The sequence below is a fragment of the Amycolatopsis acididurans genome (genome assembly GCF_012328925.1).
Taxonomy (GTDB): domain Bacteria; phylum Actinomycetota; class Actinomycetes; order Mycobacteriales; family Pseudonocardiaceae; genus Amycolatopsis_E; species Amycolatopsis_E acididurans.
In genome coordinates, this window is the sequence record NZ_JAAXLS010000001.1 from 616,442 (window position 1) to 671,861 (window position 55,420).

Sequence of the window (55,420 nt, forward strand, 5' to 3'; positions counted from 1 at the left end):
GCGGGTGCTCGGAGCCGGTGACGCGACGATCTTCCGCCGCGTCGTCGTCCCGGCCTCGTCGCCGTTCATCCTCGTCGGCATGCGGGTCGGGCTGGGCTCGGCGTGGGCCACCCTCGTGGCCGCCGAGCTCATCGCGGCGCAGGAAGGGCTCGGCTACCGGATGCAGAACGCGCAGCTGTACTACGACCTGCCGACGATCTTCGTCAGCCTGATCACCATCGGCGTGCTCGGCCTGATCATGGACCGGTTGCTGCTGCTCGCCGAACGCAAGCTCACCGGATGGCAGGAGCGCCGATGATGACCCAGCAAACCCTGCAGGCGGCGAAAATCGCGGTCAACGGCGTGACGAAGACGTTCACGCTGGGGCGCGAGCGGTTCGTCGCGCTCGACAACGTGTCGCTCAGCATCGCCGAGAACGAGTTCGTCACCGTCGTCGGCCCGTCCGGCTGCGGTAAGAGCACGCTGCTGAACATCCTCGCCGGGCTGGAAGAACCCAGCGGCGGCAGTGCGCTCGTCGACGGTGTACCGGTTTCGGGGCCGGGCCCCGACCGCGGCGTGATCTTCCAGCAGTACGCGCTGTTCCCGTGGCTGAGCGTGCGCAAGAACGTCGAGTTCGGACTGAAGATCGCGGGCGTGCCCGCGCGGGAACGACGCGAGCGGGCCGACTACTTCATCGAGGTCGTCGGGCTCACCGAATTCGCCGACGCGCTGCCGAAGGCGCTGTCCGGCGGAATGCGCCAGCGGTGCGCGATCGCCCGCGCCTACGCGGTGAACCCCGCGATCCTGCTCATGGACGAACCGTTCGGCGCACTCGACGCCCTGACCAGGGTCAAGCTGCAGGAACAGCTGCTTGCCGCCTGGGACCGGGAAAAGCGCACGGTCCTGTTCATCACCCACGACGTCGACGAAGCGGTGTTCCTGGCCAACCGGGTGATCGTGATGGCCGCCCGGCCGGGACGCATCTTCGACGTGATCGAGGTCGACCTGCCCTACCCGCGCACCGAACAGGTGCGCCTGAGCCCCGAGTTCGCCGCGATGCGCAACCGCGTGTGGAACGCGGTCTACCACCAGTGAAAGGCACCCCATGACGATCAGGAAGAGGCTGCTCGGCGCGCTCGCCGCCGCCCTGCTGGCCGCCGCCACGCTCACCGCGTGCGGCAGCGGATCCGGTTCGAGCTCCGGCGAGGAGGTCCGCTTCGGCTACATCGGCGACTACAACGGGACCAGCCTGCTCGCCATCGCCAACGACCAGGGCCTGTGGGCGAAGTACGGGCTGAAGGCCGACACGAAGGTCTTCACCAACGGCCCGTTGCAGATCCAGGCGCTCGGCTCGGGTGACCTCGACTTCGGCTACATCGGACCGGGCGCGATGTGGCTGCCCGCGTCCGGGCAGGCCAAGGTCGTCGCGCTGAACACCCTCGGCAACTCCGACCGCGTGATCACCCAGGCCGGCACCACCGGCCTCGCCGGGCTGCGCGGCAAGACGATCGGCGTTCCGCAGGGCACCTCGGGGGAGATGATCCTGACGCTGGCGCTGCAGCAGGCCGGGCTGACGAAGAACGACGTGAAGATCGTGCCGATGGACGCCTCGACCATCGTGTCGGCGTTCTCGTCCAAGAAGATCGACGCGGCGGGTTTCTGGTATCCCGCGATCGCGACGATCAAGAAGCAGGTGCCAGATCTGGTCGAGCTGGCCAAGGACTCCGACTTCGCCAGTCAGCTGCAGTTCCCGACGGCCTTCGTCGCGGGCAACGACGTCGTGACCAAGCAGCAGGACAAGGCGCGCAAGGTCGTGTCGGTGCTGCGCGACGCGATGAAGTACCGCAGCGCGAACCCGGAGCAGGCCGTCAAGCTGACCGCGAAGATGCTCAAGACCGACGAGGGCACCGTGGCCGCCGACGCGGCCAACAACCAGGTCCTCAACGTCGACGACCTCGACCGGATGACGCAGGACGGCACGATCGACGGCTGGCTGTCCAAAATGGATCAGTACTTCACGGCGTCCGGGCAGCTCAAGCAGAGTGTCGGGCCCAAGACCTACTACACCGGTGACCTGTTCACCTCGGCGGGCCGCTCATGACGGGCAAGAACATCCTGTTCCTGATGACCGACCAGCATCGCGCCGACACGCTGGGCTGCTACGGCAACGACCGGGCCGTGACGCCGCATCTCGACGAGCTGGCCAGGACGGGAACGCGGTTCGACCGCTGGTACACCCCGACCGCCATCTGCACCCCCGCGCGGGCCAGCCTGCTCACCGGGCAGGCGCCGTTCCGGCACAAGCTGCTCGCCAACTACGAGCGCAACGTCGGCTACATCGAGGATCTGCCGGAGGGACAGTTCACCTTCTCGGAAGCGCTGGGCACCAAGGGATACAACCGGGGCCTGATCGGCAAATGGCACGTCGGGACCGCGAAGTCGGCCAATGACTTCGGGTTCGACGGGCCGGATCTGCCGGGCTGGCACAACCCGGTGGAGCATCCCGACTACCTCGCCTACCTGGCCGAGAACGACCTGCCGCCGTACGAGATCAGCGACCGCATCCGCGGCACGCTTCCCAACGGCGGCCCGGGAAACCTGCTCGCGGCGCGGCTGAACCAGCCGCTGGAGGCGACCTTCGAGCACTACCTGGCCACCCGGGCGATCGAGACCCTGGAACGCTACGCGGCGGACGTGCGTGAGCGGGACAAGCCGTTCTTCCTCGCCCTGCACTTCTTCGGCCCGCACCTGCCCTACATCGTGCCCGACGAGTACTTCGACCTGATCGACCCCGCCGGCGTGCCGTTGCCGAAATCGGTCGCCGAGACCTTCCACGGCAAGCCTCCGGTGCAGAAGAACTACAGTGCACATTGGACGTTCGACACGATGCCGATCGAGACCACGCGCAAGCTCATCGCCGTCTACTGGGGCTACGTCTCGCTCATCGATCACGAGATCGGCCGGGTCATGGCGGCGATGGACCGGCTCGGGCTCACCGACGACACGGCGGTGTTCTTCACCTGTGACCACGGCGAGTTCACCGGCGCGCACCGGTTGCACGACAAGGGCCCGGCGATGTACGAGGACATCTACCGCACCCCGGGAATCGTGCGGGTGCCCGGCGCGCCGGAAGGACAGGTCCGGCCGGAGTTCGTCAGCCTGCTGGACTGTACCGCGACGATCCTGGATCTCGCGGGCATCGACCCGCGGCCCGCGGTGGACTCCCGCAGCCTGCTGCCACTGGTGTCCGGTGTGGACGACGTGGAGTGGGACCCCGACATCGTGTGCGAGTTCCACGGACACCATTTCCCGTATCCGCAGCGGATGCTGCGCACCGACCGCTACAAGCTGGTGGTCAATCCGGACTCCGTCAACGAGCTGTACGACCTGCACACCGATCCCGACGAACTGCTCAACGTCTACGAGCTGCCGGAGATGGCCCCGGTGCGGGGCGCGCTGATGCGGCGGCTGTACGAGATCCTGCGCCGCCGCGGCGACAACTTCTACCACTGGATGACCTCGATGTACGACGTCGGGGACGTGGAGTACGACCCGACACTGAGCGGGCTGGACGAATCGACCTACCAGAACACCAAACCCTGACGCGATTCCGTCGCATCACCGAGCATGGGAGACGAGGACCATGCGAGTTCGTCGTGCGCTCAGCCTGCTCGCCGCCGCACTGACCGCGCTGGCGGTCGGTGCGGCGCCCGCGCCTGTCGCGGCCACACCGCAGCCGGCGGCGGGCACCTACACCAACCCGGTCACGGCCGGAGTCGTCGACACCTTCCCCGATCCGGCGATGATCCGGGGCGCGGACGGGAACTGGTACGCCTACGGCACGACCAACCCGATCTTCAACAGCCGAGGCGAAACCGGTGAGCACATCCTGCCCGTGCTGCGCTCACCCGACATGGTCCACTGGACCTACGCCGGCGACGTCTACACCGAGGCCACCCGGCCGTCGTGGTGGCCGGCGGGCACGCGCCCGTTCGCGCCGGACATCCACTACGTCGCCGGGTCCTACCACCTGACCTACGGCCTGTCCGGCGGGGGAGTGGTGCTGCTGACCGGCCCGACGCCGACGGGCCCCTGGACCGACCACGGCCTGATCGCCACGCTGGGCACCGGCTGCCCGACCAACCCGGCGGGTACGATCGACCAGTCCATGATCACCGACACCACCGGCACCCACTACCTGTACTGGGGCAGCTACGACACCGTGTGCGTCTCGGCGATGAACACCGACGCGACACGGCTGACCGGGCCGATCACGCAGGTGCTGCACGGCCGCCGCGCCGAGGGCTCGTTCCCCGTGCGGCGCGGCGACCACTACTACCTGTTCTACTCCGACGCCGGCTGCTGCCAGGGTTCGTTCAGCGGCTACACGGTCAAGGTCGGGCGCGCCGACAATCCGCGCGGCCCGTTCTACACCCAGGATGGGCAGGCGCTGACCGACCTGTCCAGCAAGAATGGCATCGTCCTCGCCGCGAACGGCAACGGATTCGCCGGTCCCGGCCACAACGCCATCCAGACCGACCTTTCCGGCCAGGACTGGCTGGTCTACCACGCGATTCCCTCGTCCGATCCGGACTTCCCGCCGGTGAGCACCGACGACGGGGTCAAGCCGAGCCTGTCCAAACGCCCGATGATGATCGACCGGCTGGACTGGATCGACGGCTGGCCGGTCGTGCGGGCCGGCGCCGGCCCGTCGGCGGGGCCGCAGCCCGCGCCTGTCACCACCCCGGTCGTGGGCAGCACCTTCAACGGCCCGACGACCGGCTGGAGCGCCCGTGGCGGGGCGTGGAAAGTGGAGCAGGAACCGGGGTCGGGCGGTGTCCTGACCCAGTCGTCCTCGGACACGTCGTACTACCTCTCCCCCCAACAGATCGGCGGTGACATCCGGGCGCAGGGACGGCTGAAGCTGACCGGCGGGGCCGGCGGCGCGGTGGGGCTGACCGTCTCGGACCGCAACGCGCGCAACACGATCACGGCGTGGGTCGATCGTGAACACCACACGCTCGCGGCAACCGTCACGAACGCCGGTGTCGCCACGACGAACAGCGTGGCGCTACCGTCCACTTTCGAGTTCGGTGCCTGGCACGAGGTCGCGGTCGAGGCCCGTGGCGGGACGCTGACGGCGGAGGTCTCCGACGACGGGCTCCGCGACGCACAGGCGACCGTCACGGTGAACCTGTCCGGACCGAAGCTGCAACCGGGACGGATCGGGGTGGCCTCGACCGCGGCGCCGGCCGCCGCGGACAACCTCAGCGCGGTACCGCTGTACCAGCCGGTCACCAGCCGCGTCGCGGAACCCGCGCCGGGCGTGCTGCTTCCGGGTTATTCGGACGATTTCACCGGCACCGGAAGGCCGGAGGCCGTGGATCCGGCATGGACCTGGGTCCGCGGTGGCGCCGCGACGGCGACCGAGGGAGGCGGCACGCTCACCTGGCCCACCCAGGCCGCCGAACTGTACCTGGGCGACAACACCGCTCCGGTACTGCTGCGGGACGCGCCGCCGGGTGACTTCCTCGTCGAGACGAAGCTGGCCTTCGACGGCACCAAGGCGGCCCAGCAGGCGGGAATCCTGTTGTACGGCAACGACGACCGGTACTTCAAGCTGGTGCATTCGGTGCTGCCGATGACGGCGGGCAACGGTGCGGTCTTCCAGCAGACGGAGTTCGACAAGGAAGGGGACCGTCCGACCACGATACCGCCGACACCGGTGTTCAACGGGCCCATGTTCGGCGGCCCACCGGGCGCGACGACCTGGCTGCGGCTGGCCTATCACCACAACCCGGGCACTGGAGCGGACGACGTGCGCGAGGCGTCGAGCACCGACGGCGTGCACTGGAGCTGGGGCGGCACTTGGTCGTTGCCGCACCAGGGCCCGCTGAAAATCGGTGTGGTGTCGATGAACACGCCGGGTGCGACGGCCGTCTTCGACTACGTGCACACGTTCACGACGGCCGGCTGACGCGCCGCACCGGGAAGCGCAGGTGGGTCGCGCGCGTGCCCTGGATGATCTCCGGATCGTCGAAGCGGTGCGGCGCACCCGCCAGGCGGGCGAAGTACGGGATGCCCTCGCCGAGCAGGACCGGCACGAGGCTGACGTGCACCTCGTCGACGAGTCCCAGGTCGAGGGCCTGCCCTGCGATGTCGGCGCTCGAGATGACCACGTCCTTGCCGTCGGCGATCTCCCTGGCGCGCGCCACCCCTTCGGCGACATCGCCGGCGAACGTGGTGCGCGGCCACTTCTCCGCGTCTTCGGGGACGTGGTGGGTCACGACGACGACCGGCGCCCCGACCGGATGGTTGTCGCCCCAGCCGTTGGTCAGGTCGAACAGCCGCCTGCCGCAGACCAGCGCGCCCGTCCGCGCGAGAATGTCGCGCAGCAGCCCCGCGCTGTTCGGGTCGACCTGGAATCGCATGTTCTCGTCGGCGGTCGGAACGGTCACCTCACCGGCGCCGTACCAGCCGAACAGTTCGCCGATCCCGTCGTCCGGATCGGCGATGTAGCCGTCGAGGGACATCGTCATGTGTGTGTAGACCTTCGTCATCGTGGGCTCCCAGCCGGTTTTCCTTCGTCCTGACGACCGGGTAGACCGCCGTGCGCCGCCGAACTCATCGGCTGGTTGTTCGCCTTGCCGAGGACCTGCGTCCCGAAGGCCAGCGCCGCCGTCGCGCCGACGAGGATGGACGTGGTCGCGAAGATCAGCGCGTTGCCCCCAATCGCGGTGCCGAGCGGGCTGCCGGGCATGACCAGCCCCCACGCGGCCGCCGCGAACGCCGAGCTGGTGCATTCCGGCAGCGGGACGCGCCGGGGACGCGCTCGCGTGGCCATCGGCACGGAGCGGTGGTAAGCGGCGACCGGCGCGAGGAACGCGAGCACCACGAACACGGCGAACGCGCACCACCGGAACGGGCCGTACTGGGTGCCGACGCCCGCGGCCAGCACGGTGCCCACGACCGCGGTGTAGGCGGCCAGCGTCTCGGTCGGGATCGCGGCCACCAGTGCCTGGGCGGCCGAGGCCACGTCGGCGCCCTCGGGCTGGTCGTCACGGGTCGCCGCGAGAGCGGCCAGGGTTCGCGCGCTCATGGCCTCACCGCCTTGTTCCGGGTGCGCACTCTGGAACTCGCGCGACCCGGCCGGGAAGTTACCGCTCTCACCCGGTTGCCATCGCACCGGTTTGCGTCGTGTGGATCTTTGCGGCATCTTGACGGGCGGAGCGCCGGGAAGTCTGGTCGGCACGCGGTGGCCCCTACCGTGCGGGGTACCCGTCAAGGTTTCGACAGGAGTTGGTCATGAGCCCGCGCTCCCACCGCCGTTTCGTCGTAGTCTGCGGTTATGCACGCAGCGCAGATGGCCGAGGAGTTTCCGGTGGCCGGCGTGGATTCCGACGCGCTGGAGGCGGTTCGGCTCATGGCCACGCAGAGACTGCCCGGCATCGTGGTCACCGACCGCTCCGGCTGCCCGTGCTCGATCCTGCCGGCCTCGCAGGTCGTCCGGTTCCTGGTGCCGGGGTACGTGCAGGACGATCCGTCGCTGGCCGGGGTGCTGTCGGAGTCGATGGCCGACCGGGTCGCCGACCGGCTCGCCGGCAAGACCGTGCGCGACCTGCTGCCGGAGGACTCCGCGGAGCTGCCGACCGTCCACTCCGACGACACGATCGTCGAGGTCGCGGCGATCATGGCCCGCCTGCGCTGCCCGCTGGTCGCCGTGCTGGACGGCGGGAAGCTGAGCGGGGTCATCACCGCGTCGCGGCTGCTGGAGCTGGCGCTGCACTGAGCCCGGGGTCGGTGCGATGAGCACCGTCGTCGCGATCGTGGTGTTCGTCATCGCCTACCTGCTGATCGCCACCGAGCGCATCCCGAAGATGACCGCGGCGCTCGCCGGCGCCGGTGTGGTGCTCGGGGTCGGGGTCGTCGGCGCGGACGAGGCGTTCTACTCGCACGACACCGGCGTCGACTGGAACGTGATCTTCCTGCTGCTCGGCATGATGATCATCGTCGGGATCCTGCGCCGTACCGGGGTTTTCGAGTACATCGCGATCTGGGCGGCCAAGCGTGCCAAGGGTTCGCCGCTGCGCGTGCTGATCCTGCTGGTGCTGATCACGGCGATCGCGTCGGCGTTCCTGGACAACGTGACCACGGTGCTGCTGATCGCGCCGGTCACGCTGCTGGTGTGCGACCGGCTCGGCATCAGCCCCGCGCCGTTCCTGATCGCGGAGGTGTTCGCGTCCAACATCGGCGGGACGGCGACGCTGATCGGTGACCCGCCGAACATCATCATCGGCAGCCGCGCCGGCCTGACGTTCAACGATTTCCTGGTGCACCTGGCGCCGATCGTCGTGATCGAGGTGGTGGTGTTCTGCTTCGTGCTGCGGTGGCTGTTCCGCGGTTCGTTCGCCGCCGATCCCGAGCGCATCGCCGAGGTCATGGCGTTGAACGAGCGCGAGACGATCCGCGACACCCGGCTGCTGGTCAAATGCGGGATCGTGCTCGGCGCGGTCTTCGCCGGGTTCGTCGGGCATTCGGTGTTCCACCTCGAACCGTCGGTGGTCGCCCTGCTCGGGGCCGGTGTGCTGGTGCTGGTGTCGCAGGCGCGGCCGAGGGACTACCTGGTCAGTGTCGAATGGGAGACGCTGCTGTTCTTCGCCGGGCTGTTCATCATGATCGGGGCGCTGGTGCACACCGGGGTGATCGCCGACCTGGCGCGGCTGGCGGCGGACGCGACCGGCGGCAACGCGCTCGTGGCGGTGCTGCTCATCCTCGGCGTGTCGGCCGTGGTGTCCGGCATCATCGACAACATTCCCTACGTGGCGACGATGGCCCCGCTGGTGGCCGACCTGGTGGCGCGGATCCCGGACCCCGGGCACGCCCAGGCGCTGTGGTGGTCGCTGGCCCTGGGCGCGGACTTCGGCGGCAACCTCACCGCGGTCGGCGCCAGCGCCAACGTCGTCATGCTCGGCATCGCCAGGCGCGAGGGCTACCCGATCTCGTTCTGGGAGTTCACCCGCAAGGGCGCGGTCGTCACAGCCATCACGGTGCTGCTGGCGGCGCCCTACTTGTGGCTGCGCTATTTCGTGCTGGGCTGAGCGGCGTGTCGGCCGCCCCTGCAGCGGGTAGGTGGGGGGTGAACCGACACGAGGAAAGGGAGCGCATGGACGCCATCACCCTGTTGCGCATGGACCACGAGCGGGTTCTGGAGATGCTGGACCGGCTGGAGCACGCGCCCACCGTGGCCGACGAGCCGCCGGAGAATGTCCTGCAAGCACGCAAGAAACTGGTGACCGAGATCGTCGTCGCCGAATCCGGGCACGAGGCGATCGAGGAGCAGTACTTCTGGCCGATGGTCCGCGCCGAGGTCCCGGACGGGGAGGCGCTGGCCGGGCACGCCGTGGACCAGGAATCGGCGGCGAAACAGCTGCTGGACGCGATGGACAAGGCCGGGCCGCATCAGTCCGATCTGGACGAGATGGTGCGCCGCCTGGTGGACGAGGGCCGCAAGCACATCGGCTACGAACAGGACGAGGTGTGGCCGCGGGTCCGGTCCGCGATCAGCGAGCAGCGGCTGGAGGAAGTGGGCGAGAAGATGGCCCAGGCCAAGCCGAAGGCACCGACCCGGCCGCATCCGGAAACGCCGTCGAGCGCGGGCGTGCAGAAGACGATGGGCAAGGCCGCCGCGGCCGTCGATCACATCCGCGACTCGGTGACCGGCCGCGGCAAGGACTAGGACTAGGACTCCGAAGTCAGCCGGTCCCCGCGGCGTCATGCCTGGGGTCGGCCAGGTCGTCGATGGCGTCGACCAGCTCGTGCAGGGCGGGCAGCGCGGCGGTGAGCACGTGCTGCCATCCCGGGTGCAGCCCGGCGAGCGCGGCGCGCAGGATGTCGGCGTTGGTGGTGTGCCAGCGCCGCACCGCCGCTTCGCCCGCTTCGGTCAGCGCGAGGCTCGCGGTGCGCCGGTCGCCGACGCCGCTGACCCTGGTGACCAGTTCACGCGAGCGCAGGCCGTTGACCAGCGTCGTCACCGAGTTGGGCGCGAGCCGCAGCGCCCGGGCGAGCTGGCCCGGCTGCGCACCGGGATTCTCGGCCAGGCAGGACAGCAGTTCGAGCTGGGCCACCGACAGCGGGTTGCCGGGGTCCGCCGTGCGGGCGGCGCGGCGCATGGCCCGGCGCAGCCGCGACACGATGTCGGCGAGTTCGGCCTCGGTGGGGTGTGACGCGCTCACCGCGGTCCGCTCCTGGCGGCCGGGACCGCGATGCCGGTGAGGCCCGCGATCAGCCCGAACGCCGCCAGGGCGAACAGGCCCAGCTCGGCGCCGCCGTGCACCCCGCCGCCGAGGTGCAGCGACAGCGTGACCAGCGCGACGCCCAGCGCCGTGCCCAGCCCTCGTGCCATGTTCACCAGCCCGCCTCCTGTCGCCGACATGCGCTCGGGGATCGCTCCCATGATGGTCGAGTTGTTGGCCGGGATGAACACCCCCAGTCCGATGCCGACGAGGAAGAGTAACGGGCCGACCAGGGCGGGCGAACCCGGCGCCGCCGGCAGGATCGCGCACGCGGCGACGCAGGCGGCCGAGCCCAGCACGGTCCGTCCCCGGGAGCCGAGGCCGCGGGGGAGCAGCCAGTTGGCCCCGACCGCGGCGAGCCCGAACCCGGCGGGCAGGCAGGTCAGGATGAGGCCCGCCGCGCCGTGCGCGCCCAGTACCTGCGGAAACAGCGTCAGCGGCCCGAACAGCACCAGGTAGCCGCACAACGCGCCGACCAGGCCCAGCGACACGGCGGCGGGCCGGAGCACGGCCAGATCCACCAGCGGGCTGTCCGCCCGGCGCTCCCGCCACCGGAACGCGACCCCGGCGAGCACCGCGAGGGCGGCGAGCAGGCCCGCGGCCCATGCCGGCATGCGCAGACCGGAAATACCGGACAGTGCGAGCAGAAGGGCGGTGGAGCCGGCCGCGAGCAGCAGCAGCCCGGCGACGTCGAAGCGCCCGAGCGGTGTGCGCTCCCGCGTCCTCGGCAGCAGGAACCGGCCCGCGATCAGCCCGAGTACGCCGACCGGCACGTTGACCAGGAAGACCCAGCGCCAGCCGACGGAACTGACCAGCAATCCGCCGACCGCGGGGCCGAGCGCCAGGCCGAGTGCCTGCGCGGCGGCCTGCACACCGAGCGCCGCCCGCATTTTCGCCCTCGACACGCTCGTGACGACCAGCGCGACGCTGTTGGCCTGCAACATCGCCGCCCCGACCGCCTGGAGCACCCGGAACCCGACCAGCAGGCCAAGACCGGGCGCGAGCCCGCAGGCCACCGACGCGACCGTGAAGACCCCGAAGCCCCAGATGTACATCAGCTTCCGCCCGGTCGCGTCCGCCAGCCTGCCCGCGGCCGCGAGCAGTCCCACCAGACCGAGCAAATAGGACAGTGACACCCATTCGACCGCTGCCAGCGGCTGGGCGAACTCGTGCTGCAGCGCGGGAAAGGTCAGCGTCACGATGCTGGCGTCGAGCTGCCCCATGAACGCGCCGAAGCACACGGTCGCCACCGCGAACCAGCCTGCGTGCGGGTGTTCACGGATTGCCCTCGGCCGTGCCTGCTCGGCGAGTATGGCCATCGCGTCCTCCCCGGTTGGCTCCTCTCATTTGATTCTGACACAGAACTATCTTCGGACAAGTGTGAAGCCGAACACCTGATGAAGGCTGCGAGATAGTTCTGTTTATTAGTGTTTTCGGAGGTTTATCCGGTGAGTGCCGTGGCGAGGGCGAGGCCGCAGTAGGCCGCGCCGAGCCCGGCGACGACGCTGGCGACGATGTTGGCCAGCGCGAAGAACCGCGCCCGCTCCTGGGCCAGGCGCAGCGTTTCGTAGCTGAACGTGGAGTACGTGGTCAGCGCCCCGCAGAACCCGGTGCCCAGCATCGCCGAGACCGCCCCGTTGCCCGGCAGGCCGGTCAGGAATCCCAGTACCGCCGAACCGGCGATGTTGACGGTGAAGGTGCCCCAGGGAAAGACCGTGTCATGGCGGGCCTGGATGGCACGGTCGGTCAGGTACCGCAGCGGCGCACCCAGCGCGGCGCCGATGGCGACCAGGAGCACGGTCATCGGCTCACCTGGTGGTCGCGGCCGACGTAGCGGATCACCTCGACCGGTTCGACGATGACCAGCCCCTCGCCGATCAGCTCGTCCAGGATCGGCAGGAAACCGCGGATCCTGGCCTCGTCGTCGACGATGAGGATCACCACCGGCAGGTCTTCCGACAGCGAAAGGATGCGGGTGGTGTGCACGTGGTTGGAGGCGCCGTAACCCTCGACGCCGCGGAGCACGGTGGCGCCGGCCAGGCCCGCCTGATGAGCGCGGTGCACGATCTCGGTGAACAGCGGTTTGTGGTGCCACTGGTCGCTCTCGCCGACGAAGATCGTCAGCCGCAGCGCGGAGCCTTGCAGTTTCATCGGTGCCCGCCCGCCTTCCGGGACGTCGGCAGGCGCCGCCGCAGCGCCCGTGTGGTCAGTGTGGCGCCGACCCAGACCGCGAGCAGCGCGGCCACGATCGTGGCGGCGAGGTAGGCCAGCGCGGTGCGGGCGGCCCCGGCGGCCAGAGCCTGCTGGATGTCGACCACGTAGGTGGAGAACGTGGTGAACCCGCCGAGCACGCCGACGCCGAGGAACGGGCGCAGCAGGCGGCGGCCGGGCCACAGTTCGCCGATCAGGGCCATCAGCACGCCGATGAGCAGGCAGCCGGCGGCGTTGATCCCGAAGGTCGCCCAGCCGAACTCGCTCGCGGAGTGGGGGAACGCCTGCTGGAGCCCATAGCGGGCCAGCGCACCCAGCACGCCGCCCGCCGAGATCACCGCCAGTACCGGCCAGATGCTCGGGCGTACCTCCCGCCGCTCGGCGGGCACGTGCAGATCCACGTCCGAATCGACGGAATTGGTCGTCGGCTCCAAGACACAGTCCTCCTACCAGTACGAACGAAGGCCACTGGTAGGGACCGTTGGCAGCGGCGCTGCGGTTCACCCCGCGGGGTCGGCGGGCCCCACCGCCGCGCGCCGGAACGGCCGGCGCCGGGCACGATCTTACCCAACGGTGCCGGCGGCCCACGCGCGGACGGCCCGGACACTGCTTAGGGTTTGCGGGTATGGCGGGTGTGACGGTCGAGGCGATCAACCAGGTGACCCGCTATCTCGACCTGGCGGGCGTGTTCGCGTGCGCGGTACTCGGCGGCGCGATCGCCCGCACCGAAGGGCTGGACCTGTTCGGGTTCCTCGTCGTGGGCAGCGTGTCCGGGCTCGGTGGTGGCGTTCTCCGGGACACGCTGCTTCAGCACGGCACGCCGGTCGCGCTGACCGACTACGCCTACCTGCCGACGGCGCTCGCCGGTGCGTTGCTGGCGTTCGTCATCTCCATCAGCGAAAGCGCGTGGGACAAGCTGTTCACCGCGCTCGACGCGGCGGTCATCGGGTTCTGGGCGGTGACCGGCGCGCAGAAGACGCTGGCCGCCGGGCTGGGCTGGCTGCCGGCGATCCTGCTGGGCACGACCACGGCCGTCGGCGGCGGTGCGCTGCGGGATGTCCTGTTGCGCCGCGTTCCGGCGGTGTTCGGCGGCAACGCGCTGTACGCCACGGTCGCGGCGGCCGTCGCCGCCACCATGGTCGTGTGCACCTACCTCGGTGCGCCGCTGATCGGCATCGTGGTCGGGGTGGTGGGGGCGTTGCTGTTCCGGGTGGCGGCCGTCAAGTTCGGCTGGAACCTGCCCAACGGGCTGAACTGGCAGCCGCATTCCCGGCTCGCCCAGGCGTGGCGCACCCGCCGCCGTCGCCGCGGGCCACCCGGAAGCGAGCAGCGGTGAGCGCGCTCAGCACATGCTGCTGCCGCCGTTGACGCTCAGGACCTGGCCGGTGACGAAGGACGCGGCGTCGGTGGCGAGGTAGGCGACGGCGGCGGCGATCTCGCCGACCCGGGCGGGGCGGGCCATCGGGATCAGGGCGGTCGCGTCCTCGACGACGGTGTGCAGCCGCGGCGGCACCGTGCCGTCGTCGAGGGCACGGGCCAGTTCCGGCGTCAGCGTGTAGGAGGGGGCCACCACGTTGACCGTGATGCCGTCGGTCGCGAACTCGCGGGCCAGGCCGGTGGTCAGGCCGTGCACCCCGCCCTTGGCCGCGTTGTAGACGGCGTGGTCGGTCAGGCCGTTGCGCACCGACTCCGCGCCGATGTTGACGATGCGGCCGTAGCGGCGGGACCGCATGTGCGGCAGGAAGGCCAGGCAGCACCGCAGTGTGGTCCACAGGTTGTTGTCGATCGTGGCCCGCAGGGTTTGCTCGGTGTGTTCCAGTGTCGGCCTGATGACTCCGCCGCCGGCGTTGTTGACGAGGACGTCCACCGCGCCGAACGTGCCGATCGCCTTGTCGCGCAGGGTTTCCGCGACATCGGGTGCGGACAGGTCGCCGTCTTCGGCGAGATCGGCGGTGAGCACCCGGGCGCCGTCCGCGAGCAGCCGGTCGGCGATCGCGCGCCCGATGCCGGTGCCGCCGCCGGTGACCACTGCGGTGCGGCCGGACAGGGGCCCGCTCACAGGACGATCGCCACGTCGAAGGCGGGCCGCAGCGCGGTCATGTCGAGCACGACCCGTTTGGCCCGGATGCGCAGTTCGCCGTCGCGGCGCACGAGCCGGTGGAAGTACTGGCCCACGTAGTCCGCGGCGCGGTCACCGCGGAAACGCCACACCACGAACGAGGCCCGGACCGGGAGTTCGTCGCCCTCCCAGTCGCCCAGCCGGACGTTGGTGACCATGTGCCGCGTGTTCGAATGCGGATATTCGCGATGCGCCTTGCGGCTGTTGAGCCGTTCGACCCGCGCCCCCATGCGGAACCGGTTGTCGTCGATGAGCATCAGATCGCGCGCGGGATCGCCGTCGGGATCGTCGTTGCAGGGGATGGCGTAGTGGGCGTCGTCGGTGAACAGCGCGAGCCATTCGTCCAGCCGCCACTGGTCGAGCAGTTCGGCCTCGAGGTAGAGCAGGTCCTCGACCTCGGCGCGGGTGACGGTCACCGGGTCACCTCCGTGTCCATGTCGGCGCGCCACCGGCGCCAGAACGCCCGCATCTGCTCCTCGTCGGTCGCCTGCGGATCGCGGTTCATCCCGCGGGAGACGTCGTTCCATTCGATGCCGCCGCTGGAAAAGCCCTGCTGGCAGGACTCCAGCGCCTCGATGTCGTCGGGGGTGGCGAACCCGCCCGGTCCGAGGAAGGTCAGAAAGCTGTCCAGGCGGCGTTGCCGGACCTGCGGCAGCTCGTCGCGCGGTGCCAGCTCCCAGGCGGTGATGTCGGTGCCGGCCGCCCCGGTGGGCATGAACGTGCGCACGGTGACCGCCATGATGTCGTTGATCACGAGGTTGGGGTAGATGAGCAGGTTGCGGTTGAGGTCGGCGATGCGGTGCGCGCGTTCCTCGCCGTACTTGCGGGCCAGCCCGGCCCGCAGGCGCTCGATGTCGGGCCTGGCCTCGTCCCCGAACAGGGGCTCCCACTTCGCGATCGGCCTGCCCCACGGTGCCTCGTACTCCAGTACCGCGTGCCCGTTGCCCAGTGCCTTCGTCACGCCGGAGACCCCGACCGAGAGATCGGTGCCCAGTGAGACGAGATACTTGAAGTAGGTGTCGTGTGTGGACGCCGCGTGGTAGCCGTCGACGCTGTTTTCCACCAGCAGCTTCCAGTTGGCGGCCATGCCGTACTGCTGGGTGCCCTTGATGATCTCGACGTCGCCGTCCGCGCCGTCCACGACGAGATCGAGGTACTCACGTGCCCCGGCGAGATACTCCGTCAGGCCGGCTGCGCCCGGATCGAAACAGCAGAACACGAAGCCGCGGTAGGACTCGACCTTCGCGACGGGCGCGAGCCCCAGCTCGTCGAACGCCGGCTCGTCATAGGCCTCGCGGCCCGGCATGCCCACGAGACGGCCCTCGGTGTCGAAGGTCCACGCGTGGTAGAAGCACTGGAAGATCTTGGCATTGCCCTGGTCGCGGCGGCACACCACGGCGCCGCGATGCGAGCACGTGTTGTGGAAGACGTTGACCTCGCCGCTCTTGCGGCCGCGCACCATGAACACCGGCCGCCCGCCGACCGGCCGCCGCACGTAGTCGCCGGGTTCGCGCACCTCGGACTCGTGCCCGACGTACAACCACGACCGGGCGAAGATCTTGGCCAGCTCTTCGGAATAGACACCCTGATCGGTCATCGTCGCCCGGTGCACCCGGAAGCGCGTGCCGTCGTGGATGTGACGGGAACCAGTCGCGGCGACGGGGGTGTCCACGATGCTCATTGACGATCCTCCCGCCCGGCGAGGAACTGGCCGACCTCGGCGTTGAAGTCGGCGGCCCGCTCGATCTGGGTCCAGTGCCCGCACCGCGCGAAGACGCGCAGATCGGCGTCGGGCAGCAGGCGCACCATGTTCCACGCGACCTCCACCGGCACCACCTTGTCCTCGCGGCCGTGCACCAGCAGCACCGGATGCTCGACGGCGGCGACCTGCTCCTCGGTGATGCCGAGATCGTTGCCCGCGTGCCGGGGGTCGAAGAACATCGACCGGTACGCCTCGTGCGCGCCGGGCGCGGCGCTGGCCTCGTAGCGTGTGCGCACGAGGTCCTCGGTGATGATGCTCTTGTCCACGGCGAAGTACGTGGTGAGCAACTCGCGCATCGCCTCCATCGACGGCTCGTAGGCACGCAGCGCCCTCAGCCCGTCGGTGATCGTCATGCCCACGCCGGGAGCACCCATGAGCACCAGCCGGTCGAGCCGCTCCGGATGGTCCTCGGCCATGGCCAGTGCGATCCGGCCGCCGAGTGAGTTGCCGATGACCGAGGTCCGCTCGATGCCCAGCGCGTCCAGGAACCGCCACACGTGATCGGTCCAGGTGCGCAGCGAATACCGGATGTCCGCGGGCCGCTCGGTGCCGCCGTAGCCCACGACGTCCGGTGCGAGCACGTGGAACCGCTCGGCCAGCGGCCCGAGGTTGAGCCGCCAGTTGGCCCAGGCCGACACCCCGGGCCCCGAGCCGTGCAGCAGCAGGACGTGCTCGCCCGCCCCGGCCCCGTGGTAGTGCGTCCGGATTCCCGCGGCGTCCACAAAGGACCCTGCGTGCAGTGCGCTGTCGGAGGTGACCGTCACGCGTGCCTCCTTTCGAAGATGGCGAAGCATTTGTTGGAGTTGAAGACATCGGTGGCGACGAAGTCCGACCAGGTCAGGCGCAGATCCTCTTCGGCGACGGCGCCGAGCAGGCAGAACCAGTTGAGCATCTCGTGCTGACCCGCTTCGACGATCTCCTTGCCGGTCACCGCGGTCCAGGTCTCGTAGTCGCCGCGCACCAGCGCGTCGTAGAGGCGCTGATCGGCGGCGGTGTCGGGACGCAGGTGCCAGTCCTTGTCGTTGAGGAACGCGTGCGACCAGCTGGAGGACGCGACGAACGCGACGCGCTTGCCCGTGTCGCGCACCGCGCGCGCGACGGCGCGGCCGAGTTCGAAGCAGCGCGCGGGGGAGGGGCCGGCGGGGTCGAGCCGTTCGGTGGAAATGTCGGCGAAGCGGGCCAGCCCGCCGCGCCGCGCGATCGCGTGCTCGCCGTAGCAGTTGACCGTGATTCCCACGATGGGATAGGGGAATTCGGTGCCCGCGTGCTCGTAGTCGAGGAACAGCTGCGTGTTGAGGATCGCGTGCGGGAAGTTCGTGCCCTCGCGTTTGCGGTAGGAGTAGGCCATGTCGAACCCGGCCTGGATCAGGTCGTCGGCCAGCCGCCGCGCCGCGTTCTCGTTGCCGTGCAGGGTGAACGTCAGGTCGTCGGGCAGGCCCCACGCGTTCGGGCTGCCGCGCTGGTTCATCAGCTCGAACGGGTGCACCTCGAGGTCGCCGTAGGCCAGCACGCAGAACGGCGGCACGACCTCCTCGCGGAAGTTCTCGTACTGGTCGTCGCCCCACACGACGAGCAGGTCGGGCTCGAACTCGTCCAGCGCGTCGCGGCAGCGGGCGAGTCCCTCCCGCAGGACGGCCCGGTGCCCCGCGGCCGCGGCGATCCCACCGTCTGTGTCCCATTCGCGGCGCATCAACTCGGGCCAGGACGCGGGATCCTTGCACTCGGCGGGAATACCGGGATCTCGCAGCGTCCAGCGCAGCAGCCCGGCCATGTGCTCGTCGGTGCCTGCCAGCAGTGGATAGTGGGTCAGCCCGAGGCCGAGTACGTCGCTCATGACACTCCCAGCAGTCGGCGGGCGGTTTCGTATCCGATCGCGGCCCGCAGGTCCGGTTCGACGTCGGCGAGCACGTGGCCTGGCGGGTTTTCCCTGGCACTGAAGGGATAGTCGGTGCCGAGGACGACGTGATCGGAGCCGAACCGGTGAGCCGCCAGCAGCAGCCCCGGCGCGTCGTAGGTCAGCGAATCGCAGAACAGGGTGCGCGCCAGGGTGGTCGGTGCCGGGCGGGTGGCCCCGCGCAGCCGTGCGCCGACGTCCAGGCGCGGCAGCAGGCAGGGCAGCGACCCGCCGCCGTGCGCCAGCACGATCCGCAGGTCCGGACGCTTCACCAGCAGATCCGAGGTGACCAGCCCGGCCCCGGCGATACCTGTCTCGCCCGGCATCCCGGCCCCGAAGGTCAGTCCCGCCGCGGTGACCCGCGGATCCACGGTCTCGTCCACCGGGTGCACGAAGACGACCGCGCCCGAAGCCTCGGCGGCGTCGAAGAACGGCGCGAACAGCGGATCGGTCAGCTCGCGGTCGCCGACACGGGTCCCGATCTCCACGCCCGCGAAACCGAGATCCAGGCACCGCCGCAGTTCCGCGATCGCGGTGTCCGGGGCCTGCAACGGCACGGCCCCGAGTGCGCGGAACCGGTTCGGCGCGACGGCAGCGAGACCGGCGAGGAAGTCGTTCTGGCATCGCGCGATTTCGGCCGCCCCGGCCGCGGGAGCGTCGTGGCACAACGTCACCGGAACCGGAGAAAGCACCTGCACGGCGACGCCCTCGGCATCCATGTCGCGCAGGCGGGCTTCGGCCGACCAGCACCGTTCGTCCAGATCGCGGTACCACCGCCCGCCCACCCGGAGTTCGGCACCGGCCGGCCCGGTCGGGTGCGTGGTGGGCCAGCGGTGATCGCCGGGCACCGCGGCGAGGTCGGGTGCGATCGCGTGCGTGTGCAGATCGATCAGGGACATCGGCGTCCTCCTCTGCGCACGAACGCTAGGAATTGTTCATGCACGATTCAAGGCGGTGACGGGCCAGATCTCCCTTTGGGGAGAGGGAAATACCCCGGAATGCGGCCGCAGACGCCTCGGAAAGTCGCAAAAGGACAGATAGAATCGGGCGATGACCGAGGACGGCCGCCGCTCCCGCGCCTCCTGGCTGGCCGAGTCCGTGCAGGACGAGGTCCTCGCGCGGGCACTGCCCACCGGAAGCAGGATCGGGCTGCGCACCGAGCTGATCGACCGGTTCGCGGTGAGCCCCTCGGTGATGAACGAGGCGCTGCACATCCTGCGCGAGCGGGGCCTGGTCGAGGTGCGGCCCGGCGTCAACGGCGGGGTGTTCGTCGCCGCGCAGCCTGCGCAGGTGCGGCTCGGTGCGCTCGACGTCTGGTTCGCACCGGCGGTGGCCGATCCGGCCGAGCTGTTCGAGGCGCGGGTCCGGCTCGACGAACTGTTCGCCGGCGTCGCGCTGGAACGGGCCACTCCCGAGGACGTGCGCGCGATGGAATGGGCGTTGCACGACATGGCGGCGGCCCGCGAGGACGCACGCGGCTATCTGGAAGCCACGATGCGCTTCCACCACACCATCGCGCGGGCGTCGCGCATTCCGGTTCTGGCTGGGATGTACGAGTCGATCCTCGCGTTGTTGCGCGGGGCGATCACGCGCGCCGCCTACACCAGCGGGCATGCGGAGCTGGTCGGACACGCCCTGGAAGCGCACGGCAACCTGCTGGTCGCCATCCGCGAGCAGGACCGTGCGGCGCTGCGCGAGTTCCTCGCCGTCCACCGGGAGAACGTCGACCGCACCCCTTGCTAATTTGGTCTTACCATTATAAATTGCGATCCATAGAGGTGTGACCTGAGCCACCAACGACGGTCGAGAGGGCATGCTGATGTCGCAGACGACAGTCCGGGACCGGTACTCCGACGAGGAGATCCGCGCGTTCTACGCGGCCCGCTTCTGGCGCCAGGAGGGTCTGTTCGAACTGGTGGAGACGCAGGCGCGACGTCACGGCGAGAAGGTGTTCGCCACCGACGCCACCACCTCGCTGACGTACACGGACCTGCGCGAACGGGGTGAGCGCCTCGCGGCGGGCCTGGCCGGGCTCGGCGTCGGTGCGGGGGACCGCATCGCCGTGCAGCTGCCGAACTGGACCGAGTTCCTGCTCATCGCGGTCGCGACGGCGCGGCTCGGCGCGATCCTGGTGCCGATCATGCCCATCTACCGCGCCGGCGAGGTCGGCTACGTGGTCCGGCATTCCGGCGCCAAGGTCGCGATCACGTGCGAGGAGTTCAAGGGCTTCCGGCACCTGGACATGTTCGCCGGGCTGCGCGAGTCCTGTCCCGATCTGGACCACCTGGTGGTGGTGCGCGGCACGGGCGCGGTGCGCTTCGAGGACCTGCTCGCCGCCCCGGCGGGAAACCCCGGGGACCGGCCCTCGCCGGACGACGCCTTCCTGATCGTCTACACCTCGGGCACCACCTCGCGGCCGAAGGGCTGCTTCCACACCTTCAACACCGTGCGCGCCAGCGCCGCGGCCATCGCACGCAGCGTCGGCTACGACGAGCACGACGTGCAGTTCGGTCCCTCGCCGGTCACGCACAGCACGGGACTGGTGACCAGCCTCGTGCTGCCCTTGCTCGCGGGCGCGTCCTCGCACCTGATGGAGGTGTGGGAGCCGCACGAGGGATGGCAGCGCATCGCCAAGCACGGCTGCACCGTCGCGGTGACGGCGACACCGTTCCTGCAGATGCTGATGGCGGCCTACGACCAGGACCGGCACGACGCGAGCAGCCTGCGGGTGTGGGTGTGTGCGGGCTCGCCCATCCCCGGTGCGATCGTGCGCCGGGCAGGGGAGCAGTTCCCGGGCTGCCGGGTGCTGAGCCTGTACGGCCGGTCCGAGAACTTCCTGACCACGATGTGCACTGTGGACGATCCGCCGGAGCGTTCGGCCACCTCCGACGGTTCGGCGATCGCCGGCGCCGCGGTGAAGGTGGTGGACGAACTGGGCGCGGAAGTTCCGCGCGGCACCGAGGGCGACATCGCCTATCGCGGGCCGAGCCACATGCTCGGCTACTACCGCGATCCCGAACAGACACAGGCGTTGTTCACCCCCGACGGGTTCTCGCGATCGGGGGATCTGGGCGTGATGGACGACGACGGGTACGTCCGTGTCACGGGACGGCTCAAGGACATCATCATTCGCGGCGGGCTCAACATTAGCGCGCGTGAACTGGAGGAGCTTTTGGCCGAGCATCCGGCGGTCGCGAGCGTCGCCGTGGTCGGCATGCCGGACGAGCGGCTCGGCGAACGCGTCTGCGCCTGCGTCGTCCCGACCGAAGGTGCGCGGCCGGCGCTGGAGGATCTGACCGGCTACCTGCGCGAGCGCGACGTGGCCACACCGAAGCTGCCGGAACGGCTCGAACTGCTCGGCGAACTGCCGATGACGGCCACCGGCAAGGTACGCAAGCACGTGCTGCGCGACGAGATCGCCCGGAAATCGCGGTGATCGACGCGGCGGTCACCCAGGCCTGCGTGCTCGCGGGCTTCGCACACGGCAGACTGCTCGCCCGCGATCCCGCCGACCCGGTCCTGCGGCAGAGCGCGCCCGCGGTCATGTCCGGCGCCGAGGCCCGCACGCGGGGGAGCCGGGTACCGCGCGCGAACACCGCCACGCTCGTCGCGGTTCCCGTTGGGGCACAGCACGTTCTGGTGCTGGAAGACCCGTCGGCCGCGGAGGTCTCCGGCACGCTGCTCGGCCAGCTCGCCGCGTACGCCGACTTCGCCGGGATCGCGATCGCCGAGTCCACCGCCGAGCGGCGGCTGGGCAAGCTGGCCGGCGGCGGGCTGTCCGGGCTGGTGCGGGCCTGCGCGGACCTCACGGGCAAGGTGACGGCGTTGTTCGACGCGCAGCACCGGCTCGTCGCGTCGGCCGGCCCGGCCCGGATCCGGGTGCCCTCGCCCGCAGAGCTCGGCGCGCCCGGTGAGGTCACCGTGGTGCCCGCCCGGTGGGGCGGCCCGGCCCGAAGGCACGTCGTCGCGCCCGCGGGGAACTTCGGCTGGCTCGTGCTCGCCGAACATCCGGCGGTGCTCACCCCGTTCGACGAGTTCGTCGCGCGCCGGACCGCCGAACTGGCCGGGACCGAGTTCGCCATCCAGCGCCGCGTCGCCGCCGTGGCGTGGAACGCGCGCTCCTCGCTCGCACGCCAGCTGGTCAAGGGTTCGTCCACTGTGGACGACTTGCGCAGCAGTGCCGAATACCTGGGCGTGAGCATCGATGTGCGGCGTATCCTCGCCTACGTCATGCACGCCGCCGACGACGAGCGCCTCGCCGACGGGGTCGGCCAGGCGCTCGGGGTCGAGGTGCTGGGCACCCGCGGTTCGGACGGTGTGCTGCTGCTCATCGAAACCCCGCCGGAGGTCAGCGCGGTCGCGATGGTCGGCCGGGTGAAGGCGGCCGTGCGCCGGGTGATCACCGAGGACGTCGTGGTCGGGGTGTCCTCGGTCTGCGAGGCCACCGCCCTGGCCCGTGCCTACCGCGAGGCGCGGGAGGTCGCGCAGTGCATCGACCGGTTCGTCGGGCCCTCGTCGCCGCGCGTGCTGGCCGTCGACGACCTCGGGCCCGCGCGGCTGTTCGTCGCCAACAGCGCGGTCACCGCTGTGCGTTCCTACATCGACGACGTGCTGGGCCCGTTGCTTTCCGGCGACGCCTCGGATCTGCTGTGGACGTTGCAGCAGTACTTCGAATGCGGGCGCAGCGTCCGGGCCTCAGCGGTACGGCTCGGCGTGCACGAGAACACGGTGCGGCTGCGCCTGGGCCGGGTGCGCTCGGCGACCGGGTTCGATGTGGCGGCCGATCCCGCCGATCAGCTGAGCGTGCAGACCGCGCTGCTCGTACTGCGGCTCCAGGGACACCCCGCACTGCCGTCGTTCGCCGACGGCGGGACCGACCAGGAGGGAAGGAAAACAGCGTGAAGGCATTGGTGACGGGCGCGGCCCGCGAAGGCGGGATCGGGGAGGCGATCGTCGCGCGGTTGCGCGCCGCCGGGATGGAGGTCGTGACGCTGGACCGCGAACCCGGATGCACCTACCAGGCCGACATCGCCAACGACGAGCTGCCGGTGCTCGACGACATCGACGTCTACGTCGGAAACGCCGGTCTCACCACGATGTTCGGCTCCGCGCACCGGTTCTCGCTCGAACGCTGGCAGAAGGATCTCGCGGTCAACCTCACCGGCACGTTCCGCGTCCTGCAGGCCTGCCTGACCGGGATGCGCGAGCGGAAGTTCGGCCGGATCGTGATCGTGTCCAGCACCGCGGGGACGCGGGGACTGCCGGGCCAGGTTTCCTACAGCACCAGCAAGGCCGGGCTGCTCGGCATGGTCAAGACCGTGGCGGCGGAGAACATCGGGCTGGGCATCACTGCGAACGCCGTCCTGCCGGGCATGACGGCGAGCTCCGGCGTGCTGTCGATGCCACGCGACATCGTGGACGCGTGGACCGAGAGCATGCCCGGCGGACTGGTCGATCCGGAGGACATCGCCGACGCGGTGGGCTTCTTCGCCTCGCCGACCGCCGGGCGGGTGACCGGGCAGATCCTGACCGTCGACGGCGGCGACAGCCTGAACACACGGTCGGTGACCTCGTCGATGGTGCGGAGCTGAGCATGCGGGCCTTCGTGATCACCGAACTGACCGGGCCGCGCGGCGGCGCCGTGACCGAATTCGACGAGCCGTCCGGCGCTCATCCCTGGACCGGCGGCGAGCGGCTGCTCATCGAGGTGCACGCCGCCGGAGTGTCCTTTCCGGACCTGCTGCAGACTCGCGGGCGGTATCAGCACGTGGAACCGGTGCCCTACGTCGCCGGGGGAGAAGTCGCCGGTGTCGTGCTGGAGGCGCCGGAAGGATCGGGCTTCGCGCCGGGAGACCGGGTCGCGAGCCTGACCATCTGGGGCGCGATGGCCGAACGCGCGCTCGGTTTGCCGGACTACACCGTGCGCCTGCCGGACTCGATGGATTTCGTGGCGGGCGCGGCACTGCACCTCAACTACTCGACCGCGTGGTTCACGCTGCACCGCGTGGGCCTGGACAAGGGTGAGGACGTGCTGGTGCACGGCGCCTCGGGCGGTGTCGGCACCGCGACCATCCAGCTGGTGCGGGCCCTTGGCGCGCGCCCGATCGCCGTGGTGTCCACTTCGGACAAGGAACGGGTCGCGCGCGAGGCCGGTGCCGAGGACGTCGTGCGCAGCGGCGACGACTGGCTGGAGCAGGTGCGCGAGCTGACCGGCGGGCACGGCGTGCAGGTCGTGGTCGATCCCGTCGGCGGCGACCGGTTCACCGATTCGCTGCGCTGCCTCGACGTCGGCGGACGCCTGGCGGTGGTCGGTTTCGCCGGCGGTTCCATCCCGACCGTGAAGGTGAACCGTCTGCTGCTGCGGGACCTGAGCGTCGTCGGGGTGGCGCTGGACCCGTACGTCCGGCGTTTCCCGCGCATCGCCCGCACCCTGGCCGGCGAGCTGGAGCGGCTGACGGCCGAGGGACACATCCGTCCGGTCGTCGGGCACGTCCTGCCGCTGGAACAGGGCGCCGAGGCGCTGGAACTGATCGAGCGGCGGGAAGCGCTGGGCAAGGTCGTGGTGCGGATGCGCTAGTTGATCAGCACGCCGCCGTCCACGGGAAGGCTCACGCCGGTGATGTAGGCGGCGGCGTCGCTGGCCAGGAACACCGCCGTGGCCGCGATGTCGGCCGGATCGCCGATGCGTCCCAGCGGGATCTTCGCGTCGATGACCTTGCGCTTGTAGTTCTCGCTGTAGTCGGCCGTGGCCTCGGTGGGGAAGACTCCGGGCAGCAGCGCGTTGACCCGGATTCCACGTGAACCCCATTGCGCCGCGAGATCGCGGGTGAGCCCGAGGATCGCGGCCTTGCTCGCGCTGTAGCCGGCGGCGGGCATCTTGGCGGTCGTCACCGCCATCACGCTGGAGATGTTGATGACCGACGAGCCCGCGCCCATCACCCGGCCGCACGCCTGCGCCATCCAGTAGGCGCCGAACAGGTTGAGGTCCACCACCGAGCGGAAATGCTCCGGCGGATCGTCGGTCGCCGGGAAGTACTTCCCGCCCGTGCCCGCGTTGTTCACGAGCACGTCGACGCGCCCGAACCCGGCCATCGCGGCGGCGACGAGGGCGTCACAGTCCTCGATGCGGGTCACGTCGGTCCGCCGGGCGATCACCGAGCGACCCGTTTTCTCGATCACGGCCGCGGTCTCGGCCAGCCGGTCCGTACGCCGGGCGCCGATGGCGACGTCGGCACCCGCCTCCGCCAGTGCGGCGGCGAACGCGGCGCCGAGACCGGACGAGGCACCCGTGACGACGGCGACCTTGCCCTCGAGACTGAAACGGTTCATGGTTCGCTTCTAACACAGGCGAAACCCGGCGATCGAGCCCGCCGCGGCCGATGACTGTGGAGATCTCCAGCGACCCGTCCCCGGATCCTTGCCCCGGACAGCAGCAGCCAGCACGCTGCGAAGGTGCTCGATGAGAACGAACTCCTCGCGCGGCTGCGCGCCTTCTGGCCCGGCAGCGAAGTCGGTGGCCTGCGGCCGCTGCCGGGAGGCGTCTCCAGCCTCACCTTCGCCGCGACCGTCCAGCCGGACAGGCACATCGTCGTGAAGGTCGCGCCGCCGGGACTGGCGCCGGTGAAGAACCGCGACGTGCTCCGGCAGGCGCGCATCCTGCGGCTGCTGGCCGGTACCGGCGTCCCGGTACCCGCGGTGCTCGGCGAGGACGCCGCGATGCCGCCGCTGTTCGCGATGACCTTCGAGGCGGGCCAGTCCTACGAACCGCACCTCGACGTCACCGGCGACCCGCCGACCCCGGATACCGTGACCGCGCGCGCCCTGGCCGCGGCACGCACACTGGCGCGCCTGCAGCAGGTGCCGCCGCCGGACGAGGAGCCGATCCCGCTGCGGGACGAACTGGACCGCTGGGCGAAACTCCTCGCCACGGTCGAGGACGGGATCGCACCCGGCCACGCGGACCTGCACGCCCGTCTGGCGAGCGGAATCCCGGAGGGTGCCGTGCCGACCGTGGTCCATGGCGACTACCGGCTCGCGAACATGTTGTTCACCGGCGAGTATCTGCGCGCGATCATCGACTGGGAGATCTGGTCCGTCGGCGATCCCCGCACCGACCTGGCGTGGCTGCTGATGCACACCGATCCCCGGCACCGGTTCCACGAGCAACGCGGCGAGGCGGACCGGAAGGCGGGCACCGGCATGCCCGCGCTCCCGCGCCTGCTGGACGGATATCTCGACGCCGGCGGCAAGGAGCCCGCCGCGCTCGGCTGGTTCCTCGCCTACTGCTACTACAAGACCGCGGCGACCATCGCCGTGTTCGTCAAGCGCAACCGCCGCCGCGAGGAGCCGGACCCCCATCTGGTCACCGCCGCCGCGAGCCTCGCCGCGGTCGTCGAACGCGGGCACACCGCGCTCGATCAGTCGAAGTAGGCGACAACGGAGTCCGCGACACAGGCCGGTTTCGCCGCCCCTTCGAGCTCGAAGGTCTGCGTGAGCGTGAACCGGGTGCCACCGGGGATCTCCTTGGCGCCGGCGAGCGTGGCGGTCATGCGCACGCGGCCGCCCGCGGGTACCGGCGTGAGCCAGCGAACCTTGTCGTAGCCGTAGTTGAGCGCCAGCGAATAGCCCTGCATCGCGTAGATCTCGTACAGGAACTTGGGTCCGAGCGAGAGCGTGTAGAGCCCGTGCGCGATGGTGCCGCCGAGCCCGGCTTGCCTGCCGCGCTCCGGATCGACGTGAATGTCCTCGAAATCGTCGGTCGCCGCGGCGAACGCGTCGATGCGCTGCTGCGTCACCTCGTGCCACGCACTCGTGCCCAGCACGTCACCGACGCACTCCCGCATCGCCGCGATGCTCTCGAAAGTCACCATGCCCCGACCCAATCACGGCCCCCGCGCCGGGCCCCGGACGTGCGGGCAGGCGACTGGAGAAGTCCACACTGCCCGCGAGCGCGCCACGAGCTTCGACGAGCCTGGAATTCCTACCGTGGCGGGGCAATCCTCAAGACGACGAGAGGCCCGCGCCATGGAGTGGTCCATTCCCAGCGATGTCGAACAGTTCGTGAAAGATCTCGACACCTTCATCGACGCCGAGATCCGGCCGCTGGAGGCCGCGAACCCGGAGTTCTTCGACCACCGCCGGGAGTTCAGCCGCACCGACGTGGACCGCGGCGGCATCCCCACCCGGCAGTGGCGTGAGCTGATGGGCGAGGCGCGGCGGCGAGCCGACGCGGCGGGCTTCTACCGGTATCCGCTTCCGGCCGCGCTCGGCGGCCGCGACGGCACGAACCTCGCGATGGCCGTGATCCGCGAGCACCTGGCCCGTCGCGGACCGGGGCTGCACGCCGAACTGTCCCACGAGGCCTCGGTCGTGGCGAACCTCCCGCTGGCGCTCGTGCTGCACGAGTACGGCACGCCGGAGCAGCGGGAGCGTTACCTGGACCGGCTGGTGCGCGGCGAGATCGAGATGGCGTTCGGGCTCACCGAACCGGGGCACGGCAGCGACGCGACCTACCTGGAGACGACGGCACGGCGCGATGGTGACGACTGGATCATCGAGGGCGCGAAGCGGTTCAACAGCGTGGTCGACGTGGCCGAGGTGGACCTGGTGTTCGCGCGAACCTCCGGCGAGCCGGGCAAGGCCGCGGGCATCACGGCCTTCCTCGTGCCGACGGACGCGCCCGGCTTCGAGATCCCGTACTACCACTGGACCTTCAATATGCCCAGCGACCACGCCGAGGTCCGGCTCGACGGCGTGCGGGTGCCTTCCGGCGCGGTCCTGGGAGAGGTGGGGCGGGGCCTGGACTGCGCGCAGCTGTTCGTGCACGAGAACCGGATCCGGCAGGCGGCCTCGTCGCTGGGCGCGGCGCAGTTCTGCATCGACGAGAGCGCGCGCTACGCGCAGGAGCGCGTCGTGTTCGGCAGGCCGCTGCACGAGCACCAGGGCATCCAGTGGCAGCTCGTCGAACTGCAGACCGAAGCCGAGCTCGTGCGCAACACCCTGTACAAGACGGCGTGGCTGATGGACGAGCTGGGCAAGACCGGCGTGAGCGACAAGGTCGCGATGGTCAACTACCGCGGCAACCAGCTCGCGTGCGAGGCCGCGGACCGTGCGATGCAGATTCACGGTGGCGTCGGCTACACGCGGCACAAGCCGTTCGAGTTCATCTACCGGCACCACCGCCGCTACCGCATCACCGAGGGCTCGGACGAACTGCAGAAGCGGCGGATCGCGGCGGCGATGTTCAGCTTCGGGCGACTTGGGAGCCCAAAGTAGACAGTCCGTTCGCGGCGAAGCCTGTGATCAGGTCGGGCAGGGCCGGCGTCGAGGCCAGCGACGTCGGCCAGTAGGCCACCGAGAAGATGACCCCGAGGCAGGCCTGCGTGCCGGCCGCGATCTCGGCCTTGTCGGCCCCGGGAAAGCAGCGCGCCACGGCCGTCTCCCAGCGCGCGATGTACTGGCGGCGCCTGCGGTCGAACTGCCGTTTCCACGGATCGACCAGCGAACGGTCCTCACGCTGGTAGACGTTGACCAGATGCCGGTGATTGACCGTGAAGTTCACGTGGTGCCGGATGAGCCGGTCGAGGTCGCGCTCCGGTTCGTCGTAGACCGGCGCGGTGGCCGACAGCAGCTCGTCGAGCGCCTCGTTGAACAACGCGGCCAGTATCTCGTCCTTGCCCGAGAAATGCCGGTACAGCGCCGGCCCGCTCAGCCCGGCGCGCTTGCCGAGCTCGTCGACCCCGACCCCGTGGAAGCCCTTCTCGAAGAAGACCGCGGCGGCCGTATCCAGGATCTTACGGTCCCTGTCCACCAGGAAAACCTAGCACAAGACCGTGAACGATCGTTATTCTGCTGACTACAGCCGGGAGCGGATCGGAAAGGCACGACGAGGTGCGAACAGAGCGGGCCGCCGGGGCGAGCCGTCGCGCGGAGCTGACGGCCCGCGCCAGGAAGCTGCTGAACGAGAGCGCGCCGCTGACCGGCACGCCCGCCGCCGAGGGCGGGGACCTGACCTCGCTCGACGCGGCGCTGGCCGTCGTGGTCGGCCAGCTCACCGAGTTGCTCTCCGCGGGTGGCGAGGGATCGGCCCAGGTGGGCGGCCTGCTGGCGCGGACCTACGCGCTGCGCCACGAGGTGCGCGAATTCCGGATGGGCGAGCGGCTGCGGCGGCTGGACGTGCTCGACGCGGCACTGGCGAAGCTACGCCACGTGCACGAGCCCGACGAGTTGCTCGATCGGGTGTGCGAGGCGGTGGTCGAGGGATGCGGCTTCGACCGGGTACTGCTCTCGCGTGTCGAGGGCTCGCTGTGGCGGCCGTGGAAGAGCTACGCGGTCGGCGACCGCGACCCTGAACGAGCGTTCCGGCAATGGCTGCGGACGGTGCCGGAGATCCAGCTGGGCAACATGCTGCTGGAAACCGAGATGGTGCGCAGGCACGAACCGGCTCTGGTGACCGATCCGGACCACGATCCACGCGTGTACCAGCCGCTCCTGCAGGCGTCCTCGCTCACGTCGTACGTGGCCGCGCCGCTCATGCCGACCGGCCGGGTGATCGGGTTCCTGCACGCGGACTACCTGGCCGAGCCGGTGACTCCGCTGGACCGCGACGTGCTGTGGGCCTTCGCCGTGGGCTTCGGCCAGATCTTCGAGCGCGCGGTGCTGCTCGGCAGGCTGCGCGAGCAGCGGGAACAGGTGCGCGCGGCGATGCGCACCGTCGAGGACGTGCTCGACGACCTCGCCTCGGCGGAGATCGAGCTGACCCGGCGGGCGCCCGACAGCCCCACCCGGCCCGTGCGGCTGCCCGCGCGATCGACCGCGGCGCTCGAATCGCTGCTCACCAGCCGGGAGCTGGAGGTGCTCGCGCTGATGGCCACCGGCGCGACCAACAACCGCATCGCCGACGAGCTCGTGATCGCGGGCGGGACCGTGAAGTCCCATGTGAAGCGGATTCTGCGCAAGCTCTGCGTCGAGAACCGCGCGGAGGCCATCTCCCAGTACCTCCGCCTGACCATGGGCGACTCGTAACGCCTCTTGAAACCGCACCCCGTCCGACTTAAGGTACAATGGTCTGACCGAATTGAGGAGGCTGGTGTGCGGGCGATCGTGCTGCGTGAGTTCGGTCCGGCGGGAAACCTCCGGCCGGAGGAGATCCCCGGCCCGGTCGACGAGCCGGGCTGGGTGCGGATCAACCTGCGGGCGAGCGCGCTCAACTGGCACGACGTCCTGGTGCGGCAGGGCAGGTACGGCTCGCCGTTGCCGCACGTGCCGGGCGCCGACGGCGCAGGCGTGCGTGCCGACACCGGCGACGAGGTGCTGATCGTGCCCTCGCTGTGGTGGGGTGAGGACGAGTCCTTTCCGGCTCGCGGCTGGGAGATCCTGGGTGACCACCGTCCCGGCACCTACGCCGAGGCGGTGCGCGTCCCCGCCGAATGTGTCCTGCCGAAACCGCGCGGCTACAACTGGGCGCAGGCGGCGGCGCTGCCGCTGGTCGGGTTGACCACGTTCCGTGCCTTGTTCGCCAGGGCCCGGCTTCGCGCCGGGGAATCGCTGCTGGTGCTCGGGGCGGGCGGGGGAGTGGCGACGATGGCGGTGACGCTGGCCGCCGGGATCGGCGCGACCGTGGTCGTCACGTCGTCATCGGAGCGCAAGATCGAGCAGGCGCGCGAACTCGGCGCACGCGATGGGGTGCTCTACACCGAACCGGGCTGGCCTCGCGCGGCGAAAGCCATTGTGTCAGGCGGTTTCGATGTCGTGCTCGATTCGGTGGGCACGTGGCAGGATTCGCTCGACGCGCTCAAACCCGGCGGCAGGCTCGTGGTGCTCGGCGCGTCGCGGGCCGAGCAGGCGCCGCTCGACGTGCGCCGGTTCTACTTCGGACAGTACAGCCTGCTCGGCACGACGATGGGCAGTCCGCGCGACTTCGCGGGACTGCTCGCGCTGCTGGCCGAGCACGCGATCGCGCCGCCGGTGATCGACCGGTCGTTTCCGCTGGACGAGGCGGCCGCGGCGCACGAATACCTCGAACAGGGCGGCGGCTTCGGCAAGGTCGTCCTCGACCATCAGTGAAGGGGTTTCCATGATCCGCTACCGGGTCGACGAGCACGGTGCGGCGTTCGTGACGCTGGACGATCCGGCGACGCGCAACGCGCTGAGCGATGAACTGCTCGACGGGCTGTTGCGCGCGCTCGAAGGGGCGCGCGACGACGACGCCGTGCGCGTCGTGGTGCTGGAGTCCTCGCACGAGCGCGTGTTCTCCTCGGGCGGGAATCTCAAGGCGTTCGCCGACCAACGGCCGCCGATCACGAAATACGCCGGCCTCGACCGCTTTCCCCGGTTGTTCACGACGATCGCCGCCCTCGGCAAACCGGTCATCTGCGCGGCGGGCGGCGACGTGCTGGCCGGCGCCTTCGGGCTCGCGCTCGCGTGCGATCTGGTGCTGGCCAAGGAAACGGTGCGCTTCGGCTGCCCGGAGATCAACGTCGGCGCGTTCCCGTTCATGATCTCCGCACTGATCTACCGCAACGTGCCGAGGATGAAGGCCAACGAGCTGATGATGCTCGGCGACACGATCTCCGCGCACGAGGCCGCGGAACTCGGGTTCGTGAACAAGGTCGTGCCCGCGGCCGGATTCGACGACACCGTGCGCGACTGGGCGCACCGGGTGGCCGCGAAATCGCCACTGCTGATGAAGCTGGGCAAGGACGCGCTCGACACGACGCGCGATCTCGGGCTGCGCGAGGCGCTCGACGTGCTGCGGGCACAGCTCGCACTGGCGTTCACCACCGAGGATCTGGTGGAGGGGGTTCGGGCGTTCCGGGAGAAGCGGTCCCCGGTCTGGCAGCGGCGTTGACTTTTTTGGGGTCTAACCATATTAGTGTCGGTCCAGAACCTGCCGTTCGGCCGTATGTTCCTTCTCGAGATCAAGGAAGATCGCTGATGACGTTCGCGACGGTGAGAGACCGCTACTCCGCCGAGGAAATCGAGCACTTCTACGCGACGGGCCGCTGGTGCCCGCAGACCTTGTTCGACATGCTCGAGATCCAGGTGGCGCAACGGCCCGACAAGGTCTTCATCACCGACGACACCCGGTCGCTCACCTTCGCCGAGCTGCGTGACAGCGCCCTGCGGCTGGCCGCCGGGCTGCACCGCCACGGACTTCGCGCCGGCGACCGGGTGTGCGTGCAGATCCCGAACTGGGTCGAGTTCGCGCAGCTCGCCGTGGCACTGTCGCGGCTCGGCGTGATCATGGTGCCGATCATGCCGATCTACCGCTTCGACGAGGTCGGCTACATCGTGCGGAATTCCGGTGCCCGCATGGTCTTCACGTGCGAGACGTTCAAGAAGTTCGACTACGTCGACATGTACCGCACGGTGCGGGCCGACGCTGCCGGTCTGGAGCGTATCGTCGTGCTGCGCGGCAGCGAAAGCGAGGACACGACCGCGTTCGACTCGCTGTTCGCCGATGTGGAACCGGAGGCGGCGGCACGGGAAATCGGCCCGGGCGTGGGCCCGGACGACCATTTCGTGATCGTCTACAGCTCCGGCACGACCTCCCGCCCCAAGGGCTGCCTGCACACGTTCAACACGATGGCCTGCGGCTCCCGCCTGCTGGCCAAGGGTTTCGGCTACCGCGAATCGGATGTCCAATTCGGACCGTCACCGGTCACGCACACGACCGGACTGGTCACGAGCATCATCCTGCCCCTCATGCACGGCGCCGCCTCCCACGTGATGGAGATGTGGGAACCGCGCGCCGGCCTGGATCACATCCGGCGCTTCGGATGCACGCTGGCCGTGACCGCCACGACGTTCCTGCAGATGCTGATGGACGTCTACGATCCCGAGCAACACGACGCGAGCAGCCTGCGGCTGTGGGTCGCCGCGGGCGCGCCGATCCCCGGCTCGTTCGTGGAGCAGGCCGGGCGATTGCTGCCCGGTTGCCGGGTGCTCAGCCTCTACGGCCGCACCGAGAACATCACCACCACGATGTGCACGGTCGAGGACGAACCGCGCCGGTCGATCACCTCCGACGGACGCGTGCTGCCGGGCAGTTCGGTCAAGATCGTGGACGAACTCGGTGCGGAAGTGCCGCGGGGCAAGGAAGGCGACATCGCCTACCGCGGCCCGATGCACATGCTGGAGTACATCGGCAAACCCGAGGAGACCGCGGCGCTGTTCACGCCGGAGGGCTACTCGCGTTCCGGGGATCTGGGCGTGATGGACGCCGACGGCTACGTACGAGTCACCGGGCGGCTCAAGGACATCGTGATCCGCGGCGGGATGAACATCAGCGTCCGCCAGGTGGAGGACCTGCTGGCCGGGCATCCCGCGGTCGCCGCCGTCGCGGTCGTCGGCATGCCCGACCACCGGCTCGGCGAGCGGATCTGCTGTTACCTGATCCCGAAACCGGGGCACGAGGCGGTGACGCTGGACGAGCTGAAGGAGTACCTGCTGGGGCAGGGCCTCGCGATCCAGAAGATGCCCGAACGGCTCGAAGTGGTGCGCGAGTTCCCGATGACCGCGACCGGCAAGATCCAGAAACACCTGCTGCGCGCGGACATCGCGGACAAGCTCAAGGCCTCGTCGCTGTCGGTGTGAGCCATGGACTTCGACGTCACGACGCTGCGCGGCCGTCGCGCCGTCGACCGGTGGAACCGGATGGCGGTCGGTGATGTGCTGGAGCGGCTCACCTGGAGCAGGCCGGACCGGACCGCGATCACCGGATGGCGCGGTGCCTACGGCGACGAGGAGTTCCGCTCGCTGACCTACCGGCAGGCCGACGAAGCGGCGAACCGGGTCGCGCACGCGCTGCTGGCCGAGGGGCTGAGTCCCGGCGACCGCGTGCTGCTGTACTGCGACAACTCGGTCGAGGCCATCGTGCTGATGATCGGCATCGCGAAGGCCGGCCTGGTGGCGGTGCCGGTGAACCCGATGCTCGCGCCGGACGTGCTGGCGTGGGTCGTCGAGCACGTGGACGTCTCCTTCGCCGTCGTGGACGCCGAATTCGTGCAGCGCGCGGCGAACGTGCTGCCGAAGTCCGTGACGATCCCGATCGGCGGGCCCGCGCCCGGCCCGTCCTTCCACGACTGGATCCGCGAGCATCCCGCGACCGAGGTGGACGTCGCCGTGCACGCGGACGACGTGTGGAGTCTCGTGTTCACCTCCGGCACCACGGCGATGCCGAAGGCCTCGATGACCACGCACACCTACTCCTACCTGACCGCATACAGCTACGCCATGTCGCTCACCCGGGGCCTGGCCTACGAGGACGAGCTGAAGCTCGCGACCTTCCTGCCGATCGTCTACCACTGCGGGCACAACTCCGCCGTCCTGCCGGCGTTCTTCGCCGGCGGCACCGTCGTGCTGGGACGGCGGCCCGACGCGGCCGCGCTGGCGGATGCCGTCACGGCGGAAAGCATCACGGCGCTGTGGGCTGGTTCGCCGTTGTGGCTGAACAAACTCGTCGACGAGGCCGAGGCCCGGCCGGAGGTGGACCTGTGCAGCCTGACCGTGGCGATGTTCTCGTGGGGCGCCATGCAACCCGGTCTGTTCGACCGCGTCCGGGCGGCGTGCGGCGGCGACGTCGCGCTGCTGGAGGTGTTCGGGCAGACGGAATCCATGTCCTGCTTCCGGTTCTGGCCCGACCGCGAACCGGGCAAGGCCGCGGCCGGGGTGAACCACGTGGGCGTGCCCAATCCCATGCTGGCGGCCGACATCGTGGACGAGGAGGGCCGGAGCCTGCGCGGCAGGCCCGGGTTGGCGGGCGAGGCGGTGTACCGCTCACCGGTGCTCACGGCGGGCTACTACCGGGACCATGAAGCGACCGCGGAGGCCTTCCGTGGCGGCTGGTTTCACTCCGGCGACAGCTGTGCGTATGAGGTCGGCGGCGGCCAGATCATGGTGGACCGGTTCAAGGACATCGTGAAGTCGGGCGGGGAGAACGTGTCGAGCATGCGCGTGGAAGCGGCGCTCGCCGAGCATCCGGCGGTGGAGCGTGTGGCGGTCATCGGCCTGCCGGACGACACCTGGGGCGAGATCGTGGCCGCGGTGGTGCAGCCGAAGCCGGGGGAGCGGCCCGGCGAGGGAGAGCTGATCGCGCACGCCCGGCAGCGGCTGGCCGGGTACGAGTCGCCCAAGCGGATCCTCTACGTCGACGAGATGCCGCAGACGGTGGGCGGGAAGATCCTCAAATACCGTCTGCGGCAACGATTCACGCCGTGAGGACGCGCGCCCGCGCGCGGATCACCTCGTCCTCACCGCGGGCCGCGGCGAGAGTCAGTTCGGCGATGTGGTCCTCGACGCCCACGACCTCGCCCGAGAGCCGCAGCACATCACCGAGGAACACCGGCGCCACGAACCGGACCTCGAACTCACGCAGGTGTTCGGCACCGGCCCAGTCGGACAGCCACGAGGCGAGCATGCCCGCGTGCATCTGGCCCATCGCGAGCACGCCGGGGAAGCCGGCCTTCACGGCGAAGGCCGGGTCGTGGTGCAGCGGGTTGAAATCCCCGCCCGCGCCGGCGAACCGGACGATGTGTGTCTGTGTCACGGGGCCGATTTCCCGCACCGGCAGCTGGTGTCCTGGCTGGACCGGGACCGGTGGCCTCATGACTGTGCTCCTCGTTCGATCAGGGCCTCCCGCACACGGACGGCCGCCTCGCCGTGCTGGTCGGTGTACTCGGTTTCCAGGGTCACGATCCGCAGCGACTTCTTCCGCACGTCGTCCACGACGCGCCGCACGGCGGTCAACCGGTCGCCCGCGAGTACGGGACGGAGGTAGGTCCAGGTGACCGAGCCGACGACGACGCGCTCGTAGGCGAGGCCGAGCTTGTCCACGAAACCCCGCTGGTCGCGGTGGTGTCCGGCGACCACCACGTGCGTCGGCGTGGCGAGCACATCTTCGAACCCCGCCGCGCGAGCGGCCTCCGGGTCCGTGTGCACGGGGTCCTCGGCGAGTGTCGCGGTGGCGAACTCTTTGATCTTGCCGCGCTCGACGTCGAACGCGACCTCATCAACGACTGTCACACCCATCTCCCTTTTTGGTCTGACCTAAACTAAGATTAGACCGAAGACGTGCGAAGGGGAATGCCATGGATCTCGCGGACTCGCCCGAGGAGGCCCGGTTCCGGGCCGAGATCAGGGAGTGGCTGGGCGCCGCGCTCCCGAAGCTGCCCTGGCCGGAGCCGCCGGACCTGGTGGGCAAGGCGCCGTTCTGGCGGCAGTGGCAGCAGATGCTGTTCGAGGCCGGCTACGCCGGGCTGTCCTGGCCGAAGGAGTACGGCGGCCGCGGGGTGGACGAGAAGCTGCGCGCCGTCTTCACCGAGGAAACCGACCGCGCCGGGGCCCCGGAGCGTCTCAATATCATCGGTGAGGACTTCGCCGGCCCGACGATCGTGAACTTCGGCACCGAGGCGCAGAAGGAACGGTTCCTGCGCCCGATCCTGACCGGCGACGAGATCTGGTGCCAGTTGTTCTCCGAACCGGAGGCGGGCTCGGACCTGGCCTCGCTGCGCACCAAGGCCACCAAGGTGGACGGCGGCTGGCGCATTCAGGGGCAGAAGATCTGGACCAGCCGCGCGCAGCTCGCCGCGCACGCGATCCTGCTGGCGCGCACCGGCGGCGGACCGCGGCACAAGGGCATCACCTACTTCCTGCTGCCGATGGACTCCGACGGCATCACCGTGCGGCCGCTGGCGCACATGCTGGGCGAGGCCGAGTTCAACGAGGTGTTCCTCGACGACGTGTTCGTGCCCGACGAACTGGTGGTCGGCGAGGTCGACGGCGGGTGGCGCGTCGCGATGGGCACGCTGTCCTACGAGCGAGTCGCGATCGCCACGGGCCGGGTGAACACCACCCGCGCGGTGGAGGACATCATCTCCGACATCGCACACCGCACCGGCCCCGACGGCCGTCCACTGGGGACGGACCCGCGAATCCGGGCGCGCGTCGCCGATCTCTACGGCCGCGCGCTCACGCATTACCTGATCGGCCAGCGCGTCATCACCCAGGCGGCCGAGGGCGGCCCGCCGGGACCGGTGACCTCGATCGGGAAGCTGTTCTTCTGCCCGCTGGTGGAGGACCTGGCCGACTTCCGGCTGTCGCTGGACGAACTCGGCGGGCAGTTCGCGCTCGACGAGGAGCACGACTCGCGCTGGCTGCGGCTGGCCTACCAAGCGAGGGGCACCGCCATCGCCGGGGGATCGACCTTCATCCAGCGCAACATCGTGGCCGAGCGGATGCTCGGCATGCCGAGGAGCTGACGTGTACACCTGGACCCCTTCTGCCGACTACCTCGACAACGCCAACGTCACCCGGCTCGCGCGCGCCCACGGGTACGACTCGATCGCGCAGCTGCGCGAGGCCTCCGTCGCCGATATCGGCTGGTACTGGGACGCCGTGGTCAAGGACCTCGCACTGCCGTTTCGCACGCCGTATCACCGGGTCGTGGACCTCGCGCGCGGTATCGAACACCCCGACTGGTTCGTCGGCGGCGAACTGAACATCGTCGACGCGTGCCTGGACCGGTGGGCGGCGAGCGCACCGGAGCGGGCGGCGGTGGTCCACGAGGCCGAGGACGGCACCACCCGCACGCTGACCTACCGCGAGTTGGGCGCAGAGGTCGAGCGAGTCGCGGGTGGCTTGCGTGCGCTCGGCATCGGACGTGGTGACGCGGTGGGACTGTTCCTGCCGATGATCCCGGAAGCCGTGGTCGCCTGTTACGCGGTCGCGCGGCTGGGCGCGGTACTGGTGCCGCTGTTCTCCGGATTCGCACCCACCGCGATCGCGTCGCGTCTGCAGGACGCCGACGCGAAGGCGGTCATCGTGGCCGACGGCACCGTGCGCAGGCGGCGCGAGGTCGCGATGAAGCCGCTGCTGGACGAGGCGCTGGAGTCCTGCCCCACCGTCGAGCACGTCGTGGTGATCGGAAACCTCGATGGCACACCGAAGACCGGCGACCGCGACGTGCGGTGGAGCGAGCTGCCCACCGGCGAAGCCGGGGCCGCGGAGCCGATGCGAGCCACGGACACCTTGCTGCTGGCCTACACCTCCGGCACGACCGGGCGTCCGAAGGGCGCGGTGCACACCCACGCCGGGTTCCTGGTCAAGACCGCCAGCGAGGTCGCCTACTCGTTCGACATCGGCGAGGACGGCGTGTTCTGCTGGGTCACCGACATGGGCTGGATCATGGGCCCGCTGTCGATCTTCGGCACGCACGCCAACGGCGCGACGTTGCTGCTGTACGAGGGCTCGCCGGACGTGCCGGGCCTCGATCGCTTGTGGCGCCTTGCCGAACGCCACCGCGTCACCATGCTCGGCGTGTCACCGACGCTGATCCGCACGCTGCGCACGGGCGGGCACGACCTGCCGGACCTGTCCTCGGTCCACGTCATCGGCTCGACCGGCGAGCCGTGGGACCCCGACTCCTACGAATGGCTCGCACGCGAGGTGTTCGGCGGGCGGGTGCCGATCATCAACTTCTCCGGCGGCACCGAGGTCGGCGGCTCGTTCCTGGCGCCTTACCCGGTCGAGGAAATCCGCAGCTGCTCGCTCGGCGGGCCCTCACTCGGTATGGACGTCGACGTCGTGGACGACGCGGGGCAGCCGGTGCGCGGGCAGATCGGCGAGCTGGTGTGCCGCCAGCCCTGGCCGGCGATGACCCGCGGGGTGTGGAAGGACGACGAGCGTTATCTGGAGGCGTACTGGTCGACCTTCCCCGGGATGTGGCGGCACGGCGACTACGCGCTCATCGACGCCGACGGGCAGTGGTACATCCGCGGCCGGTCCGACGACGTCATGAACGTCGCGGGCAAGCGGCTCGCACCCGCCGAGGTGGAATCGGTGCTGACGACCCATCCCGCGGTGGCGGAGGCCGCGGCGGTGGGTGTGCCGGACGCGAAGAAGGGCGAGGCGGTGTGGGCGTTCTGGGTGCCGCGCGCCGGCGAGACCGAGGACGTGTCCGCGCGGCTGCGCGACATGGTGGCCGACGAACTGGGCAAGCCGTTCGCGCCGAGTGTGGTGCGGAAGGTGGCCCAGCTGCCCAAGACGCGTTCGGCGAAGATCCTGCGCCGGGCGGTGCGCGCGGCGATCCTCGGCCAGGACCCCGGTGACCTCTCCGGCGCGGAAAACCCCGAAGCCGTCGAGGAGATCCGCGCCGCCGTGCACGAGGCCTGAGATGGCGTGCGGGAGTCCCTCAAGGCGCATATGAGGGGCTCCCGCGCGGCGCGGGATCAGGCGTCGGGGACCTCGATCTCGGTGCGGTCGTCCACCTGCAGGACCGCTTCGGCGTAGGCGTGCACGTGGCGGCCCATGCGGCGGACGGCCGCGTCGGGGTCCTGGGCACGGATGGCCTCGGTGATGGACTTGTGCGCGCGCACCGTGGTGCGGCGCACCTCCGCGTCGACGAAGTCCTCGTTCTCCGTCGCGGTGTAGATGGCCTGCGACAGCGCGGTCATCAGACCGGTCAGCAGCTCGTTGTGGCTGGCCGTGGCGACCGCGACGTGCCAGTCGACGTTCGCCTGCAGGAACGAGGCGAGGCTGCCGTCGGGGTCGGCGATGTCCTTGTTCGCCGCGTCGAGCCGGTCGAGGTCGGCGTCGGTGCGATGGCGCGCGGCGAGCCGGGCGCAGAACGGTTCGATCGCCTCGCGGGTTTCCAGCAGCGCGGCGAGCCGGATCTGCTGGCCGCGGATGAGCAGGCTCACCGACGTGGCGACCGAGTCCCTGCCCGGCCGCTGCACGAACGCACCGCCCGCGCGGCCGGTCTTGATCCGCACGAGTCCCTGCACTTCGAGGATGCGCAGCGCTTCGCGCACCGTGGTGCGGCTCATCTGCGTCTGGCTCACCAGCTCGCGTTCCGGGGGCAGCGCGGTGCCCTCGGGGAACTCGCCGTCGAGGATCCGTTCACGCAGCTCGTTGGCGAGCACGTCCGAGGCCTTGGGCACCTCCATCGGCGTCAGCCGCACCGCCGATCGGATGGTTTTGGGCTCGTGTGCGCGAGCGCCGGCCATGTGGTTCTCCCAACAGATGGTCTAACGGTCTGACCTAAGTTACCATTTTCGAAGTATCGTCCGCGACGTATTGAATCAGTAATTGTCGCGGGAATCCGGGAGGCGCGAAGATGCGGTGGACTCTGACCGAGGATCAGGAACTGTTCCGGGACTCCTTCCGGGGCTGGCTGGAACGGTTCGCGCCGGTGGAGAAGGTGCGCGGCTGGCTGGATTCGGGTGACCCGGGGGAGTTCGAGCGGCGGTTCGTCGAAGAGGGCTGGTTCACCGTCGGCACGCCGGAAGAGCTGGGCGGTCAGGGCGGCGGGCTCGTCGAACTGGCGCTCGCGGCGGAACAGCTCGGCCGTGCGGCGGCGCCGTCGTCCGCGTGGCTGGCCGCGGTTCTCGCGGCTCCGTTTTTGTCGCAATCGCCCGAAATCGCCGCCACATCGCTGGAGGACGGCGAGTTCGCGGTGCTCGCGCTCGACGCGAGCCGTCCCCTTGACGCGGCGACGACCGGGAACGCAACGACGCGGTACGTCCTCGGCGGGGACCGGGCGCACCGGTTCGTCGTGCCCGGCGGCGACGGTGTGCGAGTCGTCGAAGCCTCCGATGTGGATGTCGCGCCGCGCAAGCTGCTCGACCGCAGCCGTTCGGTCGCGGATGTTTCCGTGAGTGGCGAGTCCACAGTGGATCTCGGACCGCTCGCCCTGCGTGCTGCCGTTCTCGTCGCGGCGGACAGCCTGGGCGCGGCGGAGCGGATGCTGGAGCTGGCGGTGGACTACAGCAAGCAGCGCCAGCAGTTCGGCGTGCCGATCGGCTCGTTCCAGGCGGTCAAGCACGCCGCCGCGCAGATGCTGGTCGACGTCGAAGCGGCGCGGTCGCTGGTCTACTACGCGGCCGCGTCGGTCGAGCAGGGGCACGAGGAGTGCGCGCTGCACGCGGCGGCGGCGAAGGCGCAGGTGTGTGCGGCGGCGGAGCGCGCGGCCGATGCGGCGCTGACGCTGCACGGCGCGATCGGTTACACGTGGGAGCACGACCTGCAGCTGTTCTACAAGCGCGCCAAGTTCAACAATATGCTTTTCGGATCGCCGGCCGTGTGGAACGAGCGGCTCGCCGCCGCGTTGCCGCTGGTCCCGGCGGCCTAGACTTTTGGTCAGTCCTTTAGTACAGTTAGTCCATATCCAGTGCGGGGTAGGAGACTTGCTGTGGACTTTGAGCTGACCGAGGATCAGGCCACCATCAGGGCGGCGGTGGCCGAACTGGCGGGCAAATTCGGTGACGAGTACTGGCTGGACAAGGACGAGGCGCACGAGTTCCCGACCGAGTTCTACGACGCGTTCGCCAAGGGCGGCTGGCTGGGCATCACCACGCCGGAGGAGTACGGCGGGCACGGGTTCGGCATCACCGAGGCCTCGATCCTGCTCGAGGAGGTGTCGGCCTCCGGCGGTGGCATGAACGCCGCGAGCTCGATGCACCTGTCGATTTTCGGGATGCACCCGGTGATCGTGCACGGCTCGGAGGAACTCAAGCGCCGCACCCTGCCGCGCATCGTCAACGGGGACCTGCACGTGTGTTTCGGTGTCACCGAACCGGGCGCGGGCCTGGACACCACGAAGATCACCACGTTCGCCAAGCGGGACGGCGACCACTACGTCGTCAACGGCCGCAAGGTGTGGATCTCCAAGGCCATGGAGTCGGAGAAGGTCCTCCTGCTCACGCGCACCACGAAGTTCGAGGACGCGAAGAAGAAGACCGACGGGCTGACGCTGTTCCTCACCGATCTCGACCGCGACCACGTGGACATCCGGCCCATCCGCAAGATGGGCCGCAACGCGGTGACGTCGAACGAGTTGTTCATCGACAACCTGCGGATCCCCGTGGAGGACCGGGTCGGTGCGGAGGGGCAGGGCTTCAAGTACATTTTGGACGGTCTGAACCCGGAGCGGATGCTCGTGGCCGCCGAGGCGCTGGGCCTGGGCCGGGCGGCGCTCAAGCGTGCGGTGCGCTACGGCAACGAGCGCGAGGTGTTCGGCCGTCCGATCGGCATGAACCAGGGACTGCAGTTCCCGCTGGCCGACTCGCTGGCGCGCCTGGACGCGGCGGAACTGGCGCTGCGCAAGGCGACCTGGCTCTACGACAACGGAAAACCGTGTGGCCGCGAGGCGAACACGGCGAAGTACCTGTGCGCGGACGCCGGTTTCCAGGCCGCCGACCGTGCACTGCAGACCCACGGCGGCATGGGGTATTCGGAGGAGTACCACGTCGCCCGCTACTTCCGTGAGGCGCGGCTGCTCAGGATCGCGCCGCTGAGTCAGGAGATGGTGCTCAACTATCTCGGCTCGCACGTGCTCGGACTTCCCAGGAGCTACTGATGTTTCGACTTGACGGCCGCGCGGCGCTGGTGACCGGCGCCGGAGGCGGGATCGGAGCGGCGGTCGCGAAAGCGTTCGCCACTGCCGGGGCGAAGGTGCTCGTCACCGACATCGACGAGGCGGCGGCGAAGGCGACCGCCGAGGAAATCGGGGCGGCGGCGGACTATTACGCGCTCGACGTGCGCGACAGCAAGGCCGCGGCCGAGGCGGCCCGCCGCGCCGCCGCGCTCGCGGATGGCACACTGCACATCCTGGTCAACAACGCGGGTGCCATCGCCCCGGCGATGTTTCCGAAGCTGACCGAGGAGGCGTTCCGCCGCATCCTCGACATCCACCTCGTCGGCAGCTTCGTGTGCAGCCAGGCGGTCCTGGAGTACCTGCCCGACGACGGAACCGGGCGGATCATCAACGTCACCTCGGCGGCGGGCCTGGAGGGCACGATCGGCCAGGCGAACTACGGTGCCGCCAAGGCCGGGATCATCGGGCTCACCAAATCGCTGGCCAAGGAGCTGGCGCGGCGGCAGGTCACCTGCAATGCGCTCGCACCGCTGGCCGCCACCGCGATGACCGAGAACATCCGCGGCAACGAGAAGCTCGCGGCCAAGACGCTGGCGCGGATTCCGCTCGGCCGCTGGGCCGGTCCGGAGGAGATCGCGGGCAGTTTCGTGTTCATGGCCTCGGACGCGGCCGGGTACATCACGGGCCAGGTGCTGCCCGTCGACGGCGGAACGGTGATGTGATGCGGCACGGACGCGAGGTGCTCATCGCCGAGGCGGTGCGCACGCCCATCGGCAAATCCCATCCCGAACGCGGCTGGTACCGCGACACCCACCCGAATACCTTGTTGCGCGCCTGCTACGACGAGCTGATCGGGCGCACCGGGCTCGAGCCGGGCGCGGTCGAGGACCTGGTGATCGGCTGCACGGCGCCGTTCGGGGAGCAGTCCCGCAACATCGGGCGCAACGCCTGGCTGCAGGCCGGATATCCGCCCGAGGTGCCGGCCGTGACGCTGGACCGCCGCTGCGGGTCCGCGCAGACCGCGGTCGAGATGGCCGCCGGGCTGGTCGGCACGGGCACGCACGATGTGGTGATCGCGGGCGGGGTCGAGCACATGGGGCACGTGCCGATCGACTCGCCGGGCAAGATCTCCGAACTCTACGGCGACCCGTGGCCGCAGGAACTGCGCGACCGCTACGCGTTCGTGCACCAGGGCGAGAGCGCCGAGCTGATCGCCGATCGCTGGCAGATCCCGCGCGAGGAGATGGACGCCTTCGCGGTGCGCTCGCACCGGCTCGCGGCCGAGGCGCTGGAGGCCGGGCGCTTCGACGCGGAGATGGTCCCGTTCGGGGACCTGCGGGGCGATCAGAGCATCCGCCCCGGCACGGATCTGGACGGCCTCGCGAAGCTCAAACCCGCCTTCCGCGAGGAAAACGGGCGGATCACCGCGGGCAGTTCGTCTCCGATCTCCGACGGCGCCGCCGCGGTGCTGCTGGCCTCGCGCGAGGCCGCGGCCGAGCACGGGCTGCGTGCGCGGGCCCGCATCGTCGACCAGACCACCGTCGGCGTGGACCCGATCATCATGCTCACCGGCCCGATACCGGCCACCCGCAAGATGCTCGACCGCAACGGGCTCTCGGTGGACGACATCGACCTGTTCGAGGTCAACGAGGCGTTCAGCTCGGTGGTGCTGGCGTGGGAGCGCGAGCTCAAACCCGATATGGACCGGGTCAACGTCAACGGCGGCGCGATCGCGCTCGGGCATCCGGTCGGAGCCACCGGGTCCCGGTTGTTCGCGACCCTGCTGTCCGAAATGGAGCGACGCGACGCCGAACTCGGGCTCGTGACGATGTGTTGCGGTGGCGGGCTCGGCACCGCGACCCTGGTGCAACGGCTCGACGGATGATCGACCTCGCCCCGTTCGTGCCGTCCGGCGCCGGGGTCTGGTGGAGCCAGGCCAGCGCCGAGCCGACGCCGCTCGTGCACGCGCTGCTCGACCAGGCCGACCGGATCGGCCCGGTTCGCGCGTTCTGCGGGCTCAGCTGGGACGAACGCCTCGTCAGGCAGTTGCCGCAGAACGTGACGCTGTCCTCCTACGGTGCGCTCGGTGAGCTGCGCAAGCTCAGCCGCACCGGGCGGTTGGAGGTCGTGCCGTGCCACTACTCGGCGCTGCCGAGAATGTTCGCCGAGGGCGCCCTGCCACGCGATGTCGGGCTCGTGCAGGTCTCGCCCCCCGACGCGGACGGCCTGTGCTCGCTCGGCGTCGGCGTCGACTACATCGCCGACGCCGTGGAGCACACCCCGGTGCTGATCGCCGAGATCAACCGCCGCATGCCGGCCACGACGGGCACCGCGCGGATTCCGCTGAGCCGGTTCGCGGCGGTCGTGGAAACCGACCGTCCGCTGTGCGAGGCGCCGGTACGGCCCGCCGACGACGTCGAACTCGCCATCGCACGGAACGTCGCCGAACTCATCGACGACGGTGACACGCTGCAGATGGGTGTGGGCTCGCTGCCCTCGGCCGTCCTGGACTGCCTGGCGGCACATTCCGATCTGGGCTTTCACTCCGGGATGATCTCCGACGGCGTGCTGCGGCTGGTGGAGAAGGGCGTGCTGACCGGCGCGCGCAAGGAGATCGACCGCGGCGTGATCGTCACCGGCGCGGCCTTGGGCAGCGCGGAGCTCTACGACCGGTTGCCGGAGCTGCCGGTGCAGTTCCGGCCCGCGAGCTACACCCACGCCCCGGAAACCCTGTCGCGGCTGCGGTCGCTGGTGGCGATCAACTCCGCGATCGAGGTCGACCTGACCGGGCAGGTCGGCGCGGAGCTGCGCCGGGGTGTCTACATCGGAGCGGTCGGCGGCCAGGTGGACTTCTCCCGGGCCGCCGCGCTGACCGGTGCCCGCTCGATCATCACGCTGCGGTCGCGATCCGGCTCGCACTCCACGATCGTTCCCGCCGTGCACGGCGCGGTCACCACCGGACGGTCCGATGTGGACGTCGTGGTGACCGAGTTCGGCATGGCACACCTGCGCGGCTGCGACCTGCCGGAGCGGGCCCGCCGCCTGATCGCCGTCGCGGCTCCGGAACACCGGGAAGCCCTGCAGAGAGGACGAACCGCATGACCGTGCACATCCGCGAAGTCGGGCCGCGCGACGGGTTCCAGAACGAACCCGAGCGCATCCCCACCGACGAGAAGGTGCGGCTGATCAACGCGCTGGGCCGGACCGGCCTCCAGCGCATCGAGGTCGCCAGTTTCGTGCGGCCGGACGTGATCCCGCAGCTCTCCGATGGCGCCGAGGTGCTGGACCGGATCGACGTGCCGGCCCACGTCCGGCTGATGGTGCTCATTCCCAACAGCAAGGGCCTGGACAACGCGCTGAAGGTGCGGGGGAAGTTCCACGACGCCGCGATCTTCGTGTCCGCGTCGGAGACGCACAACAAGCGCAACGTCAACCGCGCCATCGCCGAGACCATGGCCGACAACGACAAGATGGCCCGCCGGATCCGGGAGGCGGGCCTGGGCTGCGCCGCCGTGATCGCGACCTCGTTCGGCTGCCCCTACGAGGGCAAGGTGGAACCGGACAAGGTGCTCGGCCTTGCCGAACGGTTCGCCGAGGCCGGCGCCACCGAGATCGGCTTCGGGGACACCACGGGCATGGCGAACCCCCGCTACGCCAAGGAGTTCTTCGCCGCGGCGCTGGAGCGGCTGCCCGGGGTCGAGGTCACCGCGCACTTCCACAACACCCGTGGGCAGGGGCTCGCCAACGCGTTCGCCGCGTTCGAGGCCGGGTGCACGAGTTTCGAGTCGAGCTTCGGGGAACTGGGCGGCTGCCCGGTGCCGCCCGGCTCGACCGGCAACATCGCCACCGAGGACCTGGTGAGCATGTTCCACGAGATGGGCGCGGAGACCGGCATCTCGCTGCCCGCCCTCATCGACACCGCCCGTGACGTGCAGAACGTTCTCGGACGCAAGCTGACCAGCCATTCGATCGTCGCCGGCCCCATTGACTGGCACTGAAAGGAAAGCACCATGAGCAACCGCGTCGCGCTCGTCACCGGCGGTGCGCAGGGCATCGGACAGGGCATCGCGCTCACCCTCGGCGAGCAGAAGTACCAGGTGGCCATCGCCGACCTCAATCTCGAGGCCGCGCAAGCCACCGCGGAGCAGATCACGAACGCGGGCGGCACCGCGCTGGCCGTGCGGACCGACATCACCGACACGGCGTCGGTGCAGGCCGCGGTGAAGACCGTGACCGAAGCGCTCGGCCCGATCGAGGTCGTGGTCAACAACGCCGGCTGGGACGACTTCATGAAGTTCGTCGAGACCGACGAGGACTTCTGGAACCGCATCCTGGACATCAACTTCAAGGGCGCGCTGCGGGTCATCCAGGCCGTCGTGCCCGGCATGATCGAGCGAGGGTTCGGCCGTGTCGTCAACATCGGCTCCGACGCCGGGCGCGTCGGCTCGTCGCTGGAGGCGGTGTACTCCGGCGCGAAGGGCGGCATCATCGCGTTCACCAAGACACTCGCCCGCGAGGTCGCGACGAAGGGCGTCACCGCCAACACCGTCTGCCCCGGCCCGACCGACACCCCGGCGCTGCGCAAGTTCGCCGACAGCTCCGGGCAGGACGCCGACAAGGTGCTCGGCGGGATGGTGCGGAGCGTGCCGATGAAGCGGCTGGCCAAGCCCAGCGACGTCGCCGCCGCGGTCGCGTTCTTCGCCTCCGACGCCGCCGAGTACATCACCGGGCAGACCCTGTCCGTCTCCGGCGGACTCACGATGGCATGACGGGCCTCGACTGGAAGCAGGTCGGCGACTACGCCGACATCCGGCTGGACTACTCGGGCGACGGGATCGCCAAGATCACCATCTGCCGCCCGGAAGTGCGCAACGCGTTCCGCCCGCAGACGCTCATCGAGATCTCCGACGCACTCGACGTCGCCCGCGAGGACACCGGCATCGGGGTGATCGTCCTGACCGGACAGGGAGATCTCGCCTTCTGTTCGGGTGGCGACCAGCGCGTGCGCGGTGACACCGGCTACCTGTCCGAGCCCGGCAAGCCGGGCCGGTTCCACGTCACCGATCTGCACGTCCAGATCCGCCGCCTGCCCAAACCCGTCGTCGCGATGGTCGCGGGCTACGCGATCGGCGGCGGACACGTGCTCCAGCTCGTGTGCGATCTGGCGATCGCGGCGGACAACGCGCGGTTCGGGCAGGTCGGGCCGCGCGTGGGCTCCTTCGACGGCGGGTTCGGGGCCGGACTGCTGACCCAGCTCGTCGGTGCCCGCAAGGCCAAGGAGATCTGGTTCCTGTGCCGCCAGTACGACGCGCGGCAGGCACTGGAGATGGGACTGATCAACACCGTGGTCCCGCTCGCGGACCTGGAGGCCGAGACGGTCGCGTGGTGCCGGGAAATGCTGGCGCTCTCGCCGTTCGCGCTGCGCCTGCTCAAGGCGAGCTTCCACGCCGCGGAGGACGGTCTCGCGGGTATCCAGCAACTCGCCCACGACGCCAACCTGCTGTTCTACGCCTCCGAAGAGGCACAGGAGGGGCGCGAAGCCTTCAAGGAGAAGCGCCTTCCCGATTTCAGCCAGTTCCCGCGCCGACCTTGAGGAGCAACGACATGACAGACAACGCGGTCACCTGGCGGGACGCGGGGGAGGGCATCCGGGTGTTCACCCTGGCCCATCCGCCCGCCAATCCGCTCGGCCTGCCGATCATCGACGGGCTCAACGCGGCGCTGGACGACGCCGACGCCGCAAGCGGGGTGAAGGTCGCCGTGGTCGCCTCCGAGGTGCCCGGGTTCTTCGCCGCCGGCGCGGACATCAAGCACATGGTGGGCGCCGACGCCAAATCCTTCACCGCCTACGGCGACAAGCTCCGCGGGGTGCTGGACCGGCTGGCGGCACCGGAACGCATCACGATCGCCGCGGTGGACGGGCTCGCCCTCGGCGGCGGGCTGGAGCTGGCGATGGCCTGCACGCTGCGGGTCGGCGGCGCGGGCGCGCGATTCGGGTTGCCGGAGGTCAAACTCGGTCTCATCCCGGGTGCCGGTGGCACGCAACGCCTGCCACGGCTGGTGGGCCGGGGCCGGGCGCTGGACATCATGCTGACCGCGCGCCAGGTGCCGGCGTCCGAGGCGCACGCGATCGGGCTGCTGGACCGGCTCGTGGACGCGGGCAAGGCCGAGGCACAGGCGCTCGAACTCGCCGGTGAACTGACGCGGCTATCGCTGCCGGCGCAGAGCGCCGTGATCCGGACGGTCGACGCGGCGTTCGACCTGCCGCTCGCCGAGGGCTTCGCGTTCGAGGTCGCGCAGGAGCAGGACTTGTTCGAATCCGGTGAGGCCGGTGAGGGTTTGGCGGCGTTCCTGGAAAAGCGCCCACCGAACTTCGCCTGACGGGGGTAGGAAATCTCCCGAACGGGAGAACAGGATCTCCCATCGGGGGCATGAGATTGCCCCTTTCTGGAGACGCTTTTGTTCCAATAGTCAGACCAAAATTTGGGTGACGCGTCTGACACGTCGATCCGGAGTTTTCCCCTCCCCAACCAGAACGCAGAGGTCACCGTGAGGAACAAAGTCGTTCCAGCGTTTGCCACATTGTTGCTCGCCGGCACGCTCGCCGCGTGCGGGACGCCCGCCAGCAGCTCGTCGGGATCGGCCGCCGAAACCGTCAAGGTCGCGATCATCCCGCCCTCCAGCGGCGCGCTGGCCCAGTTCGGTTCGGACGCGGCCAAGGGCTGGCAGTACGCCGTCGACGAGGTCAATGCCAAGGGCGGCATCGACGGCCGCAAGGTCGAACTGATCAAAAAGGACACTGACGCGACGTCGGCGACGACGCTGCGCGCGGCGCGCGAGGTCGTGACCCAGGACGGCGCCGCGTTCATCGGCGGCGTCATGACCTCCACCGAGAACGGTGCGCTGAACCAGCAGCTGGCCGGGCTCAACGCGCTGTCGTTCAACAGCCTCGGCAAGGACGACGGGCTCACCGGCAAGGACTGCACCGCCAACGCGTTCCGCACCGTGCAGACCAACTCGATGGACGTCAACGCGCTGGCCGCGTCCCTGAAGACGCTGCCAGGCCAGAAGTGGGCGATCCAGGCCGTGGACTACTCGACCGGGCACAGCGCGGCCGAGGTGTTCAAGCAGGCCGCCGAAGCGGCGGGCAAGCAGGTCGTGCTCGAACAGTACGCACCGCTGAACACCACCGAGTTCGGCTCCTACATCTCGAAGCTGAACAGCAGCGACGCGGACGCCCTGTTCGCCGTGGAGTACGGCGCGGACGGTGTCGCGTTCGTCAACCAGGCCGCGCAGTTCAACCTGCCCGCGAAGCTCAAGTCCGTGCTGGGCTTCAACATGGTGTCCGAACCGCTGTTCCCGGCGCTGGGAGAGAAGATCGTCGGCTTCTACAACAACGTCGGCTACGACGTCGCCGCGAACAACGCGCTCAACACCGCGTTCGTGCAGGGCTTCAGCCAGAAGTACGGCAGCAAGCCCTACTACGTCGAGGCCGACGCCTACCTCGCGGCGGAGACGTTGTTCGCTGGGATCCACAAGGCGGGCAGCGCCGATCCGGCGAAGGTCCGCGATGCGCTGAACAACCTGAGCTTCGACAGCATCGCCGGCCAGGTGACGATGCGGGCGGGCGATCACCAACTGGTGCGGCCGTCCTACCTCGGCCAGGTCGTCAAGGACGGCTCCGGCCTCGCGTTCAAGATCATCGCGAGCGCGAACGGCGCACAGACCACGCCGCAGGCCGACCCCGCCTGCAAGCTCTGAGATCCGGGAAGGAGGTTGGCATGAGCGACCATCGCGAAGCTCACGCTCGTGCGAGCCGACCGGGTGCGGGTGTCCCGCGAGGCCGGGGAGGGTCGGCGTGAACTTCACTCAGCTGCTCAACGGAGTGGCCTTCGGGTCGCTGCTGATGATCCTGTCCTCCGGGCTGGCGATGATCTACGGCCTGCGCGGGGTCACGAACTTCGCGCACGGCGCGTTGTACATGGCCGGTGCCTACCTGGCCTTCAGCGTGAGCGCGCACTTCTCGTTCTGGCTCGCGCTCGTCGCCGCGCCGCTGGTGCTCGCCGTGCTCGGCGCGGTGCTGGAACTGGTGTTCTTCCGCAGGCTCGAACACCGCTCGCACATCGAAGTCGGGCTCGTGACGTTCGGCATCGCGCTGGTGCTGGAACGGGTGATCGTGCTGATCTGGGGCGAGCGCACCCTCGCGGTGTCCGCCCCGGCCGGGCTCGGCGGGACCACGTCGGTGTTCGGCGTCGCGTATCCGGCCTACCGGCTGCTGATCATCGCGGTGGCCGTGGTGCTGGCGGCCGGGCTGGTGTGGTGGCTGCGCGGCACCACACTCGGCCTGCACATCCGTGCCGCGAGCCGGGACGGTGAGACCTCGTCGATCCTGGGCATCGACAAGGACCGGGTCAGCCTGGTCGTGGTGTGCGTGGGCGCGGCGCTCGCCGGACTGGCCGGGGCACTGGCCGCGCCGTACGTGTCGGTCGATCCCGGTATGGGTGTCGCGATCCTGATCAACGTGCTGATCGTCGTCGTCATCGGCGGCGCGGGCAGCATCGCGGGCGCGATGATCGCGGGGATGGTGCTGGGCATCGTGCAGACCCTCGGCGCGGTGCTCGTTCCCAGCCTGTCCGTGCTGGTGCCCTACATCGCGCTGGTCGCCGTGCTGCTGTGGCGGCCGGCCGGCCTTGCGGGCAAGGGGGTGGCGCGATGAACTCCATGACGGCCACCTCCCCGGTGGCAGAGCACCTCCCGCCGGCCAAGCAGGTCGGGTTGACGCGGAAGCTGTGGCTGTCCGGCGCGGTGGTCGCGATCGTGGTCGCGGTGGCCGGGCTGGCGGTGCCCTATGTCGTGCCCGACAAGTACACGATGGGCCTGCTGCTGGACGGCATCATCCTCGCGCTATTGGCGCTGGGCATCGGGTTCCTGGCGCGGCATCTCGGCCTGATCAGCCTCGGGCACACGGCGTTCTTCGGTGGCGCGGCCTACGCGCTGGCCATCGCGACGCAGCAGTGGGGCTGGGGCATGATGCCCGCGGCGCTGTTCGGGTTCGCGGTCGGCACGGCGCTGGCACTGCTGATGGGCCTGCTCGTGGTGCGCGCGTCCGGCATGGGATTTCTGATGCTGACGCTCGCGCTCGGGCAGGCGCTCTACCAGTTGTGCGTGCAGACCGTCGCCCGCCCCTACACCGGCGCCTACGACGGATTGCAGGTCGCCGCCGGGGGCACGTTCGTCGGCATGACGGGCACGACCGTGATGAACGCCGCCCTGTTCTGGCCGGTGGTATGGGTGGTGCTCGTGGTCGCGGCGCTCGTGCTGTGGTGGCTCGGCCGCGCGCGGTTCGGGGTGGTGCTGGAGGGCATCCGGGAGAACGAGGAGCGCATGCGTTTCTCCGGCTACAACACCTTCCGGCCCCGGCTGTACGCGTTCGTCGTGTCGGGCGCGGTCGCGGCGCTGGGCGGGGTGCTCTTCGCGCTCAACGCCGCCTACGTCTCGCCCGATCTGCTCAGCTTCACCAAGGCGGGGGACTCGCTCATCGCGGCGATCGTCGGCGGGCTCGGCAGTCTCGCCGGACCGGTGCTCGGCGCGCTGGTCTACATCGACGCGCAGGCCGGCTTCAACAGCTCCGGAAACCTGCATCTCTACACCGGAATCGCGCTGGTGCTCGTGCTGGTGTTCCTGCCGGGCGGGCTGACGGGCGGTCTCGGCCGCCTTGCCAGGGCGATCGGAAAGCGGGTGCGGCGATGAGCCTGTTCGAAGCCACCGGCGTCAGCGTGCGTTACGGCGCCGTGCGCGCACTGTCCGATGTGGACATCACGCTCGAGCCAGGGACGCTGCACGGCGTCATCGGCCCCAACGGCGCGGGGAAGTCGACGTTCATCGACGCGTTGTCCGGCCGGGCCCGGTTGTCCTCGGGCACGGTCCGGTACTCCGGCGAGGACATCACCCGCCGCTCGCCCGGCTGGCGGCGGCATCGCGGGATCGCGCGGTCGTTCCAGCGCACGAGCGTGTTCGCGTCGATGACGGTGCGCGCGCAGCTGGAACTGGTGGCGCACCGGCACGCGGCGACGGACCTGTCGCTGATCGTGGACGCGCTCGACCTCGGCCCGGTGCTGGACCGGGTGTGCGCCGAGATCGCCTACGGCACACAGCGATCGGTCGACCTCGCGCTCGCGCTGATCGGCTCGCCGCGCGTGGTGCTGCTGGACGAGCCGTGCGCCGGGCTCGTCGCCGACGAATCGGTGCGGCTGCTCGACCACGTGCGCGAGATCTGCCACGCGCGCGACGTCGCGGCGATCCTGGTCGAACACGACGTGGACGGGGTGTTCCGCGTGTGCGACGCCATCACGGTCCTCAACCTCGGGAAGGTGCTGGCACACGGCGACCCCGCGTCGGTCCGTGCCGATCCCGCCGTCGTCCAGGCCTACCTCGGGAGCGCGGCATGAACGCGGTACTCGAATTCCGGAACGTGCACGCCTCCTACGCGGGGGCGGTGGTGCTGCAGGATGTGTCCTTCCGCATCGAGGAAGGACAGACGGTGGGCCTGGTGGGCCGCAACGGCGCGGGCAAGACGACCGCGCTGATGTCGGTCTACCGGGTGCCCACCGTGACCGGCGAGATCCTCGTCGACGGCACGCCGCTCGGCCGCAAGCGGCACGAGCCCGCGTCGCGTGGCATCAGCCTGGTGCCCCAGGGCAAGCGCATCTTCGGCAACCTCACCGTGGAGGAGAACATCCGGCTCGGCCGCGCGTCCCGCCGGAAAGGACAGTGGACCGTGGACGCCGTGTTCGACCTGTTCCCCAATCTGGCGCGGGGCGCGAAACGGCCGGGCACCGCGCTGTCCGGCGGTGAACAGCAGATGCTGGCGATCGCGCGGGCGCTGATGGCGGAGCCGAAGCTGCTGATGCTGGACGAGCCCACCGAAGGCCTCGCACCCGTGGTGATCGACGAACTGGTGCGGGCGCTCGGCGAGATCCGAGACCGGGGCACCGCGCTGTTGCTCGTGGAGCAGCACGTCGGCATGATCCGCCAGCTCGCCGACAGCTTTCTGGCGCTGCGCAAGGGAGAGCTGGTCGGTGGCGGGCCGGTCGCCGATCTGGAGTCGAGGGCCGTGCAGGAGCTGATCGCGCTGTGAAGTTCACGGGACCGCTCGCGGGGACCAGGGTGGTGGAGATCGGGTCGATCGGGCCCGGTCCTTTCTGCGCCATGCTGCTGGCCGATCTCGGCGCGGACGTCATCCGGGTCGATCGCGCCGCGGGCGCCGGGCTGGTGAGTCCCAACAGCGATTTCCGCACCGAGCTGCTGCATCGCGGGCGCCGGTCGGTCGCCGTGGACCTCAAGCATCCCGACGGCCCCGCGGTCGTGCTGGACCTCGTCGCGCGGGCGGACGTCCTGATCGAGGGCTTCCGGCCGGGCGTGGCGGAACGGCTCGGCATCGGGCCCGAGGTGTGCGCCGAGCGGAACCCGGGGCTCGTCTACGGGCGGATGACCGGATTCGGCCAGGACGGGCCGATGGCGCAGGCTGTCGGGCACGATCTCAACTACGTCGCACTCTCCGGGCTGTTGTCGCTGATCGGACGGCGGGGCCAGCCGCCGACCCCGCCGCTGAGCCTGATCGGCGACTTCGGCGGCGGCGGTCTGCTGCTGGCGTTCGGGCTGCTGGCCGCACTGCTGGAGCGGCAGCGCTCCGGGCGGGGACAGGTCGTGGACGCGGCGATGGCCGAGGGAGCCGCGCTGCTGGGCACGCCGTTCTTCGGCTACCGGCAGACCGGCTCGTGGCACGAACGCGGGGCGAACCTGGTCGACAGTGGCGCCCCGTTCTACGACGCCTACGAAACCGCCGACGGCCGGTGGCTGTCGGTCGCCGCGCTCGAACAACGCTTCTACGACGACCTGGTGGACCTGCTGGAGCTGCCCGCGGACCTGCCCGACCGGGACGACCGCGCGAACTGGCCGGTGCTGAAGAAGGTCTTCGCCGACGCCGTGCGCAGGCGCACCCGGGACGAGTGGGCCGCGCTCGCCGAGGGCCGGAGTCCCTGTGTGGCACCGGTTCTGGAACCCGACGAGGCACCCCGGCATCCGCAGCACGTGGCGCGGCGCGCGTTCACCGAGATCGACGGGCTGACCCAGCCCGCACCCGCACCCAAGTTCAGCCGTACCCCGGCACAGGTCGACGCAGGGCCGCCGCTGCCGGGTGAGCATACGGTCGAGGCGCTGCGGGCGTGGGGCGTGGACGACGACCGGCTGGCGGCCTGGCAGCACGCGGGCGCGATCCGACAGGAGGAATGAGATGTACGGACTGACCGTCTTCAGCTCGGGCGCGGGACCCGAGCGGTTCCGCCGGACCGCGGAGATCGCGGCGAGAGCGGAGGAAGCCGGTTTCGAGGCGGTGTGGACCGGGGAGCTGTACAACCGGTCCGCGACCGTGCCGTTGGCCGTACTCGCCGGCGCGACCCGCCGTGTCAAGCTCGGCACCAACATCGCCTACGGCGTGGGCCGGACCCCGCTGGTGTGGGCGGCGGAGGCACGCGACCTCGACGAGCTGTCCGACGGGCGGCTGATTCTCGGGCTGGGCAACGGCACCCCGCGCATGATGCAGGACTGGCACGGCGTCAGCGGCGAGGCACCCGCGGCGCGGATGGAGGAGCTGGTCACCGTCCTGCGCAAGCTGTGGAAGCTGCACGAGGGCCCGGTCGAGCACGAGGGCCGTTTCTACCGGGTCCAGCTGCGCCCGACCTCGGACACGCCGCCGCCGGTGCAGCAGCGGCTGCCCATCTGGACCGCCGGG

Annotated in this window: 58 protein-coding genes (2 of these 58 cut by a window edge); 39 read left to right on the forward strand and 19 right to left on the reverse strand. The window is 70.0% G+C overall.

Features of this window, described 5'->3' with window-relative positions:
• The 5 genes in view from HFP15_RS03060 to HFP15_RS03080 are tightly spaced (at most 40 nt apart) and all read left to right on the forward strand, a layout consistent with a single transcriptional unit that may run on beyond the window.
• Positions 1-298, forward strand: partial view of an ABC transporter permease gene (locus tag HFP15_RS03060; protein ID WP_168511069.1) — the 3' portion only. 512 nt of this gene lie to the left of the window's left edge; only the last 298 of its 810 coding nucleotides appear in the window; its start codon lies off the left edge, out of view; the stop codon is at positions 296-298.
• The gene (locus HFP15_RS03065; protein WP_246271262.1) at positions 295-1,074 is read left to right on the forward strand and encodes an ABC transporter ATP-binding protein; all 780 of its coding nucleotides are present in this window, start codon (positions 295-297) and stop codon (positions 1,072-1,074) included. The genes HFP15_RS03060 and HFP15_RS03065 overlap by 4 nt, the downstream gene beginning before the upstream one ends.
• 10 nt (positions 1,075-1,084) lie before the next feature.
• Positions 1,085-2,080, forward strand: a complete 996-nt coding sequence (locus HFP15_RS03070) for an aliphatic sulfonate ABC transporter substrate-binding protein (RefSeq protein WP_168511073.1) — start codon at positions 1,085-1,087, stop codon at positions 2,078-2,080.
• Positions 2,077-3,582, forward strand: a complete 1,506-nt coding sequence (locus tag HFP15_RS03075; RefSeq protein ID WP_168511075.1) for a sulfatase family protein — start codon at positions 2,077-2,079, stop codon at positions 3,580-3,582. The genes HFP15_RS03070 and HFP15_RS03075 overlap by 4 nt, the downstream gene beginning before the upstream one ends.
• A gap of 40 nt (positions 3,583-3,622) precedes the next feature.
• On the forward strand, positions 3,623-5,956 hold the full coding sequence (locus tag HFP15_RS03080) for a family 43 glycosylhydrolase (protein ID WP_168511077.1): 2,334 nt from the start codon (positions 3,623-3,625) through the stop codon (positions 5,954-5,956).
• Here the strand turns inward: HFP15_RS03080 and HFP15_RS03085 are convergent.
• Together HFP15_RS03085 and HFP15_RS03090 are read right to left on the reverse strand one after the other, a co-directional pair.
• On the reverse strand, positions 5,940-6,539 hold the full coding sequence (locus HFP15_RS03085; protein ID WP_168511079.1) for a dihydrofolate reductase family protein: 600 nt from the start codon (positions 6,537-6,539) through the stop codon (positions 5,940-5,942). The two genes, HFP15_RS03080 and HFP15_RS03085, sit on opposite strands and share 17 nt — an antisense overlap.
• Positions 6,536-7,078 carry a hypothetical protein gene (locus HFP15_RS03090; RefSeq protein ID WP_168511081.1) on the reverse strand — a complete coding sequence of 181 codons (543 nt, stop codon included), beginning with the start codon at positions 7,076-7,078 and terminating at the stop codon, positions 6,536-6,538. Before HFP15_RS03090 ends, HFP15_RS03085 begins: the two co-directional genes overlap by 4 nt.
• A gap of 249 nt (positions 7,079-7,327) precedes the next feature.
• Between HFP15_RS03090 and HFP15_RS03095 the strand changes: the two genes are divergently transcribed.
• The 3 genes from HFP15_RS03095 to HFP15_RS03105 all read left to right on the forward strand — a co-directional run bounded on the left by HFP15_RS03095 (position 7,328) and on the right by HFP15_RS03105 (position 9,715).
• A complete protein-coding gene (locus tag HFP15_RS03095) occupies positions 7,328-7,768 on the forward strand; it encodes a CBS domain-containing protein (RefSeq protein WP_168511083.1) in 441 nt (146 codons plus the stop codon).
• A 16-nt stretch (positions 7,769-7,784) separates the two neighbouring features.
• Positions 7,785-9,077, forward strand: a complete 1,293-nt coding sequence (locus tag HFP15_RS03100) for an ArsB/NhaD family transporter (RefSeq protein WP_168511085.1) — start codon at positions 7,785-7,787, stop codon at positions 9,075-9,077.
• 65 nt (positions 9,078-9,142) lie between these two features.
• Positions 9,143-9,715, forward strand: coding sequence for a hemerythrin domain-containing protein (locus HFP15_RS03105; RefSeq protein ID WP_168511087.1), 573 nt, complete (start codon positions 9,143-9,145; stop codon positions 9,713-9,715).
• A gap of 16 nt (positions 9,716-9,731) precedes the next feature.
• On the opposite strand, the gene HFP15_RS03110 is transcribed toward HFP15_RS03105, so the two are convergent.
• The 5 genes from HFP15_RS03110 to HFP15_RS03130 form a co-directional block, all read right to left on the reverse strand.
• Positions 9,732-10,211, reverse strand: a complete 480-nt coding sequence (locus tag HFP15_RS03110; RefSeq protein WP_312871424.1) for a MarR family winged helix-turn-helix transcriptional regulator — start codon at positions 10,209-10,211, stop codon at positions 9,732-9,734.
• Positions 10,208-11,590 (reverse strand): MFS transporter, encoded by a 1,383-nt coding sequence (locus tag HFP15_RS03115; protein ID WP_168511089.1) that lies wholly within the window; start codon positions 11,588-11,590, stop codon positions 10,208-10,210. The genes HFP15_RS03110 and HFP15_RS03115 overlap by 4 nt, the downstream gene beginning before the upstream one ends.
• 122 nt (positions 11,591-11,712) lie before the next feature.
• Entirely contained in the window at positions 11,713-12,075 is a 363-nt protein-coding gene (gene crcB / locus HFP15_RS03120) for a fluoride efflux transporter CrcB (protein ID WP_168511091.1), read from the reverse strand.
• Positions 12,072-12,422, reverse strand: a complete 351-nt coding sequence (locus HFP15_RS03125) for a DUF190 domain-containing protein (protein ID WP_168511093.1) — start codon at positions 12,420-12,422, stop codon at positions 12,072-12,074. The genes crcB and HFP15_RS03125 overlap by 4 nt, the downstream gene beginning before the upstream one ends.
• A complete protein-coding gene (locus HFP15_RS03130; RefSeq protein WP_168511095.1) occupies positions 12,419-12,916 on the reverse strand; it encodes a fluoride efflux transporter FluC in 498 nt (165 codons plus the stop codon). The genes HFP15_RS03125 and HFP15_RS03130 overlap by 4 nt, the downstream gene beginning before the upstream one ends.
• Before the next feature lie 191 nt (positions 12,917-13,107).
• On the opposite strand from HFP15_RS03130, the gene HFP15_RS03135 reads away from it, so the two are divergent.
• A complete protein-coding gene (locus HFP15_RS03135; protein WP_168511097.1) occupies positions 13,108-13,818 on the forward strand; it encodes a trimeric intracellular cation channel family protein in 711 nt (236 codons plus the stop codon).
• A 6-nt stretch (positions 13,819-13,824) separates the two neighbouring features.
• On the opposite strand, the gene HFP15_RS03140 is transcribed toward HFP15_RS03135, so the two are convergent.
• The 6 genes from HFP15_RS03140 to HFP15_RS03165 are packed head-to-tail and all read right to left on the reverse strand — an operon-like array spanning position 13,825 to position 19,156.
• Positions 13,825-14,541, reverse strand: coding sequence for an SDR family NAD(P)-dependent oxidoreductase (locus HFP15_RS03140; protein ID WP_168511099.1), 717 nt, complete (start codon positions 14,539-14,541; stop codon positions 13,825-13,827).
• Positions 14,538-15,017, reverse strand: a complete 480-nt coding sequence (locus HFP15_RS03145) for an aromatic-ring-hydroxylating dioxygenase subunit beta (protein WP_312871425.1) — start codon at positions 15,015-15,017, stop codon at positions 14,538-14,540. The genes HFP15_RS03140 and HFP15_RS03145 overlap by 4 nt, the downstream gene beginning before the upstream one ends.
• On the reverse strand, positions 15,014-16,282 hold the full coding sequence (locus HFP15_RS03150; protein WP_168511103.1) for an aromatic ring-hydroxylating oxygenase subunit alpha: 1,269 nt from the start codon (positions 16,280-16,282) through the stop codon (positions 15,014-15,016). The genes HFP15_RS03145 and HFP15_RS03150 overlap by 4 nt, the downstream gene beginning before the upstream one ends.
• Positions 16,279-17,127, reverse strand: coding sequence for an alpha/beta fold hydrolase (locus HFP15_RS03155; RefSeq protein WP_312871426.1), 849 nt, complete (start codon positions 17,125-17,127; stop codon positions 16,279-16,281). The genes HFP15_RS03150 and HFP15_RS03155 overlap by 4 nt, the downstream gene beginning before the upstream one ends.
• The gene (locus HFP15_RS03160) at positions 17,124-18,197 is read right to left on the reverse strand and encodes a DODA-type extradiol aromatic ring-opening family dioxygenase (protein WP_168511107.1); all 1,074 of its coding nucleotides are present in this window, start codon (positions 18,195-18,197) and stop codon (positions 17,124-17,126) included. The genes HFP15_RS03155 and HFP15_RS03160 overlap by 4 nt, the downstream gene beginning before the upstream one ends.
• Positions 18,194-19,156: an amidohydrolase family protein gene (locus HFP15_RS03165; RefSeq protein ID WP_168511109.1), complete on the reverse strand. Its 963-nt coding sequence runs from the start codon at positions 19,154-19,156 to the stop codon at positions 18,194-18,196. Before HFP15_RS03165 ends, HFP15_RS03160 begins: the two co-directional genes overlap by 4 nt.
• Positions 19,157-19,307: 151 nt before the next feature.
• Here HFP15_RS03165 and HFP15_RS03170 point away from each other — a divergent pair, with 151 nt between their 5' ends.
• From HFP15_RS03170 to HFP15_RS03190, 5 genes are all read left to right on the forward strand, one after another.
• Complete coding sequence (locus HFP15_RS03170) at positions 19,308-20,000, forward strand: FadR/GntR family transcriptional regulator (RefSeq protein ID WP_168511111.1); 693 nt, start codon at positions 19,308-19,310, stop codon at positions 19,998-20,000.
• Between the two features lie 76 nt (positions 20,001-20,076).
• Positions 20,077-21,693, forward strand: coding sequence for an AMP-binding protein (locus HFP15_RS03175; protein WP_168511113.1), 1,617 nt, complete (start codon positions 20,077-20,079; stop codon positions 21,691-21,693).
• Positions 21,690-23,159 (forward strand): helix-turn-helix domain-containing protein, encoded by a 1,470-nt coding sequence (locus HFP15_RS03180; protein ID WP_168511115.1) that lies wholly within the window; start codon positions 21,690-21,692, stop codon positions 23,157-23,159. The genes HFP15_RS03175 and HFP15_RS03180 overlap by 4 nt, the downstream gene beginning before the upstream one ends.
• A complete protein-coding gene (locus tag HFP15_RS03185; RefSeq protein WP_210716633.1) occupies positions 23,156-23,848 on the forward strand; it encodes an SDR family NAD(P)-dependent oxidoreductase in 693 nt (230 codons plus the stop codon). The genes HFP15_RS03180 and HFP15_RS03185 overlap by 4 nt, the downstream gene beginning before the upstream one ends.
• 2 nt (positions 23,849-23,850) lie before the next feature.
• Positions 23,851-24,834 (forward strand): NADPH:quinone oxidoreductase family protein, encoded by a 984-nt coding sequence (locus HFP15_RS03190; RefSeq protein WP_168511116.1) that lies wholly within the window; start codon positions 23,851-23,853, stop codon positions 24,832-24,834.
• Here the strand turns inward: HFP15_RS03190 and HFP15_RS03195 are convergent.
• Positions 24,831-25,586 (reverse strand): SDR family NAD(P)-dependent oxidoreductase, encoded by a 756-nt coding sequence (locus HFP15_RS03195; protein WP_168511118.1) that lies wholly within the window; start codon positions 25,584-25,586, stop codon positions 24,831-24,833. The genes HFP15_RS03190 and HFP15_RS03195 overlap by 4 nt on opposite strands.
• A 123-nt stretch (positions 25,587-25,709) precedes the next feature.
• Between HFP15_RS03195 and HFP15_RS03200 the strand changes: the two genes are divergently transcribed.
• Positions 25,710-26,687, forward strand: a complete 978-nt coding sequence (locus HFP15_RS03200; protein WP_168511120.1) for a phosphotransferase family protein — start codon at positions 25,710-25,712, stop codon at positions 26,685-26,687.
• On the opposite strand, the gene HFP15_RS03205 is transcribed toward HFP15_RS03200, so the two are convergent.
• Positions 26,675-27,127: a MaoC family dehydratase gene (locus HFP15_RS03205; protein ID WP_168511122.1), complete on the reverse strand. Its 453-nt coding sequence runs from the start codon at positions 27,125-27,127 to the stop codon at positions 26,675-26,677. The two genes, HFP15_RS03200 and HFP15_RS03205, sit on opposite strands and share 13 nt — an antisense overlap.
• 154 nt (positions 27,128-27,281) lie before the next feature.
• On the opposite strand from HFP15_RS03205, the gene HFP15_RS03210 reads away from it, so the two are divergent.
• Positions 27,282-28,532 carry an acyl-CoA dehydrogenase family protein gene (locus tag HFP15_RS03210; RefSeq protein WP_168511124.1) on the forward strand — a complete coding sequence of 417 codons (1,251 nt, stop codon included), beginning with the start codon at positions 27,282-27,284 and terminating at the stop codon, positions 28,530-28,532.
• Here HFP15_RS03210 and HFP15_RS03215 read toward each other — a convergent pair.
• A complete protein-coding gene (locus tag HFP15_RS03215) occupies positions 28,501-29,067 on the reverse strand; it encodes a TetR/AcrR family transcriptional regulator (protein WP_168511127.1) in 567 nt (188 codons plus the stop codon). The two genes, HFP15_RS03210 and HFP15_RS03215, sit on opposite strands and share 32 nt — an antisense overlap.
• Positions 29,068-29,147: 80 nt before the next feature.
• Here HFP15_RS03215 and HFP15_RS03220 point away from each other — a divergent pair, with 80 nt between their 5' ends.
• The 5 genes from HFP15_RS03220 to HFP15_RS03240 all read left to right on the forward strand — a co-directional run bounded on the left by HFP15_RS03220 (position 29,148) and on the right by HFP15_RS03240 (position 35,477).
• Positions 29,148-30,281 carry a LuxR C-terminal-related transcriptional regulator gene (locus HFP15_RS03220; RefSeq protein ID WP_168511129.1) on the forward strand — a complete coding sequence of 378 codons (1,134 nt, stop codon included), beginning with the start codon at positions 29,148-29,150 and terminating at the stop codon, positions 30,279-30,281.
• 66 nt (positions 30,282-30,347) lie between these two features.
• A complete protein-coding gene (locus tag HFP15_RS03225; RefSeq protein ID WP_168511131.1) occupies positions 30,348-31,322 on the forward strand; it encodes a zinc-binding dehydrogenase in 975 nt (324 codons plus the stop codon).
• 10 nt (positions 31,323-31,332) lie between these two features.
• Positions 31,333-32,106 carry an enoyl-CoA hydratase/isomerase family protein gene (locus HFP15_RS03230; protein ID WP_168511133.1) on the forward strand — a complete coding sequence of 258 codons (774 nt, stop codon included), beginning with the start codon at positions 31,333-31,335 and terminating at the stop codon, positions 32,104-32,106.
• An 86-nt stretch (positions 32,107-32,192) separates the two neighbouring features.
• A complete protein-coding gene (locus HFP15_RS03235) occupies positions 32,193-33,854 on the forward strand; it encodes an AMP-binding protein (protein WP_168511135.1) in 1,662 nt (553 codons plus the stop codon).
• Between the two features lie 3 nt (positions 33,855-33,857).
• Positions 33,858-35,477: an AMP-binding protein gene (locus HFP15_RS03240; RefSeq protein ID WP_168511137.1), complete on the forward strand. Its 1,620-nt coding sequence runs from the start codon at positions 33,858-33,860 to the stop codon at positions 35,475-35,477.
• Here the strand turns inward: HFP15_RS03240 and HFP15_RS03245 are convergent.
• On the reverse strand, positions 35,467-35,865 hold the full coding sequence (locus tag HFP15_RS03245; protein ID WP_168511139.1) for a MaoC/PaaZ C-terminal domain-containing protein: 399 nt from the start codon (positions 35,863-35,865) through the stop codon (positions 35,467-35,469). The genes HFP15_RS03240 and HFP15_RS03245 overlap by 11 nt on opposite strands.
• Positions 35,862-36,281, reverse strand: coding sequence for an FAS1-like dehydratase domain-containing protein (locus HFP15_RS03250; RefSeq protein ID WP_312871427.1), 420 nt, complete (start codon positions 36,279-36,281; stop codon positions 35,862-35,864). Before HFP15_RS03250 ends, HFP15_RS03245 begins: the two co-directional genes overlap by 4 nt.
• Before the next feature lie 65 nt (positions 36,282-36,346).
• Here HFP15_RS03250 and HFP15_RS03255 point away from each other — a divergent pair, with 65 nt between their 5' ends.
• Complete coding sequence (locus tag HFP15_RS03255) at positions 36,347-37,516, forward strand: acyl-CoA dehydrogenase family protein (protein ID WP_168511143.1); 1,170 nt, start codon at positions 36,347-36,349, stop codon at positions 37,514-37,516.
• 1 nt (position 37,517) lies between these two features.
• Positions 37,518-39,428, forward strand: a complete 1,911-nt coding sequence (locus tag HFP15_RS03260; protein WP_168511144.1) for an AMP-binding protein — start codon at positions 37,518-37,520, stop codon at positions 39,426-39,428.
• A 56-nt stretch (positions 39,429-39,484) separates the two neighbouring features.
• Here the strand turns inward: HFP15_RS03260 and HFP15_RS03265 are convergent, their stop codons facing one another.
• Entirely contained in the window at positions 39,485-40,261 is a 777-nt protein-coding gene (locus HFP15_RS03265) for a FadR/GntR family transcriptional regulator (protein ID WP_210716634.1), read from the reverse strand.
• A gap of 110 nt (positions 40,262-40,371) precedes the next feature.
• Here HFP15_RS03265 and HFP15_RS03270 point away from each other — a divergent pair, with 110 nt between their 5' ends.
• From HFP15_RS03270 to HFP15_RS03345, 16 genes are all read left to right on the forward strand, one after another.
• Positions 40,372-41,385, forward strand: coding sequence for an acyl-CoA dehydrogenase family protein (locus HFP15_RS03270; protein WP_168511146.1), 1,014 nt, complete (start codon positions 40,372-40,374; stop codon positions 41,383-41,385).
• Positions 41,386-41,445: 60 nt separating this feature from the next.
• Positions 41,446-42,612 carry an acyl-CoA dehydrogenase family protein gene (locus HFP15_RS03275; protein ID WP_168511148.1) on the forward strand — a complete coding sequence of 389 codons (1,167 nt, stop codon included), beginning with the start codon at positions 41,446-41,448 and terminating at the stop codon, positions 42,610-42,612.
• Positions 42,612-43,352, forward strand: coding sequence for an SDR family NAD(P)-dependent oxidoreductase (locus HFP15_RS03280; protein ID WP_168511150.1), 741 nt, complete (start codon positions 42,612-42,614; stop codon positions 43,350-43,352). The genes HFP15_RS03275 and HFP15_RS03280 overlap by 1 nt, the downstream gene beginning before the upstream one ends.
• The gene (locus HFP15_RS03285; RefSeq protein WP_168511152.1) at positions 43,352-44,515 is read left to right on the forward strand and encodes a thiolase family protein; all 1,164 of its coding nucleotides are present in this window, start codon (positions 43,352-43,354) and stop codon (positions 44,513-44,515) included. Before HFP15_RS03280 ends, HFP15_RS03285 begins: the two co-directional genes overlap by 1 nt.
• On the forward strand, positions 44,512-45,732 hold the full coding sequence (locus tag HFP15_RS03290; protein ID WP_168511154.1) for an acetyl-CoA hydrolase/transferase family protein: 1,221 nt from the start codon (positions 44,512-44,514) through the stop codon (positions 45,730-45,732). Before HFP15_RS03285 ends, HFP15_RS03290 begins: the two co-directional genes overlap by 4 nt.
• Positions 45,729-46,628 carry a hydroxymethylglutaryl-CoA lyase gene (locus tag HFP15_RS03295; RefSeq protein WP_168511156.1) on the forward strand — a complete coding sequence of 300 codons (900 nt, stop codon included), beginning with the start codon at positions 45,729-45,731 and terminating at the stop codon, positions 46,626-46,628. Before HFP15_RS03290 ends, HFP15_RS03295 begins: the two co-directional genes overlap by 4 nt.
• Positions 46,629-46,640: 12 nt before the next feature.
• Positions 46,641-47,399: an SDR family NAD(P)-dependent oxidoreductase gene (locus HFP15_RS03300; protein ID WP_168511158.1), complete on the forward strand. Its 759-nt coding sequence runs from the start codon at positions 46,641-46,643 to the stop codon at positions 47,397-47,399.
• The gene (menB, locus tag HFP15_RS03305; RefSeq protein ID WP_168511160.1) at positions 47,396-48,223 is read left to right on the forward strand and encodes a 1,4-dihydroxy-2-naphthoyl-CoA synthase; all 828 of its coding nucleotides are present in this window, start codon (positions 47,396-47,398) and stop codon (positions 48,221-48,223) included. The genes HFP15_RS03300 and menB overlap by 4 nt, the downstream gene beginning before the upstream one ends.
• Positions 48,224-48,234: 11 nt before the next feature.
• Positions 48,235-49,011, forward strand: a complete 777-nt coding sequence (locus HFP15_RS03310; RefSeq protein WP_168511162.1) for an enoyl-CoA hydratase/isomerase family protein — start codon at positions 48,235-48,237, stop codon at positions 49,009-49,011.
• 201 nt (positions 49,012-49,212) lie between these two features.
• Complete coding sequence (locus HFP15_RS03315; protein ID WP_168511164.1) at positions 49,213-50,391, forward strand: ABC transporter substrate-binding protein; 1,179 nt, start codon at positions 49,213-49,215, stop codon at positions 50,389-50,391.
• A gap of 97 nt (positions 50,392-50,488) precedes the next feature.
• Positions 50,489-51,346, forward strand: a complete 858-nt coding sequence (locus HFP15_RS03320) for a branched-chain amino acid ABC transporter permease (RefSeq protein ID WP_168511166.1) — start codon at positions 50,489-50,491, stop codon at positions 51,344-51,346.
• Complete coding sequence (locus HFP15_RS03325) at positions 51,343-52,380, forward strand: branched-chain amino acid ABC transporter permease (RefSeq protein ID WP_168511168.1); 1,038 nt, start codon at positions 51,343-51,345, stop codon at positions 52,378-52,380. Before HFP15_RS03320 ends, HFP15_RS03325 begins: the two co-directional genes overlap by 4 nt.
• Complete coding sequence (locus HFP15_RS03330) at positions 52,377-53,078, forward strand: ABC transporter ATP-binding protein (RefSeq protein WP_168511170.1); 702 nt, start codon at positions 52,377-52,379, stop codon at positions 53,076-53,078. The genes HFP15_RS03325 and HFP15_RS03330 overlap by 4 nt, the downstream gene beginning before the upstream one ends.
• Complete coding sequence (locus HFP15_RS03335) at positions 53,075-53,767, forward strand: ABC transporter ATP-binding protein (RefSeq protein ID WP_168511172.1); 693 nt, start codon at positions 53,075-53,077, stop codon at positions 53,765-53,767. The genes HFP15_RS03330 and HFP15_RS03335 overlap by 4 nt, the downstream gene beginning before the upstream one ends.
• Entirely contained in the window at positions 53,764-54,921 is a 1,158-nt protein-coding gene (locus HFP15_RS03340; protein WP_168511174.1) for a CaiB/BaiF CoA transferase family protein, read from the forward strand. The genes HFP15_RS03335 and HFP15_RS03340 overlap by 4 nt, the downstream gene beginning before the upstream one ends.
• Before the next feature lies 1 nt (position 54,922).
• Positions 54,923-55,420, forward strand: the beginning of a protein-coding gene (locus tag HFP15_RS03345) for an LLM class flavin-dependent oxidoreductase (protein ID WP_168511176.1). Its footprint extends 519 nt past the window's final position; 498 of the gene's 1,017 nt are visible here — the first part of the coding sequence; the start codon lies at positions 54,923-54,925; its stop codon lies off the right edge, out of view.

Coding starts and splice junctions, on each gene's coding strand:
- HFP15_RS03065 (WP_246271262.1), top strand. CDS start 295: ATGATGACCCAGCAAACCCTGCAGGCGGCGAAAATCGCGGTCAACGGC.
- HFP15_RS03070 (WP_168511073.1), top strand. CDS start 1,085: ATGACGATCAGGAAGAGGCTGCTCGGCGCGCTCGCCGCCGCCCTGCTG.
- HFP15_RS03075 (WP_168511075.1), top strand. CDS start 2,077: ATGACGGGCAAGAACATCCTGTTCCTGATGACCGACCAGCATCGCGCC.
- HFP15_RS03080 (WP_168511077.1), top strand. CDS start 3,623: ATGCGAGTTCGTCGTGCGCTCAGCCTGCTCGCCGCCGCACTGACCGCG.
- HFP15_RS03085 (WP_168511079.1), bottom strand. CDS start 6,539: ATGACGAAGGTCTACACACACATGACGATGTCCCTCGACGGCTACATC.
- HFP15_RS03090 (WP_168511081.1), bottom strand. CDS start 7,078: ATGAGCGCGCGAACCCTGGCCGCTCTCGCGGCGACCCGTGACGACCAG.
- HFP15_RS03095 (WP_168511083.1), top strand. CDS start 7,328: ATGCACGCAGCGCAGATGGCCGAGGAGTTTCCGGTGGCCGGCGTGGAT.
- HFP15_RS03100 (WP_168511085.1), top strand. CDS start 7,785: ATGAGCACCGTCGTCGCGATCGTGGTGTTCGTCATCGCCTACCTGCTG.
- HFP15_RS03105 (WP_168511087.1), top strand. CDS start 9,143: ATGGACGCCATCACCCTGTTGCGCATGGACCACGAGCGGGTTCTGGAG.
- HFP15_RS03115 (WP_168511089.1), bottom strand. CDS start 11,590: ATGGCCATACTCGCCGAGCAGGCACGGCCGAGGGCAATCCGTGAACAC.
- crcB (WP_168511091.1), bottom strand. CDS start 12,075: ATGACCGTGCTCCTGGTCGCCATCGGCGCCGCGCTGGGTGCGCCGCTG.
- HFP15_RS03125 (WP_168511093.1), bottom strand. CDS start 12,422: ATGAAACTGCAAGGCTCCGCGCTGCGGCTGACGATCTTCGTCGGCGAG.
- HFP15_RS03135 (WP_168511097.1), top strand. CDS start 13,108: ATGGCGGGTGTGACGGTCGAGGCGATCAACCAGGTGACCCGCTATCTC.
- HFP15_RS03150 (WP_168511103.1), bottom strand. CDS start 16,282: ATGAGCATCGTGGACACCCCCGTCGCCGCGACTGGTTCCCGTCACATC.
- HFP15_RS03160 (WP_168511107.1), bottom strand. CDS start 18,197: ATGAGCGACGTACTCGGCCTCGGGCTGACCCACTATCCACTGCTGGCA.
- HFP15_RS03165 (WP_168511109.1), bottom strand. CDS start 19,156: ATGTCCCTGATCGATCTGCACACGCACGCGATCGCACCCGACCTCGCC.
- HFP15_RS03170 (WP_168511111.1), top strand. CDS start 19,308: ATGACCGAGGACGGCCGCCGCTCCCGCGCCTCCTGGCTGGCCGAGTCC.
- HFP15_RS03175 (WP_168511113.1), top strand. CDS start 20,077: ATGTCGCAGACGACAGTCCGGGACCGGTACTCCGACGAGGAGATCCGC.
- HFP15_RS03190 (WP_168511116.1), top strand. CDS start 23,851: ATGCGGGCCTTCGTGATCACCGAACTGACCGGGCCGCGCGGCGGCGCC.
- HFP15_RS03195 (WP_168511118.1), bottom strand. CDS start 25,586: ATGAACCGTTTCAGTCTCGAGGGCAAGGTCGCCGTCGTCACGGGTGCC.
- HFP15_RS03205 (WP_168511122.1), bottom strand. CDS start 27,127: ATGGTGACTTTCGAGAGCATCGCGGCGATGCGGGAGTGCGTCGGTGAC.
- HFP15_RS03210 (WP_168511124.1), top strand. CDS start 27,282: ATGGAGTGGTCCATTCCCAGCGATGTCGAACAGTTCGTGAAAGATCTC.
- HFP15_RS03230 (WP_168511133.1), top strand. CDS start 31,333: ATGATCCGCTACCGGGTCGACGAGCACGGTGCGGCGTTCGTGACGCTG.
- HFP15_RS03235 (WP_168511135.1), top strand. CDS start 32,193: ATGACGTTCGCGACGGTGAGAGACCGCTACTCCGCCGAGGAAATCGAG.
- HFP15_RS03240 (WP_168511137.1), top strand. CDS start 33,858: ATGGACTTCGACGTCACGACGCTGCGCGGCCGTCGCGCCGTCGACCGG.
- HFP15_RS03245 (WP_168511139.1), bottom strand. CDS start 35,865: ATGAGGCCACCGGTCCCGGTCCAGCCAGGACACCAGCTGCCGGTGCGG.
- HFP15_RS03255 (WP_168511143.1), top strand. CDS start 36,347: ATGGATCTCGCGGACTCGCCCGAGGAGGCCCGGTTCCGGGCCGAGATC.
- HFP15_RS03265 (WP_210716634.1), bottom strand. CDS start 40,261: ATGGCCGGCGCTCGCGCACACGAGCCCAAAACCATCCGATCGGCGGTG.
- HFP15_RS03270 (WP_168511146.1), top strand. CDS start 40,372: ATGCGGTGGACTCTGACCGAGGATCAGGAACTGTTCCGGGACTCCTTC.
- HFP15_RS03280 (WP_168511150.1), top strand. CDS start 42,612: ATGTTTCGACTTGACGGCCGCGCGGCGCTGGTGACCGGCGCCGGAGGC.
- HFP15_RS03285 (WP_168511152.1), top strand. CDS start 43,352: ATGCGGCACGGACGCGAGGTGCTCATCGCCGAGGCGGTGCGCACGCCC.
- HFP15_RS03290 (WP_168511154.1), top strand. CDS start 44,512: ATGATCGACCTCGCCCCGTTCGTGCCGTCCGGCGCCGGGGTCTGGTGG.
- HFP15_RS03295 (WP_168511156.1), top strand. CDS start 45,729: ATGACCGTGCACATCCGCGAAGTCGGGCCGCGCGACGGGTTCCAGAAC.
- HFP15_RS03300 (WP_168511158.1), top strand. CDS start 46,641: ATGAGCAACCGCGTCGCGCTCGTCACCGGCGGTGCGCAGGGCATCGGA.
- menB (WP_168511160.1), top strand. CDS start 47,396: ATGACGGGCCTCGACTGGAAGCAGGTCGGCGACTACGCCGACATCCGG.
- HFP15_RS03310 (WP_168511162.1), top strand. CDS start 48,235: ATGACAGACAACGCGGTCACCTGGCGGGACGCGGGGGAGGGCATCCGG.
- HFP15_RS03325 (WP_168511168.1), top strand. CDS start 51,343: ATGAACTCCATGACGGCCACCTCCCCGGTGGCAGAGCACCTCCCGCCG.
- HFP15_RS03330 (WP_168511170.1), top strand. CDS start 52,377: ATGAGCCTGTTCGAAGCCACCGGCGTCAGCGTGCGTTACGGCGCCGTG.
- HFP15_RS03335 (WP_168511172.1), top strand. CDS start 53,075: ATGAACGCGGTACTCGAATTCCGGAACGTGCACGCCTCCTACGCGGGG.